60 protein-coding genes (1 of these 60 running past the window's edge) are annotated in these 57,032 nt (G+C 36.9%); 37 read left to right on the forward strand and 23 right to left on the reverse strand.

Translation table 11 applies throughout. The features are described from left to right. Positions 1-618: transposase (locus tag EGI26_RS18885; RefSeq protein WP_255080630.1), on the forward strand; the 618-nt coding region annotated here is incomplete at its 5' end. An 86-nt stretch (positions 619-704) separates the two neighbouring features. Here the strand turns inward: EGI26_RS18885 and tgt are convergent. Next, the gene (gene tgt, locus EGI26_RS18890) at positions 705-1,835 is read right to left on the reverse strand and encodes a tRNA guanosine(34) transglycosylase Tgt (RefSeq protein ID WP_255080631.1); all 1,131 of its coding nucleotides are present in this window, start codon (positions 1,833-1,835) and stop codon (positions 705-707) included. A gap of 148 nt (positions 1,836-1,983) precedes the next feature. Between tgt and EGI26_RS18895 the strand changes: the two genes are divergently transcribed. Further along, on the forward strand, positions 1,984-3,180 hold the full coding sequence (locus tag EGI26_RS18895; RefSeq protein ID WP_255080632.1) for a glycosyltransferase: 1,197 nt from the start codon (positions 1,984-1,986) through the stop codon (positions 3,178-3,180). A 42-nt stretch (positions 3,181-3,222) separates the two neighbouring features. On the opposite strand, the gene EGI26_RS18900 is transcribed toward EGI26_RS18895, so the two are convergent. Then, positions 3,223-4,308 carry an LptF/LptG family permease gene (locus tag EGI26_RS18900; RefSeq protein WP_255080633.1) on the reverse strand — a complete coding sequence of 362 codons (1,086 nt, stop codon included), beginning with the start codon at positions 4,306-4,308 and terminating at the stop codon, positions 3,223-3,225. A gap of 321 nt (positions 4,309-4,629) precedes the next feature. On the opposite strand from EGI26_RS18900, the gene EGI26_RS18905 reads away from it, so the two are divergent. After that, positions 4,630-4,911, forward strand: coding sequence for a pyrimidine/purine nucleoside phosphorylase (locus EGI26_RS18905; RefSeq protein ID WP_255080634.1), 282 nt, complete (start codon positions 4,630-4,632; stop codon positions 4,909-4,911). Positions 4,912-5,144: 233 nt separating this feature from the next. Next, positions 5,145-5,675 (forward strand): hypothetical protein, encoded by a 531-nt coding sequence (locus EGI26_RS18910; protein ID WP_255080635.1) that lies wholly within the window; start codon positions 5,145-5,147, stop codon positions 5,673-5,675. A 63-nt stretch (positions 5,676-5,738) separates the two neighbouring features. Here the strand turns inward: EGI26_RS18910 and EGI26_RS18915 are convergent, their stop codons facing one another. Continuing rightward, the gene (locus tag EGI26_RS18915; RefSeq protein WP_255080636.1) at positions 5,739-7,079 is read right to left on the reverse strand and encodes an amidohydrolase family protein; all 1,341 of its coding nucleotides are present in this window, start codon (positions 7,077-7,079) and stop codon (positions 5,739-5,741) included. A 101-nt stretch (positions 7,080-7,180) separates the two neighbouring features. After that, positions 7,181-8,605: an aldehyde dehydrogenase family protein gene (locus EGI26_RS18920; RefSeq protein WP_255080637.1), complete on the reverse strand. Its 1,425-nt coding sequence runs from the start codon at positions 8,603-8,605 to the stop codon at positions 7,181-7,183. A 213-nt stretch (positions 8,606-8,818) separates the two neighbouring features. On the opposite strand from EGI26_RS18920, the gene EGI26_RS18925 reads away from it, so the two are divergent. From EGI26_RS18925 to EGI26_RS18945, 5 genes are all read left to right on the forward strand, one after another. Further along, the gene (locus EGI26_RS18925; RefSeq protein WP_255080638.1) at positions 8,819-9,367 is read left to right on the forward strand and encodes an RNA polymerase sigma factor; all 549 of its coding nucleotides are present in this window, start codon (positions 8,819-8,821) and stop codon (positions 9,365-9,367) included. Between the two features lie 4 nt (positions 9,368-9,371). Further along, positions 9,372-9,674: a hypothetical protein gene (locus EGI26_RS18930; protein ID WP_255080639.1), complete on the forward strand. Its 303-nt coding sequence runs from the start codon at positions 9,372-9,374 to the stop codon at positions 9,672-9,674. A 169-nt stretch (positions 9,675-9,843) separates the two neighbouring features. Continuing rightward, positions 9,844-10,080: a hypothetical protein gene (locus tag EGI26_RS18935; RefSeq protein ID WP_255080640.1), complete on the forward strand. Its 237-nt coding sequence runs from the start codon at positions 9,844-9,846 to the stop codon at positions 10,078-10,080. Between the two features lie 18 nt (positions 10,081-10,098). Continuing rightward, positions 10,099-10,269 (forward strand): hypothetical protein, encoded by a 171-nt coding sequence (locus EGI26_RS18940; protein ID WP_255080641.1) that lies wholly within the window; start codon positions 10,099-10,101, stop codon positions 10,267-10,269. 4 nt (positions 10,270-10,273) lie between these two features. Further along, the gene (locus EGI26_RS18945) at positions 10,274-10,669 is read left to right on the forward strand and encodes an Hsp20/alpha crystallin family protein (RefSeq protein ID WP_255080642.1); all 396 of its coding nucleotides are present in this window, start codon (positions 10,274-10,276) and stop codon (positions 10,667-10,669) included. Positions 10,670-10,762: 93 nt separating this feature from the next. Here the strand turns inward: EGI26_RS18945 and EGI26_RS18950 are convergent, their stop codons facing one another. The 3 genes from EGI26_RS18950 to EGI26_RS18960 all read right to left on the reverse strand — a co-directional run bounded on the left by EGI26_RS18950 (position 10,763) and on the right by EGI26_RS18960 (position 13,971). Next, positions 10,763-11,392, reverse strand: coding sequence for a carbonic anhydrase (locus EGI26_RS18950; protein WP_255080643.1), 630 nt, complete (start codon positions 11,390-11,392; stop codon positions 10,763-10,765). Positions 11,393-11,464: 72 nt separating this feature from the next. After that, entirely contained in the window at positions 11,465-13,069 is a 1,605-nt protein-coding gene (locus EGI26_RS18955; protein ID WP_255080644.1) for a GMC family oxidoreductase, read from the reverse strand. Positions 13,070-13,170: 101 nt separating this feature from the next. After that, positions 13,171-13,971 (reverse strand): phytanoyl-CoA dioxygenase family protein, encoded by an 801-nt coding sequence (locus EGI26_RS18960; protein WP_255080645.1) that lies wholly within the window; start codon positions 13,969-13,971, stop codon positions 13,171-13,173. A 189-nt stretch (positions 13,972-14,160) separates the two neighbouring features. On the opposite strand from EGI26_RS18960, the gene EGI26_RS18965 reads away from it, so the two are divergent. Next, positions 14,161-16,656: a phosphocholine-specific phospholipase C gene (locus EGI26_RS18965; RefSeq protein WP_255080646.1), complete on the forward strand. Its 2,496-nt coding sequence runs from the start codon at positions 14,161-14,163 to the stop codon at positions 16,654-16,656. 104 nt (positions 16,657-16,760) lie between these two features. After that, the gene (locus EGI26_RS18970) at positions 16,761-17,441 is read left to right on the forward strand and encodes a metal-dependent hydrolase (RefSeq protein WP_255080647.1); all 681 of its coding nucleotides are present in this window, start codon (positions 16,761-16,763) and stop codon (positions 17,439-17,441) included. 71 nt (positions 17,442-17,512) lie between these two features. Here the strand turns inward: EGI26_RS18970 and EGI26_RS18975 are convergent, their stop codons facing one another. After that, complete coding sequence (locus tag EGI26_RS18975) at positions 17,513-20,092, reverse strand: zinc-dependent metalloprotease (RefSeq protein WP_255080648.1); 2,580 nt, start codon at positions 20,090-20,092, stop codon at positions 17,513-17,515. Positions 20,093-20,348: 256 nt separating this feature from the next. Between EGI26_RS18975 and EGI26_RS18980 the strand changes: the two genes are divergently transcribed. The 5 genes from EGI26_RS18980 (at position 20,349) to EGI26_RS19000 (ending at position 24,760) form a co-directional block, all read left to right on the forward strand. After that, positions 20,349-21,485, forward strand: a complete 1,137-nt coding sequence (locus EGI26_RS18980; protein ID WP_255080649.1) for an acyltransferase — start codon at positions 20,349-20,351, stop codon at positions 21,483-21,485. 165 nt (positions 21,486-21,650) lie between these two features. Further along, positions 21,651-22,361, forward strand: a complete 711-nt coding sequence (locus EGI26_RS18985; protein ID WP_255080650.1) for a LiaI-LiaF-like domain-containing protein — start codon at positions 21,651-21,653, stop codon at positions 22,359-22,361. Between the two features lie 66 nt (positions 22,362-22,427). Then, the gene (locus EGI26_RS18990; protein WP_255080651.1) at positions 22,428-22,892 is read left to right on the forward strand and encodes a LiaF domain-containing protein; all 465 of its coding nucleotides are present in this window, start codon (positions 22,428-22,430) and stop codon (positions 22,890-22,892) included. 4 nt (positions 22,893-22,896) lie between these two features. Then, positions 22,897-23,943: a sensor histidine kinase gene (locus tag EGI26_RS18995; RefSeq protein ID WP_255080652.1), complete on the forward strand. Its 1,047-nt coding sequence runs from the start codon at positions 22,897-22,899 to the stop codon at positions 23,941-23,943. A 70-nt stretch (positions 23,944-24,013) separates the two neighbouring features. Then, on the forward strand, positions 24,014-24,760 hold the full coding sequence (locus tag EGI26_RS19000; RefSeq protein WP_255080653.1) for a LytTR family DNA-binding domain-containing protein: 747 nt from the start codon (positions 24,014-24,016) through the stop codon (positions 24,758-24,760). A gap of 73 nt (positions 24,761-24,833) precedes the next feature. On the opposite strand, the gene EGI26_RS19005 is transcribed toward EGI26_RS19000, so the two are convergent. Both EGI26_RS19005 and EGI26_RS19010 read right to left on the reverse strand, forming a co-directional pair. Further along, positions 24,834-24,992: a hypothetical protein gene (locus EGI26_RS19005; protein ID WP_255080654.1), complete on the reverse strand. Its 159-nt coding sequence runs from the start codon at positions 24,990-24,992 to the stop codon at positions 24,834-24,836. Continuing rightward, complete coding sequence (locus EGI26_RS19010; RefSeq protein WP_255080655.1) at positions 24,989-25,522, reverse strand: hypothetical protein; 534 nt, start codon at positions 25,520-25,522, stop codon at positions 24,989-24,991. Before EGI26_RS19010 ends, EGI26_RS19005 begins: the two co-directional genes overlap by 4 nt. Positions 25,523-25,699: 177 nt before the next feature. Here EGI26_RS19010 and EGI26_RS19015 point away from each other — a divergent pair, with 177 nt between their 5' ends. Further along, positions 25,700-25,984: a hypothetical protein gene (locus EGI26_RS19015; protein ID WP_255080656.1), complete on the forward strand. Its 285-nt coding sequence runs from the start codon at positions 25,700-25,702 to the stop codon at positions 25,982-25,984. 146 nt (positions 25,985-26,130) lie between these two features. On the opposite strand, the gene EGI26_RS19020 is transcribed toward EGI26_RS19015, so the two are convergent. The 3 genes from EGI26_RS19020 to EGI26_RS19030 form a co-directional block, all read right to left on the reverse strand. Next, positions 26,131-28,347, reverse strand: coding sequence for an FUSC family protein (locus EGI26_RS19020; RefSeq protein ID WP_255080657.1), 2,217 nt, complete (start codon positions 28,345-28,347; stop codon positions 26,131-26,133). Positions 28,348-28,500: 153 nt separating this feature from the next. Further along, the gene (locus EGI26_RS19025) at positions 28,501-28,659 is read right to left on the reverse strand and encodes a hypothetical protein (RefSeq protein WP_255080658.1); all 159 of its coding nucleotides are present in this window, start codon (positions 28,657-28,659) and stop codon (positions 28,501-28,503) included. Continuing rightward, positions 28,649-29,110, reverse strand: a complete 462-nt coding sequence (locus tag EGI26_RS19030; protein ID WP_255080659.1) for a PIN domain-containing protein — start codon at positions 29,108-29,110, stop codon at positions 28,649-28,651. The genes EGI26_RS19025 and EGI26_RS19030 overlap by 11 nt, the downstream gene beginning before the upstream one ends. A gap of 179 nt (positions 29,111-29,289) precedes the next feature. Here EGI26_RS19030 and EGI26_RS19035 point away from each other — a divergent pair, with 179 nt between their 5' ends. Continuing rightward, complete coding sequence (locus EGI26_RS19035) at positions 29,290-29,553, forward strand: isoprenylcysteine carboxylmethyltransferase family protein (RefSeq protein ID WP_255080660.1); 264 nt, start codon at positions 29,290-29,292, stop codon at positions 29,551-29,553. Positions 29,554-29,738: 185 nt separating this feature from the next. Here the strand turns inward: EGI26_RS19035 and EGI26_RS19040 are convergent, their stop codons facing one another. Together EGI26_RS19040 and EGI26_RS19045 are read right to left on the reverse strand one after the other, a co-directional pair. Beyond that, positions 29,739-30,713: an NAD(P)-dependent alcohol dehydrogenase gene (locus tag EGI26_RS19040; RefSeq protein ID WP_255080661.1), complete on the reverse strand. Its 975-nt coding sequence runs from the start codon at positions 30,711-30,713 to the stop codon at positions 29,739-29,741. 70 nt (positions 30,714-30,783) lie between these two features. Beyond that, complete coding sequence (locus tag EGI26_RS19045) at positions 30,784-31,173, reverse strand: VOC family protein (RefSeq protein WP_255080662.1); 390 nt, start codon at positions 31,171-31,173, stop codon at positions 30,784-30,786. 182 nt (positions 31,174-31,355) lie between these two features. On the opposite strand from EGI26_RS19045, the gene EGI26_RS19050 reads away from it, so the two are divergent. From EGI26_RS19050 to EGI26_RS19090, 9 genes are all read left to right on the forward strand, one after another. Next, positions 31,356-31,655 (forward strand): helix-turn-helix transcriptional regulator, encoded by a 300-nt coding sequence (locus tag EGI26_RS19050; RefSeq protein WP_255080663.1) that lies wholly within the window; start codon positions 31,356-31,358, stop codon positions 31,653-31,655. Between the two features lie 90 nt (positions 31,656-31,745). Continuing rightward, positions 31,746-32,546: a sulfite exporter TauE/SafE family protein gene (locus EGI26_RS19055; protein WP_255080664.1), complete on the forward strand. Its 801-nt coding sequence runs from the start codon at positions 31,746-31,748 to the stop codon at positions 32,544-32,546. 40 nt (positions 32,547-32,586) lie between these two features. Beyond that, positions 32,587-34,005, forward strand: a complete 1,419-nt coding sequence (locus tag EGI26_RS19060; protein ID WP_255080665.1) for a rhodanese-like domain-containing protein — start codon at positions 32,587-32,589, stop codon at positions 34,003-34,005. 191 nt (positions 34,006-34,196) lie between these two features. Then, positions 34,197-34,769 (forward strand): YeeE/YedE family protein, encoded by a 573-nt coding sequence (locus EGI26_RS19065; protein ID WP_255080666.1) that lies wholly within the window; start codon positions 34,197-34,199, stop codon positions 34,767-34,769. Positions 34,770-34,772: 3 nt separating this feature from the next. Further along, positions 34,773-35,246 carry a DUF6691 family protein gene (locus tag EGI26_RS19070; RefSeq protein ID WP_255080667.1) on the forward strand — a complete coding sequence of 158 codons (474 nt, stop codon included), beginning with the start codon at positions 34,773-34,775 and terminating at the stop codon, positions 35,244-35,246. Further along, positions 35,242-36,276, forward strand: coding sequence for a c-type cytochrome (locus EGI26_RS19075; protein ID WP_409035387.1), 1,035 nt, complete (start codon positions 35,242-35,244; stop codon positions 36,274-36,276). The genes EGI26_RS19070 and EGI26_RS19075 overlap by 5 nt, the downstream gene beginning before the upstream one ends. A gap of 38 nt (positions 36,277-36,314) precedes the next feature. Continuing rightward, positions 36,315-36,734, forward strand: coding sequence for a DsrE family protein (locus tag EGI26_RS19080; RefSeq protein ID WP_255080669.1), 420 nt, complete (start codon positions 36,315-36,317; stop codon positions 36,732-36,734). Between the two features lie 11 nt (positions 36,735-36,745). Continuing rightward, positions 36,746-37,624 (forward strand): helix-turn-helix domain-containing protein, encoded by an 879-nt coding sequence (locus EGI26_RS19085; protein WP_255080670.1) that lies wholly within the window; start codon positions 36,746-36,748, stop codon positions 37,622-37,624. Positions 37,625-37,889: 265 nt separating this feature from the next. Further along, positions 37,890-39,080: an FAD/NAD(P)-binding oxidoreductase gene (locus tag EGI26_RS19090; protein ID WP_255080671.1), complete on the forward strand. Its 1,191-nt coding sequence runs from the start codon at positions 37,890-37,892 to the stop codon at positions 39,078-39,080. Between the two features lie 148 nt (positions 39,081-39,228). Here the strand turns inward: EGI26_RS19090 and EGI26_RS19095 are convergent, their stop codons facing one another. After that, positions 39,229-39,642, reverse strand: coding sequence for a helix-turn-helix domain-containing protein (locus EGI26_RS19095; protein ID WP_255080672.1), 414 nt, complete (start codon positions 39,640-39,642; stop codon positions 39,229-39,231). A gap of 115 nt (positions 39,643-39,757) precedes the next feature. On the opposite strand from EGI26_RS19095, the gene EGI26_RS19100 reads away from it, so the two are divergent. Next, positions 39,758-40,555 (forward strand): SDR family oxidoreductase, encoded by a 798-nt coding sequence (locus EGI26_RS19100; protein WP_255080673.1) that lies wholly within the window; start codon positions 39,758-39,760, stop codon positions 40,553-40,555. 1 nt (position 40,556) lies between these two features. After that, positions 40,557-41,561, forward strand: a complete 1,005-nt coding sequence (locus EGI26_RS19105; protein WP_255080674.1) for an NADP-dependent oxidoreductase — start codon at positions 40,557-40,559, stop codon at positions 41,559-41,561. Between the two features lie 65 nt (positions 41,562-41,626). Here EGI26_RS19105 and EGI26_RS19110 read toward each other — a convergent pair whose 3' ends face one another. From EGI26_RS19110 to fucP, 5 genes are all read right to left on the reverse strand, one after another. Then, complete coding sequence (locus EGI26_RS19110; RefSeq protein WP_255080675.1) at positions 41,627-43,675, reverse strand: acylase; 2,049 nt, start codon at positions 43,673-43,675, stop codon at positions 41,627-41,629. An 87-nt stretch (positions 43,676-43,762) separates the two neighbouring features. After that, positions 43,763-45,163, reverse strand: coding sequence for a CotH kinase family protein (locus EGI26_RS19115; protein WP_255080676.1), 1,401 nt, complete (start codon positions 45,161-45,163; stop codon positions 43,763-43,765). Positions 45,164-45,475: 312 nt separating this feature from the next. Beyond that, entirely contained in the window at positions 45,476-45,925 is a 450-nt protein-coding gene (locus EGI26_RS19120) for an ankyrin repeat domain-containing protein (protein ID WP_255080677.1), read from the reverse strand. A gap of 113 nt (positions 45,926-46,038) precedes the next feature. Further along, the gene (locus EGI26_RS19125; RefSeq protein WP_255080678.1) at positions 46,039-46,371 is read right to left on the reverse strand and encodes an L-rhamnose mutarotase; all 333 of its coding nucleotides are present in this window, start codon (positions 46,369-46,371) and stop codon (positions 46,039-46,041) included. Between the two features lies 1 nt (position 46,372). Continuing rightward, on the reverse strand, positions 46,373-47,620 hold the full coding sequence (fucP, locus tag EGI26_RS19130; protein ID WP_255080679.1) for an L-fucose:H+ symporter permease: 1,248 nt from the start codon (positions 47,618-47,620) through the stop codon (positions 46,373-46,375). 222 nt (positions 47,621-47,842) lie between these two features. Here fucP and EGI26_RS19135 point away from each other — a divergent pair, with 222 nt between their 5' ends. The 6 genes from EGI26_RS19135 (at position 47,843) to EGI26_RS19155 (ending at position 52,533) form a co-directional block, all read left to right on the forward strand. Next, positions 47,843-49,141, forward strand: a complete 1,299-nt coding sequence (locus EGI26_RS19135) for a DEAD/DEAH box helicase (RefSeq protein WP_255080680.1) — start codon at positions 47,843-47,845, stop codon at positions 49,139-49,141. 652 nt (positions 49,142-49,793) lie between these two features. After that, entirely contained in the window at positions 49,794-49,946 is a 153-nt protein-coding gene (locus EGI26_RS19140) for a hypothetical protein (protein ID WP_255080681.1), read from the forward strand. After that, complete coding sequence (locus EGI26_RS19145; protein WP_255080682.1) at positions 49,946-50,482, forward strand: GNAT family N-acetyltransferase; 537 nt, start codon at positions 49,946-49,948, stop codon at positions 50,480-50,482. The genes EGI26_RS19140 and EGI26_RS19145 overlap by 1 nt, the downstream gene beginning before the upstream one ends. Before the next feature lie 144 nt (positions 50,483-50,626). Then, a complete protein-coding gene (locus EGI26_RS21325; protein WP_409035385.1) occupies positions 50,627-50,746 on the forward strand; it encodes a DUF4160 domain-containing protein in 120 nt (39 codons plus the stop codon). A 1-nt stretch (position 50,747) separates the two neighbouring features. Next, positions 50,748-51,026, forward strand: coding sequence for a hypothetical protein (locus EGI26_RS19150; protein ID WP_255080683.1), 279 nt, complete (start codon positions 50,748-50,750; stop codon positions 51,024-51,026). A gap of 193 nt (positions 51,027-51,219) precedes the next feature. Next, the gene (locus EGI26_RS19155) at positions 51,220-52,533 is read left to right on the forward strand and encodes a DUF5690 family protein (RefSeq protein ID WP_255080684.1); all 1,314 of its coding nucleotides are present in this window, start codon (positions 51,220-51,222) and stop codon (positions 52,531-52,533) included. Here EGI26_RS19155 and EGI26_RS19160 read toward each other — a convergent pair. Further along, positions 52,514-53,659, reverse strand: a complete 1,146-nt coding sequence (locus tag EGI26_RS19160) for a TIGR03364 family FAD-dependent oxidoreductase (protein ID WP_255080685.1) — start codon at positions 53,657-53,659, stop codon at positions 52,514-52,516. The genes EGI26_RS19155 and EGI26_RS19160 overlap by 20 nt on opposite strands. A gap of 372 nt (positions 53,660-54,031) precedes the next feature. Then, entirely contained in the window at positions 54,032-54,751 is a 720-nt protein-coding gene (locus EGI26_RS19165) for an HAD hydrolase-like protein (RefSeq protein ID WP_255080686.1), read from the reverse strand. A gap of 467 nt (positions 54,752-55,218) precedes the next feature. Between EGI26_RS19165 and EGI26_RS19170 the strand changes: the two genes are divergently transcribed. Together EGI26_RS19170 and EGI26_RS19175 are read left to right on the forward strand one after the other, a co-directional pair. Further along, complete coding sequence (locus EGI26_RS19170; RefSeq protein ID WP_255080687.1) at positions 55,219-56,136, forward strand: metallophosphoesterase; 918 nt, start codon at positions 55,219-55,221, stop codon at positions 56,134-56,136. A gap of 121 nt (positions 56,137-56,257) precedes the next feature. Beyond that, positions 56,258-57,032, forward strand: the 5' portion of a protein-coding gene (locus EGI26_RS19175) for an alkaline phosphatase family protein (protein ID WP_255080688.1). Its footprint extends 293 nt past the window's final position; only the first 775 of its 1,068 coding nucleotides appear in the window; its start codon is at positions 56,258-56,260; its stop codon lies beyond the right edge, outside the window.

The following is a 57,032-nucleotide window of genomic DNA, read 5'->3' on the forward strand; positions in this document are numbered from 1 at the left end:
GTTATTGACAGAGGATTGCAGTCAACACAAACTATGAGCGAGTTTTCTTCTAAGAAAATTGAGTTCGTAGCCAGAGCCAAAGAAAATCGCAAATACGAAGAGCTTTCGTCATTAATAAACTCGAATACCGATTGTGACTTAGGGTCATTAACCTTATTAAAAGATAGTAAGGTCTACCTTTATACAGGAAAACCTATACAAAATAAAAAAGGAAATCTTCATTATAGAGAGGAAATTGTACAGACTCCTTTAAGGTTAATTATGACCGAAAGTAAAAACAATCGAGAGTATAAAATGGCATTTATCACCAATAACTTCGACTTGACGGCAAAGGAAATTACCGATATTTATAAAAAACGTTGGGACATAGAAGTGTTTTTTCGTTTTATAAAACAAGAGCTTAATGTAAGTCATCTGGTTTCACTAAATGAAAATGGAATAAAAGTAATGCTTTACATGACTTTAATAGCAGCAATGCTGATACTTGTATATAAGCATGCCAACAACCTTAGTTATAAAACCGCAAAAAGAAGGTTTAAAATGGAGGTCAGAAACTTGCTGATAAGAGAAATCGTAATCTTATCTGGTGGAAATCCTAATATACACTTTAAAACATAAAAATGGCCGGAATTTCTTCCGACCATGACTAGCATCCGCTCCTTTTTTTATGTAAAAATATTTTCGTATTTATGTTATCTCTTTTTTTACAATCTCTGCATCAATTTCTTGACAGCCAATGGTTTCCATTGAGCAAAATCACCAGCAAGAATATGTTTTCTAGCTTCACCCACCAACCAAAGATAAAATCTAAGATTATGTACACTGGCTATTTGAGCAGCCAACATTTCTTGGCATTTGTTGAGGTGTTTTAGGTACGCTTTTGAATAAAAAGTACTTACATATCCACCTAATTCTTGATCTATTGGACTAAAGTCATCTTCCCACTTTTTATTTCTGATGTTGATAATTCCTTGTGTGGTGAACAACATGCCGTTTCGAGCATTTCTGGTTGGCATTACGCAGTCAAACATGTCGGTTCCGAGAGCTATTCCCTCCAATATATTCTCAGGAGTACCTACGCCCATCAAATATCTAGGTTTTGACTCCGGCAAAATGCCGTTCACAATTTCAAGCATTTCGTACATATCTTCGGCAGGTTCTCCAACAGATAAGCCGCCAATGGCGTTTCCTAGCTGATTTTGCGAAGCAATAAACTCTGCAGATTGTATCCTTAAATCTTTGTAAACGCTACCTTGAACAATAGGGAAAAGTGCTTGGCTGTGGCCGTATTTGGGTTCGGTTTCGTTGATTCTTTTAACACACCTTTCCAGCCAGCGGTGCGTCAAGTGCATAGATTTTCTTGCGTACTCGTGGTCGCATGGGTAGGGTGGACATTCGTCAAAAGCCATAATGATGTCCGCACCTATTACCCTTTGAATGTCCATCACGTATTCGGGCGTAAACAAATGCTTGGAGCCGTCAATGTGCGAATTGAAATAAACGCCTTCTTCGGTTATTTTTCTAATTTCTTTTAAGCTAAATACTTGATAGCCACCTGAGTCTGTCAGTATGGGCTTGTGCCAGCCGTTGAATTTGTGTAAGCCACCTACTTTTTCAAGAATATCGAGGCCTGGTCGGAGATATAGATGATAGGTATTTCCCAATATTATTTGAGCCTCTACTTCTTCTAATAATTCTTTGGTATGCACACCCTTTACGGTTCCAGCTGTGCCAACGGGCATAAAAATGGGTGTCAATATTTCGCCATGATCCGTAGTTATTTTACCTGCTCTGGCCTTGGTTTGGCTGTCTGTTTTTTGAAGTTCAAATTTCATGTTGCAAATTTCAGGCTTTATGTGCTGATTAACAAACCTTTTTTCAAATTGGAGTTTTGTGATGGTGTCCTTTTAAATTGGCTATATTTGAAAGATTCTAAAAAAGGAATACTATTTTTGCAGAAGTTTTAATTAAACCCCGTAAACATTGGAGTTTGTTTTCCCTATAATATTCTTTATTGCATTGGCTGTGCAGCTCGTGTATGTTCTTTTTGTATTCACCAAACTCGTTGGTCACAATGACTTTGAGACGGTTGCCGATATGCCACCAGTAACTATCATAGTGGCGGCTTCTAACGAACTTCAAAATCTACAAGAATTATTGCCAATTTTAGATAATCAAGATTACCCTAATTTTGAAATCTTGGTGGCTGATGATAGATCAAGTGACGGCACGTATGACTATTTACTAACCAACGAGGGAAACATCAAAAGGCTTCAATTTTTGAGAATTTTAGATCTTCCACAACATTTCACAGCCAAAAAATATGCTGTAACTATGGCTATAAAGAAGGCAACAAATGATGTTTTGCTCTTTACTGATGCCGACTGCAGGCCTGAAAGTGACCAATGGTTAAAAACTATGGTAGCTCAAATGGACGCTGATAAAGACATTGTTTTGGGTTTTTCTAAGTATAAATTTATGCCTGGAGCTTTGAATGCTCTTATCAGGTACGAAACTTTTCAGACGGCTGTTCAATACTTTTCTTTTGCTTTGACAAAGGTTCCTTACATGGGTGTAGGTCGAAATTTGATGTATAAAAAGTCGCTTTTTTGGAAAAATAATGGGTTTACAAGGCATTATGGACTTTTGAGCGGAGACGATGATTTGTTTATAAATGATGCTGCAACAAAAGATAATGTAGCGATTTGTATCAGCGAAAATGCAGCTACAAACTCTATTCCGAAAGAAACTTGGGAGGAATGGTTTGTGCAAAAACGCAGGCACTTATCAGTTGGGAAACGTTACAAATTTAAAGATAAGCTTAATCTCGGACTTTTGTGGATGAGCGAATTGATATCCTGGTTTTTCTTTTTACCTGTATTTTTCATTAAACCTGATTGGTTTGAAGCTCCAGAATGGTCCAGAATTTCGAATGATTTTCTGAAGCAATATGGCTTGGCTCACTGGTATCCATTCAATGATTGGATGAGGTTGATACTTTTTGTTTTCTGTATTTGGCTCGTTATCAAGTGGATAGTTTTGGCAAAGGCCAACAAAAAACTTAGCAATACCATAAAGTCTTGGAAAATCCCTTACTTCGATTTTCTGTATGCGGTTTATCTTTTTGTGTTTGGAATTATTACTTTATTCTCGAATCCCAAGAAGATTAAGTGGAGGTGAAATTTCCAATAAGATTTATTAAAAGCACCTTTGATTTTAGGCTTACCTAGGTACCGTAAAATACATTATTGTAGCAATAAAGGAGAATACGAGATTTGGTAACCACACTGCAAGCAAGGCTGGCATGTCACCGGTTTCGGCAATACCTTTAGACATGATATAAAAAAGTATATAGACAAAGGCCAAAACGAAGCCGATTGCTATTTGAAGTCCTACGCCACCTCGGGTTTTTCGGGCTGAAACAATAAGACCCATCAAAGAAAGAATAATTACGGCAAAAGGTGTTGCAAATCGTTGATAATATTCTATTTGGAAAATTTCGACGCCCTCGGCTCCTCGGCTATTTACCAAGGCTATTTGTTTTCGGAGCTGAGGAATAGTCATGGTTTCGTGGATATTGTTGGCGTTTTCAAAGTCTGTTGGAAACATGTTAATGGCTGTATCTAAAGGCACTGAACCGCTTGCTATTTTAAGTTGGTCTTTTAGAATGCCTATTTTACGAATTTTATAATCGTAGAGTTGCCATTTTTTTATTGAATCTATATAAACCGCTCGTCTGGAGGTAAGCTTTTCTATCAATTGATTGTTTTCAACTTTTTCCAAAGTAAAATCGTAGGCCGTTTTGCTGGTATTGTCATAAGACGAAAGATAGGCATAAATGTTTTTGTCCACCGCCATGTGTATGTCACGGTCGGCAAAGTAGTATTTGTCCTCAATATACTTGTTCTCAAAAGCTATACGAGTTTTGTTTGCCTTCGGCAATACCCAACCTACCATAAAGAATGAAAAAATAGCCACTATACTAGAGCCTAAAATATAAGGATACATTAATCGTCTGAAGCTAGTACCGGTACTTAGTATAGCCACTAATTCAGTATGTGAAGCGAGTTTGGCTGTAAAAAATACTGTTGAAATAAATATCATTAACGGGCTGATGTAATTGGCCCAATATGGAGCAAGGTTGGCGTAGTATTGCAAAAAAATGGCTTTTGTGGGAGCATTATGCTCTATGAAATTGTCGTTCTTTTCCACAAAATCAATTACCACTATGACCAAGACTATGATAAATACAGCAAACACATAAGTGCTTAAAAATTTCTTTATCAAATACTTGTCTAAGATTTTCATATATTTATTTTAACCGCTAGGTCGCAAAGACGCAAACATTCTTCCATAAATCATAAAGTTTAATTCGTGAAAAGATATTTGCGTAATTTCAATATTTCGAGTCAAAATTAGCAGAAAAATACTTAGGATTGGGATTTTAAGGATTTTTAAGATGGTTAATGGGAAATTGGTACAAGTAAATTTATATAGTTAGCCGCAGAATTGTAATTCTTTGCGACTTTCCGCCTTTGCGGTGCATCTAATTGCTGCTGCTATTCCATTTAGGGTTTTCAAGTACCATTTTTTAACCTTAATTTTGAAGAAAATATAACAAATACAATTATGATTTCGGTAAACGAATATTTTGGAGGAAATGTAAAATCATTGGGTTACGCTACAGAAAATGGCAAATCAACGGTAGGCGTAATGAACGAAGGAGAGTACGAATTTAGCACGGGATCGGCAGAAACTATGACCGTGATTCAAGGCAAAATGGAAGTAAAAATCCACGGCGAGGAAGACATCAATGTGTATGAAGATGGCGAATCGTTTGATGTTCCTGCAAATTCTAAGTTTTGGGCGAATGTACCTTTTCAAACAAGCTATTTGTGTGAGTATGAGTAAAATACAATTGAAAAAATTGGGTTTTGGAGGCTACTGATTTTTTATCAGTAGTTTTTTTTGTTTAAAAAAGTAATATTCAAATTCATAGAAAAAATTTAATTATTTTAAGAAAATATCTGTAATTTTTCTTGGATTTCTCAAAACTTTAGTTTACATTTTGTCATAATTATCCTGATGTAGATTTTTTTGATTTTTCGGTGTTTTGAATTTTTAACATTTTAAACTTCAATATCATGAAACTGCCTATCAAATTTCTAGCATTAATTCCTCTCGCCTGTTTTTCTTGTACCAAAGTCGCCCAAACCAATTTTGACGAAAACGCTGAAAAAGCCAGTATCATGAAAGTGATTGAGGCCGAAACAGATTGTTTTTTTAAAAGAGACTATGACTGTTGGCAAAATCAGTTTACGCATACCGATTATTCCTACCAAGCTTGGAGCAACGCCGACGGCACATTTGATGCCAGCGTGGGATGGAATACCATTGAAAAAAACCTTGGGAAATACATTAAAGAAAATCCTCAAGAAAAAGAAGAAGCTGGTTCAAGTCATCCAAAGGTGGTTAGGAAAAATATAAAAGTTAAGTTCTACGGAAACGAAGCAGCACACCTCACATGGGATCAGTATAACAGTGACCGTACCAATTCGTATTTTCTTCAGTCCAAAGAGGTTAGGCTGATGGAAAAAATTAATAATGAATGGAAAATAGTAAATGTTTCGGCTTTTTGGAATTACAAAAATAAAATTGCTGAGAGTGCCATTTAAATAAAACATCCAAGGTTTTGTTTGAAAACCTTGGATGTTTTTAGGTTCATGTTTTTTTAAAAATTATTTTACTCTTTCGCCGTGTTTGATGACCATTTTTACATCTTGTAAAAGCGAAATATGCCTGAGTACATCACCTCTGACGGTAATAATATCGGCGTATTTACCAGCACTTATGCTGCCATAATCTTTATCTACTTTCATGGCTACTGCTGGCCAATAAGTTGCGGCTTTTATGGCGTACATAGGGTCTATACCCATTTTGTTAACCCACACATCCAACTCATTCCAAGTGCTTTGACTGTGAAATTTCATCGGAATTCCACTGTCCGTACCTATCACCATCACTACGCCCGTATCTTTCAACTGGTTCATTTTTTTAGTCAATGTAGGCTTTCTGATTGGAGTTAGTTGAAAATACGGCATTTGTCCTGGGTATTTTAAAGAGCCTTTAATATCCTCAATAATGTCTTTTGGCAAGCCTAAGTGCCACGATGGGTCGTCCAACTTTTCGGGGTTGTCTCTCACATACTCGTAGTTATAAAGTCCTTCAACTGTCGGTGTCCAAAAAAGTGGCCCCATGCTCATTTTGGCAGTTCGCTCTTTTATCGCGGCTATAATGTCCTCTGGATATTCTGGGGCAGAAGAAAGCCCAGTATGCTCAAAACAATCCACACCGATTTCAAGTCCAACGCGTATTTCGTTGGGTCTATGGCTGTGAGCTATCACGGGCAATCCATATTTATGGGCCTCATTTACAATGGTTTGTGCCTCTCCTTTTGTCATTTCATCGTGGTCAATGAGTTTTATTACATCCACGCCTGCGTCTGCCAATTTTTTGACTTTGGCTTTAGCGTCTTCTTCTCCATAAATTCCCCAACGGAATTCCTCGGTTTTGGGATAAGGGCGGTGTTGCAAAAACGGCCCCGAAACATAAATAGTCGGACCAGGTATTTTGCCTTGGTTTATTTTGTTTCGGACATTGATACTCGCCTCAAGCGGTGCTCCTAAGTCTCTAGCACTCGTAACGCCAGCCATAAGTAGCTGATGAGCAGACGCCGGCATAATGATAGACTCGAATTTTTTGATGTAGGTACTGTCCCAATGGGTATAATTGCTGTGGCCGTTAATCATCAAATGCACGTGCATGTCCCATAAGCCGGGCATTACGCTCATGCCTTCGGTTGAGATGATTTCAGCATCTTTTGGTATGGCCAATTCGCCGATTCGGCCAACTGCTTTTACTCTTTTGCCTTCAATGAGCACTACTGAGTTTTGAATGGGTGGCCCACCAAAACCATCCAGCAAAGTACCGCCAACTAAGGCTTTGATTTTTTGGGAGTAACTCACTTGAGTTAATAATAAGGAAAAAATAAAGAATAGGGCTTTGTAAAGTTTGTTCATAAGTTTTAGATAAAATTTTAAATCAATTTAGTTTATTTATAATCATAAAATGAATCTAAATAGACTAACTGATTAATTTAGGCTATTTAAACCTAGAATTCTCAAAAAAACTTCACCACCAATTCTATCAATCTTTCTTTCAAACTGTTGTAGGGTGGCATCAAGAGCTCTAAGGTACTGGGTAAATGTTGGCGATAAACCCCGCGGGCATTGGTGAATTCTTGAAAACCAAAAATACCGTGTGCTTTGCCTATTCCAGAGTTGTTAGAGCCACCAAAAGGCAAGTTGGGATTGAAATAGTGCAGGTCGTTGTTGTTTATGCACGAGTTGCCAGCTCGGGTATTGTTCATGATTTTTTCAATATTTTTCTCACTTTTACTATAGATATAAAGTGCCAATGGTTTTTCGCCCAAGTTGACTTTGTCGATGGCTTCGTCAAGATTTTTGTAAGAAATTATAGGCAAAACAGGTCCAAAAATTTCATTTTGCATCAATGCGGAGTCTGCCGGAACTTCGGAGACTATAGTTGGCTCAATAAAACTCTTTGCGGTGTCGGATTTTCCTCCAAAAACAACTTTTGCACCCTTCGAAACTGAGTCTTGAATGTAATCATTTACTCTTTCAGCGTGTTTTTGGTTGACGATATGTCCGTAAGATTCAGAGCTTTGTGCATCAGAACCATAAAAAACAGCCAAAGTTTTTTTCATGGCTTCTATCAATTCGTCTTTTTTGGATTCATGAACCAACACATAGTCGGGTGCGATACAAATCTGCCCACTGTTATGGAATTTTCCCCAAACAATTCGTTTGGCTGCTGTACTTATTGAGGCTGTTTCATCTACAATGGTGGGTGATTTTCCGCCCAACTCCAAAGTAACTGAAGCTAGATTTTTTGCTGCGGCTTTCATTACAATTTTACCAATTGAGGGTGCCCCAGTAAAGAAAATATGGTTAAATGGCAATTCTAACAATGCCGATGAAGTTTCTATGCCACCTTCTATCAAGGCTATTTCGTTTTCGTTGAAAACGCTTTTTATCAATTTGGCCAAAACCGCTGAGGTATGTGGCGTAAATTCTGAAGGTTTCAAAATTGCTGTATTTCCACCAGCAATGGCCGACACCAAAGGACTTAAAAGCAAGTTAACAGGGAAATTCCACGGAGCTATGATCAGACAAACACCTTTGGGTTCGTATTTGATATAAGAAGTGGAACCGAAAAAAGCCAAAGGTGTATCGGCTGCTTGTTTGGCAGTCCATTTTCCAAGGTGACTGATGGCGTGCTTTATTTCGCTTGTAACTGGAAATATCTCCGAAAGGTCAACATCGGCTTTCGGTTTCTTAAAATCAGCCATCATGGCGTCTCTTAATTCTTGCCTGAAAGTGTTTTCTAAAGCATTTAAAAGTGCCTTAAGTTTTGACTTTCGCTCTTTTAGAGGGGCGTTGGCAATAGCAAATTGATTAGCTTTTTGAGCCTGAAATATTCTATTTATTTGGTCGATATTTACCTCTTCGGATACAATATTCATGGTTTTGGTTTTTATTCGGTTGATTGTGAGTCGAATATAATGAAAAAAAATTTATACACTTAAAGAAATACAATTTCATTCTCGATAAAATAGAAATGTTTCCTTGAAAATGTTGTTTGTCAGTTATTTAAGAAATTATTTTATGATTTTTCAAATAAATTAAAGTAAAAGCCAAAGTAGTTCGTCTTCATAAAAATACTATTACAAAAATTAATGAGCGAAGAAGCCAGTACGATTAAATCCACCATTCAAGCTTTTGGAAAAAAGCTGTTTGGGTTTATTCGTGGAAAGGTCCGTTCAAATGAAGACGCCGAGGACATTCTACAGGACGTTTGGTATCAACTTTCGAGTTTTGGAAATTTAGAAGACATTGAAAACGTGAGTGCCTGGCTTTATCAAGTGGCTAGAAATAAAGTAACAGACAAGTATAGAAAGAAAACTACAGACTCACTCGAAGATTATGCTTTTGAAGATTCTGATGGTGATTTGATGTTTAAAGAAATACTGCTTTTAGACGATAGCAACAACCCCGATTTGGCTCTATTTAAAGAGACTTTTTGGGGTGAACTCGAAAGAGCTTTACAAGAACTTCCTGAAAATCAGCGGGAAGTTTTTGTATTAAACGAAATGGAAGATTTAACTTTACAGCAAATATCAGACCTCAAAGGCGAAAATCTGAAAACGATTATTAGTCGAAAAGGTTACGCTGTAAAACACCTGAGAAATAGATTGAATTATTTATACGAAGAATTAAATTATTAAAACAATGAAAAAGGGGCTTTTCTTTATTCCAGTGGTCATAGCAGGTTTTTTGGCTTTTGGTTGGGTAATTATGCAGCTTTGGAACTGGCTTATTCCAGATATTTTTCATTGGTCAAAAATCACTTATTTACAAGCTATGGGACTTTTTGTTTTGAGTAGGATTTTGTTTGGTGGTTTTAATTTTAAAAGGTCAGAATACCGAAAACCCCCGTTTGGAAAATCAAAATTCAAGGAAAAATTCATGAACATGAGTGATGAAGAAAAGCAAGCTTTTAAGGAACAATGGAAGGAAAGGTGCGGGAAATGATAAGTATTAGATTTTGATTTTTTTAAAAGTCTTTCATGAGTGAAAGACTTTTTTTTGTTTATAACATATTCATTTATAGATATTTGTGGTTTATTTCAAAAATAAATAGAAAACTTTAAAGTAAAATCTCCACTTACTCGTCTTCACTTATATAAACAATAAATTAAAAATGTTAAAGTCAATTTTGTTTGGAGTATTTATGGGAGCTACCTTATTTTTTGCTCCGTTTGTTATGCTGTTCTTTTTAGTCTTCTTTCTTCTTATGGGCATAGGTTTTAGAAGAAGAATGCGATATGCCCAAGCCCAATATCGCACCGTTCGCAATGATGTTTATGCTATGTCTGGATTTGAAAATGTTGTTTTCAAAAACAGAAATCAAAATAGCCAAATCATCAACATTGATTAATTTTTAAATGTACAAATTATGAAGAGAAGACCAAGATTTTTTGTAAGCATTATAGCAGCTATACTCACTTTCGGTGCATTGACAGCTCATTTTGGCTGGAGACACCACAATAAGCATTTCGGGGCTGATGCAAAGCATTGCAAGCAGGGACACGACAATCAAAAAAGTATTAACCAAAAAAACAATTAAAAATATGTGTAGTGACAAAGCTCATTATCATCATGCATTTCATAAAATGCAAAACTTTGGCGGAGGTTTCCGTCGCCCAAAATACAACGTTCCAATAAATATTTCAGAAAATGAAACTGATTATTTGGTACAAGTTTATGCCACTGGATTTAGCAAAGAAAATATTTCTATAGCCGTAAAAGAGGATGTTTTACACATTACGGGTCTGCAAGAAATAGAAAACCCACCAAAATTTATCCAGCAGGAATTTCCTGTAAAAACTTTTGAAAGATTGGTGGCGTTGAACAGGAAAGTGGGTGTTGAAAATATAACTGCTGTGTACGAAGACGGCATTCTGTCGGTCATATTACCAAAATCAAAAGAAGCTCTTCAAAAGGAAATGAATATTGAAGTAAAGTAATAGCTCATTAATTATACGAAAAGGCAGCTTCTTTGAGGCTGCCTTTTTTGATGAAATTCAGTAGGTTTATTACTGTTCAAAACAGACATTGACTTATTCCAGCCTGTATATTTCCATAATCTCTGAAAGAATCTTCGGGAAATCGATTTTTAGGTCTATCAATTTGCCCGAATGAATATCAAAAACCCACCCGTGAACAGTAATGCCTCTCTCTTTGTGAGCTTCTTGCACGGCAGCGAGCTTTATGACATTGATGCATTGCTCTTGAACATTTAATTCAACCAATTTATCGTATCGGGCCGATTCGTCAGCTATTGCGTTGAGAACATCTTTATGAGTTCTATACACATCTCTGATATTTCTCAGCCACGGATTCAGAATGCCCATATCTATGGGTTGCATGGCGGCCTTTACACCACCGCAAGCATAATGCCCACACACGATGATATGTTTAACTTTCAAGTGCTTCACTGCGTAATTGATTACACTCATCACGTTCAGGTCGATGCTGACCACCATATTAGCGATGTTTCTATGAATAAACACTTCGCCTGGCTGCACGCCCATCAAATCTTCGGCAGTTACTCGGCTATCTGAGCAGCCAATATACAGAAAGTCAGGGCTTTGTCCTTTTACTAAGTTTTTGAAATAATCTGGATTTTTCTCTAGTTTATCCGCTACCCAAGTTTCGTTATTTTTGAAAATTTGCTCGAATTTGTCCATGAAATTTTAAGGAAATGAGTTTTTTTGTTTTTATAAAATGTCTTGTGAAATTAATGTTTTGTTATGGAAACGTTATTTATTGTCACTCAAAATCATGTTTGCGGCCTTTTCAGCAATCATGTAAACAGGGGCATTGGTATTGCCCGAAACCAAAGTCGGCATGATGGAAGCATCCACCACTCGGAGGTTTTCAATGCCATGAACTTTCAGCGAACTATCTACCACCGCCATTTCGTCATTTCCCATTTTACAAGTACCAACGGGGTGATAAACGGTCTCGACTTGTTTCTGAATATGATCCCAAATGGCCTCATCCGTCTTACCCAATGGCGGTGTTATTAGCTTGTCAATATGCTTTGAAAATGCATTAGCCGCTAGTACTTCCAAAGCTTTTTTTCCACCTTCAATCAATACTTTTCGGTCGACTTCATGTTCCAAAAAATTGGGCTGAATTAAAGGTGAATCCTTGGCATTTTTACTTCTTAAAGCTACAAATCCTCTACTTTTTGGTCGTAAGAGGGTTGGAAGGATACTTATTCCGTCAATGGTTGGGAAGGTTTTGATGTCATACACATCACAAGAATAATCGTCGCCAAGATGCAGTGAAGCAAAATGAAACTGATAATCAACACGTTCTGGACTCAAAGAAGTGCTTCCAAATGCAATGGCTTCTAATGGGCCAATAGTAAAAATACCTTTTTTGAAAAGTAAATATTGCACCAAATCTTTGAGTTGATTCAGGGGTTTTAAGTGATGGTTTTGGCCTTCCTGGGTGGTTGTAAGTGCACTAATGGCATAGAACAAATGGTCTTGCAAGTTTTTCCCAACGCCCGGAAGATGCTTTTTGCATTCAATTCCATGGGTTTTCAGCTCATCTTTATCACCAATGCCCGAAAGCATCAATATTTGTGGAGAAATAAAGGAGCCAGTAGAAAGAATTACCTCTTTGGAAGCTTTGTAAATACCAGTTGATTTGTTGGTTACTTCTACTCCGACGGCTTTGTCTTTTTCTATCAAAACTCGCTCTATGCATGTATTGGTCAGAATAGTAAGGTTTTTTCGGTGTTTGATGGGATTCAAAAAAGCATCAACAGCACTGTGTCTTTTGCTGTTTTTGATATTGAATTGAAACCGGCCCGTTCCTTCTTGTTGCTCGCCGTTATAATCTTTATTATCAGAAAAACCACTTTCTATACAAGATTCAATGAAAGCTTGGGAAAAAGGAGTTTTGAAATTCTTGGAAAATTCTACATTCAACTCACCTTCATTTCCATGAAAATCATTCTGAATATCTTGGTTGTTTTCTGATTTTTTAAAAAATGGCAAAATGTCATCATAAGCCCATCCATTGTTGCCTAGTTTAGCCCAATCGTTGTAGTCTTCTTTATTCCCTCTCACATAAGCCATGGCATTGGTGGAGCTACAGCCACCCATAACTTTTCCTCGAGGCAAGTAAATTCTTCGATTCAAAATATGCTCTTGTGGCTCGGTGTAATAGCCCCAATCGACTTCAGTTCTATGCAGTTTGGCATATCCTGCGGGTATATGAATCTCCATTTTGGAGTCTTTCCCGCCAGCTTCTATAAGCAAAACCGAGTTTTCAGGATTTTCCGACAAGCGATTGGCCAAAACACAACCAGCACTGCCAGCTCCAACTATGATATAATCAAAAGTCATTTATATAAGGGTTTCTGAAATAAATATAGGAGTTTTTGGGGAAATAGAAAGGGTTTAAGAGGTAATATTAAGTTTTTTGTAGCGAAAAAATTAAGATTTCATCATCTCTGATAACAAATAGGATTCAAGGCTGTATCAATCACCTCTCCAACTTTCGCCCCTGGACACCAAACTTCCCAATCTTTCTTTTGATTGTCGTTCTCTGGGTCTTTCAAAACCATGTTTTTATCCATATAAATTACCGTCATAACTTTCCTCATTTGGTCAGTTTGGTTGGCTCCAGCCCTATGAAAAACCCAACCCGAATGGAAACTCACCTCTCCTAAGTCAAAGGGTTCTATAACGTGTTCAAAATCAGTTACTCGTAGTTTTTGGGCAATCAATGTTTCACTGTCATCGCTTATGGCTAGTTCTCGGCCTTCTACTATGGCATGGCTCCCCGCACTGAATTCCAGCGGACCCATTTCTAGCGGAATGACTTGCAGTGGTATCCAAGCCGTGATGGTCTTGTCGGTGGCCAATGGCCAATAGTACTGGTCTGCATGCCAAGGAGTTATACCGCCGCCGCCTTCTTTAAATAAAGCTTGGTCGTGATAAATTCTGGCTCCTTCTGCTTGCATGAGATTTGCAGCAATTTTGCCAAGTCTACTGCCTAAAACAAATTCTTTTATGCTCTCGTCTTCTCTCCAAAGATTAAAAATCTGTAAAAAAGCCTTACCATAAGTATCTCTCGAATCCAGTGGTTTGTCTTGATTGTTGAGTTCGTTTACTTTTTGGGTGATTTTTTCACCATAATAGGCCAAAGTTTCTGAATCGAATACATTTTTGAGTTTAATATATCTGTTTTTTTGATAGAAATCTATTTGTTCTTGACTAAGTTCGTAGGGTTGATCGATATTCATTTTTTAGGCAATTTTAAAGTGCTGTTGGCGGAATTTTAAATTTACTTTGAAAACTTCTGCCACCTATTTTATAAATTTATGCAGTTTGAATTGTTTTTCTTTCAAAAACCTAACAATTTTTAAACATTGCAGGTTGTGGTAATACTTTTTTTGTTCCGATATTTCTGAAAAATTCAATCTAGATAACAAATGGACTCTCGTAGAGATTTTATAAAAAAGGCTTCTATGCTTGCTGCAGGAATGGCTTTACCAACTTCTATTCTTAAAGCCATGGCCATCAATCCAGCCGAAGGAAGTACGTTTTGGGATGCCGAACATGTTGTGATTTTGATGCAAGAAAATCGGTCTTTCGATCACAGTTTTGGTACGCTGAAAGGTGTGAGAGGTTTCAATGACCCTCGTGCGATTAGACTTCCCAACAACAATAAGGTATTTTTACAAACCAACCCAAAGGGAGAGACATTTGCACCTTTTCGTTTGGATTTGAAAGAAACCAATGCTACTTGGATGAGTTCTTTGCCACATTCTTGGGAGAATCAAGTAGATGCCCGGAACGATGGAAAATATGATCAATGGTTGCAAGCCAAACCCTCTGGCCATGAAGAATACAAAGAAATGCCGCTGACATTGGGTTATTATGACCGACAAGATATTCCGTTTTATTATGCTTTGGCCGATGCTTTTACGGTTTGCGATCAGAATTTTTGTTCTTCTTTAACAGGTACAACGCCCAATAGATTATACATGTGGTCGGGCACAATTAGAGAAAAAGCGAGCTTTGAATCGAAGGCTAATGTGAAAAACGAAGATGTGGATTATGGTCGTTGGGCGTATTGGAAGTCTTTTCCCGAACGGTTGGAGGAAGCTGGAATTTCTTGGAGGATATACCAAAACGAAATCAGTCTGAGGTCTGGATTAGAAGGGGAAAGCGATGCTTGGCTGGCCAACTTTACTGACAATTCCATTGAATGGTTTGACCAATATAAAGTGAAGTTTGCACCGGAGTATCATGCTTATTTACACAAAGTAAAGGATATAATTCCAGTGAAAATTGAAGAATTGAAGGTGAAAATCACTTCACTCTCTGGTCAGGAACTGGAAAAAGCAAAACGAGAATTGGCAAATCTTCAGTCTTTTTTAGAGATTCTGAAAGTGGATATTGTAGAATACACACCTGAGAATTTTGAAAAACTGAGTGCTTTTCAGAGAAATCTGCATAAAAAAGCCTTTACAAATAATAGAGCTGACGCAGATTACAGAGAACTTATAACGGTAGAATATAATGATAACGGTACTAAAAGGAGCTTGGAAGTACCTAAGGGCGATGTTTTGTATCAATTCAGAAAAGATGTAAGCGAAGATAAATTGCCGGCGGTTTCGTGGTTAGTAGCACCCGAGAATTTTTCAGATCATCCTGGAGCACCTTGGTATGGAGCTTGGTATGTGTCCGAGGTGATGGAGATTTTGACCAAAAATCCTGAGATTTGGAAGAAAACGATTTTCATTTTGGCCTATGACGAAAACGATGGGTATTTTGATCATATTCCCCCTTTTGTGCCGCCGCATCATTTAAAACCCAATAAAGGCAAGGTTTCGTCTGGAATAGATACTTCAGTGGAGCATGTAAATATTGAACACGAGAAACAACGAAGATATAAAAATCCAGAAAAAGATGCCCGTGAGAGTCCGATTGGTTTGGGATTCAGGGTTCCTTTGGTCATTGCTTCGCCTTGGAGTAGGGGTGGACAGGTTTGTTCTGAAATTTTTGACCATACCTCTATGATACAGTTTTTGGAAAAATTTGTTTCTAAGAAATTCAATAAGAATGTAAAAGAAGAAAATATAAGCGACTGGAGAAGAACTGTTTGTGGAGATTTAACTTCGGTTTTTAAGCCTTATAATGGTGAGAAAATAGATACTTTGGAGTTTGTGAAAAAAGAGCTGTTTATTGAAACCATACATGCGGCTAAGTTTAAAAAATTGCCCAATAACTATAAAGCTCTGACAGCAGAGGAGGTGATTGAAGCCAATAAGTCCCCTGAAAAATCGGCTTGGATGCCAAAACAGGAAAAGGGAATAAAGCGAGCATGTGCCTTGCCTTACGAACTTTATGTGGAGGGCAAAGAAAGAGACGATAGGTTTGAGATTACTTTCAAAGTAGGCAAACAGATGTTTGGTGAGGAAGCTGTTGGTTGTCCATTTGTGGTGTATTACAGAGAAAATGGCGAAATGAAAACTCGCAATTATGCATTGAAGGCTGGCGACACCATAACAGATACTTGGATGCTAGACAGCGAAAAGTTTAAGTTTGAAGTCTATGGCCCGAACGGTTTTTATAGGGCTTTTAAAGTCAATGTAGAAACCAATAGCTTCGATGCTAAACTTTGGTATCAAGAAGGGAAGGATAGGAAGTTTAATGGAAATATTGACTTGCAAATCAAAAACATCAGTGGGAAAACCATTCAGGTAGAAGTGGTTGACTTGGCCTATAAAACTGGAATAAAGATGATCACGCTTTCTAAAAACGAATACAAAAAGGTATCTCTGGATTTGACCAATAGCCATTCTTGGTATGATTTTTTGATCAGAAGCAAGGGCAGTAAAGAGGCAGGTTGGCATTATGCCGGCCATGTAGAAACTGGAAAAGAGAGCTTTACCGATCCACAAATGGGTGGAATCGTATAAATATTTATATTTTAGGTAGAAAGTTATAATCCGTTTTGCGTTTTTAAAGTTTAAAGAATAAAACCTTTGCATCATAGCGGCTTTGCGGTATAAAAATAAAGATTATGAAAATTCAATATTTAGGTCACTCGTGTTTTATTGTAGAATTTGGCGGCAAACGCCTGATTTTTGATCCCTTTATTTCAGGAAATCCGATTGCCAGAAATGTGGCATTGGCTGAAATCCAAGTTGATTATGTTTTACTTACGCACGGGCATGGCGACCATGTGGCTGATGCTGAGGTTATTGCGAAACAATGTAATGCTTCCATAATTTCTAATTATGAAATAGCTGAATGGTATCAGAAAAAAGGATTAATTGCCCACGGAATGAACATTGGAGGTAAGTTTACCTTTGATTTTGGAACACTTAAACTTGTAACGGCCATTCATTCTAGCGTACTGCCTGATGGAACTTATGGAGGCAATCCATTCGGTTTTGTAATTTGGAACGATGAAAACTGTTTTTATCATGCTGGGGATACAGCACTGACATTGGATATGCAGTTGATTCCTAAAATTTGTCCTCCATTAGACTTTGCTATTCTGCCAGTCGGAGATTATTTCACGATGGGTTACGAGGATGCCATCATTGCGGCCGATTTTATTGAATGTTCAAAGATATTCGGATGTCATTTTGATTCATTCCCACCTATTAAAATAGATCATCATGTGGCTAAAACTGCATTTGCTGAAGCAAATAAAGAGCTGATACTTTTGGGAGTGGGTGAGAAGATGGTGGTTTGAAATTAATTTTCCCCGCAAAAAAGCCACCCCAATTGAGGTGGCTTTCGTTATAAAATATACCAATTTCAAAATCATTTAGGATCCAAGGCCAAGTCTATTCTGGCTATCAAATCTTGTAAATGATATTTGCTTAGTTTGTCAGTCATTCTGGCTGAGGCTGCTTTCATTTCGTTTTTCAAGTCAATCAATTGTCCTCTGGCTATCGAAGGTAAGTCTGTTTGAGCTAAGTTCACAACTCTGGTATTGAAGCCGTAAGTTACTCCAACAGGTATTGATCTTACCATTGCGTTTCCTGGTTTTAAAAGTGCGGTTACCTTATCTACAAACACTTTCTGAATGTTTCTTCTGTAGATATCTATGCTCGTTTTGGTTTTTAGTTCAGAAAAAATACCACTTTTCAGGTCGGTCATCATTTCGTCTAAGGTGTAATTTCCTGCCCCTGCAGCTCCGCTTTCCATCAATCTAACTGCACGGTCACCCATCAATAAGCTAGAAAGAGTAGCATCTTGCATACCTTTTATAGCTTCAACGCCATTTTCAGGTTTGATTTTCGACAAAATGTTTTGATCCATCATCCACAGTGGAGTAGTAAACAATTGCATGTTCAAAAACGCCACAGCGTCTTTTTGGATAGCTTTTGGTACTATTTCAAACTGGTTTCCTTCCATGTCGTAAGTTTTAGGAGTGTCATAGATTCCACCTACGTTTTTGGTAACGTGACCCATATATCTACGAAACTGACCTACCAAATTCATATACATTTCTTCTAATTCTTGGTAACTTTCACCATTTTCTTTGCTGTATTCCATTAGGTTAGGCAAAATACGCTTCAAGTTTTTGATACCATATTCCGATGCTCTCATGGCATTGTCGCCGATATCTTCTGTCTGATAACGAGGGTCATATGGGCTGATTTCTGTTCCAAACCAAAGGCGACGATTTTTGTAAGCCTCTTTGGTCATGTTGTTCAAGATTTTCTTTTCTTCGTCTTCGTCTTTTGCATCTGCAAAATAGCTGTAACCCCATTTAATGGCCCATTTGTCGTAGTCACCAATACGAGGGAAGAAATGCTTCACGCCGTCTTCTGGTTGAGCTACGTAGTTAAATCTCGCATAGTCCATTATAGAAGAAGTATGTCCACTTTTCTCTTGGAAAGCTGGGTCTCTGAGTTTTTCTACTGGCGTAGCAGACGAAGCACCCATGTTGTGACGTAAGCCCAAAGTATGTCCAACTTCGTGTGATGACACAAAACGAATCAATTCACCCATTAAATGGTCGTCAAATTTTTTCATTCTGGCTGCTGGGTCGGCAGCGGCGGTTTGTATCAAATACCAGTTTCTCAAAAGGCTCATGATATTGTGGTACCAGCCGATATGACTTTCTAGAATCTCACCTGAGCGTGGGTCATGCACGTTTGGCCCGTAAGCATTCTGAATGTCGGCAGCAAAATATCTAACAACCGAAAAACGAGCATCTTCTAAACTCATGGTCGTGTCGTTTTCTGGCCAATATTCACCTCTGATGGCGTTTTTCCAACCTGCCGCTTCATAGGCTGGTTGCCAGTCGTCAATACCCGCTTTTATGTATTTTCTCCATTTTTCAGGCGTTGCTGGGTCTATGAAGTAAACAATTGGCTTTTTGGGCTCTATTAGCTCACCTCTTTTTTGTTTTTCGGCATCTTCTTTAGACTTCGGCTCTAATTTCCATCTTACTGCAAACACATCTTCATCTGCTTTGTGCGATTCTTCTTCAAAAACCCCAAAACTATTTGCAAAATAACCTACACGAGCATCAAATATCCTTTTACGCATTGGTACTTTAGGGAGCAAAATCATGGAAGTGTTAAACTCCATGGTGATTACACCAGCGTCTAGTGCAGCTGGCAAATTGGTGCCTATTTGAGGAATTGGGGTTAGCGATATACGCGGTGGCGTAGTCGAGAACGTCTTTACTGTTCTGATTTCGGTATTTATGGGATAAGTTCTTATCTTCTGAATAAACGATCTGTCTTTTTGGAAAGCTACAATATTCAAAAATTGTTTGTCGATAGAACCCAGCGAAAAAGTCTGAATGTCAGAATCGAAAGTGCTTGTTACATCTATTACGTACCCCAAAGCAACTTTCCCGGCAGAATCTTTCTTGATGGCTTTGATTTCAAAATTACCAATAATAGGATCCGCACTAGAGTTTTTTACGGCTTGGGCCATAGGTTTTGAGCTGTCTGGCGACATAATCACTTTAGTAATCGACCTCAAAAGCAAGTTGTTGTTGATGCCTTTTTCCCATTTTACCACTTGGCGATTTACCTCTTCTCCACCAAAAATTCCACCACCCGCAGGTGTTTTAGAGAATCTGGTGATAGACATAATTTCTCTTTCAAGTAGCGAATCTGGAATTTCAAAAAGGTATTTGTCGTCCATTTTGTGCACGGTCATCATACCTTTTTGAGTAACCGCCGTGCTGTCGACAACTTCTTTGTAAGGTTTTGGGCCTTTTTTTGGAGTTTCAGGTTTTTTAGGTGCATCAGGTTTTTTAGGTACCTCGGCCACTACGGGTTTTGCTTCTTCAGCTTTCTTTTTCTTTTGAGCATTGGCTCCAAAACCTATGCTCACCATCAGAGCCACAAGCAATGTAAAGACCTTTTTTGTCATAATTTTAGAGTTTGTTTTAATAATTAATAGTTTGTAAAATTCGTAAGGTGTTGCATGGAATTATACCAAAGGTAAAAAAATATTGCAATTACTGAATTGAAAAATGGTATTGTTGGACGAAAAGCTTGATTGAATGGTTAAGAATGTCTAGAACAACGACTCTTGTAGTGGATAAATTAAGACATAAACTGTAGATAGATTTTATTTTCAGTAGCCTCGTTGTACTTTTGATAGATTATTGAAAATATTCATTTTAATGCCCGACTATAAGAATATTAAACACTTTGAAGGCCTCAATGCACTCCGCTTTATTGCGGCCTTTTTTGTGGTAATCCATCATGCGGAGGCGGTCAGAAAGAAAAATGGGCTTTTTAATCTAGATTGGTTGAGCTTTTTCAAAAACGGAGGCAATGCAGTGACCTTTTTCTTTGTTCTGAGTGGCTTCTTGATTACCTATCTTTTGTTAAAAGAAGATAAAAAAACTGGAAAAACAAGCATAAAGGCCTTCTACATTAAACGGACCTTACGAATCTGGCCTTTATATTTTTTGATGTTTATTGTGGGTGCTTTAGTATTACCAGTTGTATTTAAGTTCCTACATATCAGTTATGAAATGCCCTACACTTTCTCTCAGGTTTGGTATTATTTCATTTTCTTCTTTCCTGGCTTAGTCACTTTTTATTTTGGACATCATATCTTAGAGCCACTGTGGTCTATCGGTGTAGAAGAGGTTTTTTATTTGATTTGGGCACCACTTTTCAAAGTTTTCAAAAAGCACATTTTACAGTTGCTGCTGGGAGTCATACTGACGAAAATGGTCATTGATTTAGCGTCGATTTATATCTGCAAGAATGAGCTTTTTAGATATATTTCCAGCATTCTGAGCTTTGACGCCATGGCTATTGGAGGTTTGGGAGCTTATTTTGTTTTTAACAGGAAAACAGACTTCCTAAATCTTTTCATATACAAAAAGACGATTCAAATCCTAATTTATGGCTTATTGGCGGTCTTTTTGATTTATAATGTCAATTTTCAAAATCAGCTTTGGAAAACCTTTTTCAGCACGCCAGTTTTTTCTAAACTTTTTCTAGATTTCCTTTTTCTTTATGTAATCATTGGAGTTTCGCTTATTCCTCACAATTTGTTTAGATTTGAGAATAAGTATTTATCCTATTTGGGTGAAATCTCCTACGGAATTTACATGTACCACATGTTTGTTATTTATGCTATTGTATTAGTTTTAAAGCCATTTTTGGGTCAAATGGCACCTTTCTTCTCTACTATTGCTTTTTATAGCATCTTGTTTTTATCGGTGGTTTTGGTGGCTTATTTATCAAAAAAATACTTTGAAGATTACTTTTTGAAATTAAAGGCAAAGTTGGAAAATAGCTAAAACGTTTTGATTGTTAAATAAGATATTCCTTTTTATTCAAACAATACCAAATTCCATTCACCGACAAAAAACGCTCATTTATCGGTAAAAGTTTGAACACTCACCGAATACCTGTTTTCTTTAGGTAGGATTTGGGACTACTTTTGAAGAAAAAAAATACAAATTATGAACATGAACAATAAAAATGCGGTCTTCTTCTGGTCTATACTTTTGGTAGCGATTGGGGGGCTTTTTTTACTTAGAAACTTTGGGTTGTTTAATTTCAGTTTCCCAGTTAAAATCTTTAGTTGGAGATTGATTCCACTCATTATTGGTATCAATGCCTTTTTGAAAGGGAAAAACATGGAAGGTATTATTGCTACTACCATAGCAGTTGTTTTCTTTATTCCAGACTTTCTGACTTCTGCTGAGCGTCAAACTTACTTTAAACTTTGGCCAATGCTGTTGGTGGGCTTAGGTGGTCTGATACTTTACAAATATTTCAATCCAAAGTTTGATTTGCCCAAGGTACAATTGAAAGCTGATGGCACTGAGTTTGAATATATAAATGAGTCGAACATTATGGGTGGAACCAACAAAAAGGTGTTTTCAAAAAACTTCGAAGGCGGACAGATAAATTGTGTGATGGGGGGGGCTCAGTTAGATCTCACAGAGGCCAATTTGGCTGAAAAAGCCACACTAAATGTTTTTTTGCTGATGGGCGGCTTGCAACTCAGAGTACCCAAAGAATGGAATGTACAGATAGACGTTTTACCTATCATGGGTGGTGTAGATGACCAAATCACTAAGTTTCCAGAGTCGGTGGTCAATAAAGAGAAGAAGTTATATTTAACTGGCAACGTGGTGATGGGTGGTATAGAAATTAAAAGGTATTAATTTCTGTTGTCGTTTGTTATTCAATGTGTTATAGTGTTATTTTTATCCCTAAAATAAATTTTAATAATGGAAAACAAAAAAACTTTCATAAAATACTTGGTTATTGTATTGGTAATAATCGGTGGCCTGGGTGTGTTAGGTAAACTTCAAGACCGCGTATCGAGCGAAGAAAATTCGGAAGATGGAAAAAGCAGAAATGATTTTTTTGAAGTGAATAATATGATGGGTGGCAGTAAAAAAGAATACAACTTTACAGAAATGAAAGGCGGAATCATCAATTGTGTAATGGGAGGTGCTGAAATAGATTTGACAAAAGCAAACCTAAAAAAAGGAGCTTCTATTGATGTGTTTTTGATGATGGGTGGAGCCAAAATTACTGTACCTAAAGACTGGAACATAGTTTTAGATACTAATAACATCATGGGTGACTCAAAAGACCACAACGCTGAAGATGCTGTGGAAGATGAATCAAAAACACTAAAGATTAAAGGCACAGTCATTATGGGTGGTTTGGAAGTAATAAGATACTAAGTCTATGCAAAACCCTATATTGAGCGGTAGAAAGAGGATTCTGAGGTATTTTTCTGTTTGGATATTTTTGGGTATTTCGTTCTTCTTGGTGATGGCTTATTTTGTGCCAGCAGAGAAAGACTATCTAGCGGCAGATATCATCATGCAGAATTTTATCATGGCATGTTTGATGATAGGCATGTGGTATCCTATCAATTTTATGTCATGGGAAAGTCAAAAGCTGTCTTACCTTGTCTTTAATCACCTGCTCTTGTTTTTGGTTTTTGCGTTTTCTTGGATTTCGCTTACGCACCTTTTTTTGAGAATTATATTTTCAGGCAATCGCATCGAAGACTACATAGCGGGCTCGGTAGCATTCAAAATTCCCTTTTGCTTTTTCGCCTACATCGTATTTGTGATTTCTATTTATTTGCTTAGATATTATAACTCATACATAGAAAAAAAGGAAATCGAAAGCCGCCTGAGCGAGTCTATTCAGGAAGCTGAATTGACACTTTTGCGAAACCAAATGAATCCCCATTTTATATTTAATAGCCTCAATAGCATCAGTTCACTGACCATCATTGACCCCGACAAAGCTCATGATATGGTGATAAAACTTTCGGATTTTTTGAGATATACGGTGGGTTATGGGCAAATGCAAAAAGTGCCGTTAAAGAAAGAATTGGAGATGTGTGAGGCGTATTTGGACATAGAAAAAATCCGGTTTGGCGAAAAAATAAATGTTGAAATGCAGGTGGCTGAAGAAGCTCTTGATGTAGAGGTGCCTAGTATGCTATTGCAAACACTTTTTGAAAACGCTATAAAACATGGCATTTATAATTCGCTCAATCCCGAGAGGATTCTTTTCAAAGCCGAAGTGAATGAAAATAGGCTGGAATTAGTCATAGAAAATACGTTTGATAAAGATGGAGGCAAAAAAGTAGGTACCAAAACAGGTCTAAAAAATATAAAAGAAAGGCTGAGGTTGATGTATAAGAATCTTGCAATTTTTGAAAACCAAGTGGTCGACAATAAGTTTGTGGTTTGGATAAGTATTCCTATGAATTAGTAATTGTAGTACTCAAAATAGATAAAGCCTTGCGACATAGCGGCTTTGCGGTTCTTAAAAAAGCTTAGAAATGAAAATCAAAACATTATTAATAGACGACGAAGCCTTGGCTCGTACTTTGGTGCAAAATTTCATAAAAGTCGACCCTGATTTTGAGGTTGTCGGAGAAGCTGGAGATGGTTTTGAAGCCATGAAAAAAATCACCGAATTGCAGCCCGATTTGATATTTTTGGACATACAAATGCCCAAGCTTACGGGTTTGGAATTGCTCGAACTTTTGCCTAATCCGCCCATTGTGGTTTTTTCTACGGCTTATGACCAATACGCCATAGAAGCTTTTGAAAAGAATGCTGTGGATTATCTGCTAAAGCCTTTTTCAAGAGATAGGTTTCAGAAGGCTTTACAAAAAGTAAAGGAAAAAATTGAAGCCAAAGTAGATACCAAGGAAGAAATCAAAAATCTCTTAGCCACTCCACCACATCCCGATAAGGCTTTGGACAGAATCGTCATAAAAGATGGAGCAAAAATAGAAATGATTCCATTCCAAGATGTCACACATTTAGAAACTTATGGCGACTATGTGTGGATATACACAGAAAAAGCTAAGTTTTTGAAACAAAAAACTATGAAAGAATTTGAAGAGCTTTTGCCAAATTCGTTTTTAAGAGTTCACCGCTCGTTTTTAGTTAATGTGTCATTTATTCAAAAACTCGAATTGTACGAGAAGAACTCGTACCAACTTCTATTAAAAAGCGGAGCAAGAGTGAGCGTAAGCAAAAGCGGGTATAAAGAATTGAAAGAGACATTGGGGTGGTGATATTGAGGTTGAACCACAAAGGCGGGAGGACGCAAAGGTTATAATCTCTTTCCAAACCAATGAAGAGAAATATCTAAGTTTGAAGAGACTTTGAATTTCTTAATGAAATAGTCTTTTTTGCCTTTGTCCTTTTTAGTTTCAGGAAGGCACTAAATTCTTTTTCATCTTTCTCACTCAAAGACTCGTTGACAAATACAAAGTCCTTATCGTCCATTTTTTTGAAATCTATCATGGCTTAAAGTTTTTGAAATATTTGTAAATTAAAATTAGTGCTTCTTTTGTATCTATAAACATTCGATTACCCCCAAAAAGTTTCGCTCCAAGGGTTTGTTCATAGTGTTTAATCAATTTACTTTTGGCAATAAATGAAACCACGCCATCATATTTTAGTTCAAATGACATTTTACAAGCAAAAGCCACAAGGTTACCTGCCACACCCAAATAAATTTTACTCTTTCCTTTATTAAACTTAGAACTTTCTATCAAATGCATAAAAACGTGGTCTTGTTTGTCTTCAATACTTAAAAGGCCTTGAATGACATCATTGTTGTTTACAGTTGTCAGTTTATAAACCTCCTTGGTGGTATCTTTTAATTCTTTATGCCAATCGAAAATCCAATCTGATTTCTTAATTTGCTTAGAGTTTTCAATTGTCAATCTTCTAATTTCTGTATCAAAAACTTCGTTAGTAACGGCGTTTTCAATTGAATTAGTAAGTTTGTCAACAACGAAATCAAGTCCTTTATTTTGTAGATTTTTCACATTACGAAGATACAAAATATTTAGGACTTCTGCAATGCTTAGGTAGAATTGTTTAAGTTGACAAATGGATAGGAAGAATGGATAATGTAGAACTGCAAAAGATTATTTTACAGGCACAGATTTAGGTATAGTATTTGTTTATTTTTGAGTGACACTAACCGCTTAATAGTTTGATAGATGAATTATTTGAAAGAAGCAAACGAAAATTTAAGGGAAATTCTGACCAAATTTCGTGAAAATAAGAATGACAAATATATCAGTGAGCACATTCTTGCCGCTGAAATAGCACTTTCATTCTCGGATTTATTCTTGATTAATGGAAGGAAAATTAGCAATCAGGAAAAAGAATGGTTCAAAGCGGGAATTTATTTAGACTATATTTTAGGTGGAAGTCCTTGGGAAGAAATTATTGTTAGATACAATAAAGTGTGTTTGGAATTGCAAAGTCTTGGACAAATTTGATGTAGTTTTAAATTAATCATATTGTTGAAAAACTAACATAGTTTTGAGAAAAACTCCATGAAACTCCCATACTAGAACTGTAAGTGAAACTCTCTATTAAAATAAAACTATGTTTTCTATCAACCTATGTGTTTAAATCAAAAAACTCACCCCAAAACCTCCACCGCTCCCAGAACATTTTCAGATAGGTTTTTGAGCCATTTGAGCTGTTCGATAATTACTTTGGCTTCTTGCAGTTTGCTCCGCATTTCGGTGGACATGGTCAGTATGCCTGACTCAATTTCGAGGTTGCGTTTCAGGTTGAGTTCAGCATATTTTTTATCCAGAAACTCAAAAGCCTCAAAACATTTGTCTGGGTTTTTAGTCACGCTTTTACCTTTCAGAATCGCTATTGCATTTTGTAGGTTTACACAGATGTAATCCATGATAGTTTCAAAACTCTCGGAGGTATTGGTAGTCTTATGACTTTGAATATAAGCCGAATAGGCCGCAATTCCTGACAAGAAACTGTGATTGAGTAATACTGCCGCATAGATATTGCTCACCTGGTTTTTTTTGGATTTTGGCTCTTCTTGCAGTCTTTGAAATGCTCCGTTAAGATTTCCATTTTTGATAAAAGCATCTTTACGAATCAATCGGTAAGCGGTGTCTGCCGCTTGTTTGGTTCTGTACAGATTATTTACCGCTTTCAGGTAGTTGAGATTGGCTATCAAAGCCTTCTTTATGGCGTCTTTTATGTTTTCTTTCTCCCAAACTGGCCAAATGAAATACATAGCAAATAGTGAAATCAAAACGCCAACGAAAGTGTAAAGCCCTCTGTTGAGAATGATTTCAATGGAATCGTTTTCGTTTAAAACATAAAGCAGTAAAATACTGATGGTAATGCCGGCTGAGGCAATTTTATAGTTTTTGTTGATAAATGAGAAGCCTACCAATAAGGAAACTGCGGCCACAGAGCCATAAATCAAGCTGTTTTGAAAGAAATAAACCAAAGCCAGCGTAAAAATCATCCCCAAAATGGTGCCCGCCATACGGCTTTTGGCCCGACTTTTAGTGAGGCCGTAATTGGGTCTTAGAATTACCATGGTCGTCACGATAATCCAGTTGGCGTAGTCGGGATTAAGAAACTGGCCGATTAAAAAACTCAATAGAAACGCAGTTGTTAGCCTTATAGAATGCCTAAAAATAACCGACTCGGTATTGAGGTTTATCTTTATGGTGTTCCAAGAGTAGTTTTGGGTAGTTATAAACTGACTATTTCTACGAGGTACCAATTGCGACTCTTGCAAAAGGTTGTTGTAAATATTGTCAATCAGTTTTAGCTTTTCGATTTCTCGCTGTTCATGATCAAGAAGATTTCTCATCATCAAAGCTCCTTCGCGTGCTTTTGGGAGTTTTACGGCATCTACATATACTTTGATGCTATTTTCGGCCTCAATCAAGGCTTCGTCTAGATTTGGTTCTAAACTAAAAGTACTGTTAGATCTAAGAGCTTCGCCGAGTTTTATAAGATGCTCTGATACCAATTCCGAAGTTTTTTGATAGGGTAGTAGCAGGTTTGTAAACTTTCCAAGTTCTTCTTCAAATGCCTCAAAATCAGGATTCCAGGCAATAGCCATTTCGTATAAATCTATCATTTCTATGAATAGCAGATAGAGCTTTCTATTTTCAGAAGAAGATATGAGGGTCGATTTTTCGCTCATCAACATACTTCTAAGTAGTTCATGGTTTTCGTTGATGGCACTTTGTGTTTTTAACAACCTGTACTGCAAGTCTGGCGTATTGGTGGTGGCATTCCATTTGATATCATCACTCATCTTCAAGTAGTTGGCTGTCAGTTCTATACATTCCGCCAATAGTAACTGAATATGTCTTTTTTGAAAAATGAACTGGCTCAAAGCCGAAACTATAATACAAACTATGCCACCAAGGCTCACTAATTTCAGGATTTCTAAAACGGGTAGCGAGTATTTGTGTAGCATGAAGCCCATTACCACGGCAAAAAGACCGGCAAAACCAATCATGGAGCCACGAAAACCAAAAACAGAAAGCATGGAGGATCCAAAAACGAGTAAAGCAAGTGTCGGAATACGAATGTAATCAGGAAAATTTACGGACAAAAAGAATCCCGAAAGTACAATTAAGCCTAAAGAAAGGCTGTAAAACATGCCAATGATTCGGTTTCTATTGGTACCTTCAATATTGGAGAAATAGGCAAACATAACACCCACCACCACTGACATTCCTGCTGGATAATTATTGGTAGAAAAACCCCAATATATCGGCAATACCAACAAGATACTGACTATGCTGGCTCTGAAAAAATCGAAAGAATTGATATGTTTATTAAGCTTTTGGGGCAAGTGTTATTTGTTTGTATTTTTTTTGAAATGAATGGAAGTGTTATTCAAAAAAACTCTAGTGAGCTATAAATTAAGATATTTTGTTCAAATAGGTTTTCAAATTTGAACACCCATTGACTTGAAAAATTCATAAAACTATTACATGGTAAATACCTATTTACCTGTTTGCATTTTCAGGCTGTTAAGTCTAATATAATCCAAAATCTGTTCTTTGGACTTACCGACCATATCAGCGGATATTCTTTCTTTGATTTCACGAAATGTTTTCACGGTATCAAATTCTTTCTCAGCAGTTTTTTGCTTAGTCTTCATATTCTAAAATTTCTTTTGGTGACCGAATCTCTAGCGACGAATAATTCATTCGTAAATTTATCGAGTTATAACCTCTAATTCTATAAACATTTACAATATGTTTAAAATTCCAACTCACAAGTATGTCTGCTTTGTTTATTGTGGCGGTGGCTATATGTAAACAATCGTCAAAACTTGTTTTACCCACAACCTTTTCATCAATGTATTTGGTCGCAAGTTCGATGATTTCTGAATTTATGGTCAATCTTTCCATTTGACTTTTGGGCAGACTTTTAAAAAATGACCTGACATTTTCTGGGGCATTTAATAATTCTGTTTCAGTCAAATCAGAAAATAGACAAATAACTCGTCCCAATTTAACTCGTTCAAAAAGTTGCAGGGTTTCTTCCTCAAACTCCACATCGTAAACTCCGCCGAAAACAGATGTATCAAAATAAAACCGTTGTTTCATACTTTCAGGATTTGAATTTATTCTTTGACCAAAGATAACTATTTGTTGCGATTAGAACATTTCAAATACTTAACCATTTCGGTTGAATAGCTCCAAGGATTTCATAATTTTTACTTTGGTAAGAAATATTACATAAATACTCGAAAAAATATTTCTTCTTTGCGTATGAATTTTGAAAAATGACAAAGCGTTCGAACAAAGATTATTTGCTGGTTGGGACACAATTCCTCTTGTTTCTGATTTACTTGATACCATTTGATTTAAATTTTGAGGTTGCTGATTATTTACGATTTCCCAGTTTGTTGGTTGCCATTATCGGTTTTTTGATTGTTTTAGTTGCCTTATTGAACCTCGACAAAAACTTGACGGCTTTTCCAACACCCAAAAATAATTCTGAACTGATTACTTCTGGCCTTTACAGGTATGTGAGACATCCTATTTAAACAGGTATACTATTAACTGTTTTTGGGTGCAGTATTTACTCTGCATCTGTTTCTAGACTGATTATCTCTTTATTGCTATTGATTTTGTTCTATTTTAAGACCGACTATGAAGAGCAAAAACTCTCGGAAAAATACCCCGAATATGGAGACTGCAAGGCCCGAACAGGTAGATTTATTCCAGGCCTTTAGCCATTTATTTTTACCACTATTTTACCTAAGTGCTTGCCTTCGCCAAAATATTGAATTAGTCTTGGGATTTCTTCAAATCTATAAGGTCCATCAATTTGGAGTTGGATTTTCTTTTCTTTAATCAATTCCAAAACCTCAGTTATGCCGTCGTTGGGTTTTAGTGCCAACACTTCCATTTTTTTATTGGAAAAAAGCGAGATAATTTTCCCCAATAAATAGGCCCCCAAAATGCCTTGTATTTTGCCACCGATGGTGATGTATTTCCCACCAGGACTTAAAGACCTAAGATATGAATAGACTGGTTTGTTTGTTTTACAATCCAATATGAAATCGTATTTTTCTCCGTTTTGGGTAAAATTTTCCTTTTTGTAGTCTATTAATCTATCATAGCCGATATGCTTTAAAACCTCAATTTTCTCAGCTGAATCTACTCCAGAAATTTTACACCCAAACCTTTTTGCCAACTGAAAAGCGAAATAACCCACTCCTCCTCCAGCACCGTTTATGAGGATTTTTTGATCTTGTTTTAAACCACCTATTTGTTTAAAAGCTTGCAAAGCCAAACCAGCAGCGTGGGGAATTGAGGCTGCTTCTTTCATGCTCAAGTAATCAGGTTTTTTAAGAATAGCTTTTTCGTTTATACAACAGAATTCAGCATAACTTCCGAAACCATAATCTGAAATATCTCCAAAAACTTCATCGCCTTCCTTAAATAGTTTCACTTCGGAGCCAATTTTAACTATAAAACCGGCCAACTCTATACCTAGGGTAGAATTTTTTGGTTTCCAAAAACCAAACATCAACCTATACAAATAAGGTCTGCCGTTTACCAAGCTCCAGTCATAATCGTTAATTGTAGTTGCATACACTTTAACCAAAACTTCATTCGGTTTGGGTTCGGGCGTACTTACCTCAACTACATCAAGAACTTTTTCTGGATTTCCATATTTTTGATATGAAAGGGCTCGCATATTTTCAAAAATTTTATAGCTCTAAGCTATATATTTATTTTTTTTATATGAAATGGTTTTTGATAGATGATCAGATGGCCGTTTCAGTGGCTTCCATCAACGCCAAATAGGCTCCTGCGGGATCTTGAATAACCGCAAACATATCTTTCCCCATTTTTCTTGGGCCGTCTATTGTTTTTCCACCAAGTTTTTGGCAATTTTCTAAACTTTCACTGAGATTTTTAACAATCACATAGTTGAGCCATTGAGCGGGAATGTTGGCATTCGATCCTTTTTTGTGGCAAATACCTGCTATACATTCGTCGCCAGCCTCTAGGGTATTGTGTACATTGTAGTCCACGTAATCGTCTAAAGGTTGCTCGCTGAATGTCCAGCCAATTACTGAGCCATAAAAATCTTTAATTTCTTCGGCGTTTTCTACCGTTAAATCTGTCCAAAGAATTTTTCCTTTTGCTTGCATTTGGTTGTTTGTTTTTCTGAACTTTTTTTTTGAAACTATAATTTGTTTTTGAATAATCTGATTTTCTTTGAATAATAAATATAGGCCAAATCGTTAAAAAATTCTGATACTAAGATGAATTTTTTATATGAAAATATTGTCATATATTTGAATTAATTATTATTTGCAAATGTTAAAGCGATATGGTAGAAATAATAGATTTAGAAAAATTCGAAAAAGCTGCTTTTATCCTTAAAACGGTGGCTCATCCCATGCGTTTGGCGATTGTGGAGTTGCTTACCAACAATGATTCCCTTTCGGTAAACGAAATTTGTGAGAAAATAAATGGTGAACAATCATTGGTGTCGCATCATTTAATCAACATGAAACTAAAAGGTATTTTGCAGTCCAGCAGAGAAGGACAGTTTATACATTATTCTTTGAAACTTAAAGAAATAAACAAACTTCTAGATTGCGTACAGAATTGCACTTGCCATTTTTAGCTTTTTTTTTATATGCAATATGATAAAAACAACATATATTCATAAGTCTATAGTTTAAGTAGATTACTCTTTACAATTTTGATTGGATCAATGGAGATAATAGGATTTTTTGGGGCACTTTTAATGGGGATTTCTCTTGGCTTGATTGGCGGTGGAGGGTCTATTCTTACAGTGCCTATTTTGGTATATTTATTTCATATTGACCCTGTTTTGGCTACAGCCTACTCTCTTTTTATCGTTGGTTTTACCAGTTTATTAGGCTCCACAAGCCACATAAAACAAGGAAATATTCATTGGCGAACTGCTTTGGTTTTTGGAATACCTTCCATCATAAGTGTCTACATTACTAGGCAGTTTTTGGTCCCAATTATTCCACAAGAAATCTTCAGTGTGGGCGATTATATGGTTACCAAGCCTATTCTCATGTTGTTGGTTTTTGCGGTTTTGATGGTAATCGCCTCTTATTCAATGATTAAGCCAGGGAAAAATCAAGTTGATGGAGCGGTAGGAGAGGTGGATTATAGATATTTGTTGATTTTGCTCGAAGGGTTGGGTGTAGGTATGATTACAGGTTTTGTCGGAGCAGGCGGAGGTTTTCTGATTATACCCGCATTGGTGCTTTTAGCCAAGCTGCCCATGAAAAAAGCTGTTGGTACCTCACTGGTCATTATCGGTCTTAAATCCCTCATTGGTTTTATGGGTGATGTCAACGGGAGTTCTGTTATTGATTGGAAATTTTTGGTAATTTTTACGTCCATAGCGTCAGTTGGGATTTTCTTGGGAAGTCATTTGTCTAAAAAAGTAAAAGACGAAAAACTTAAGCCCATTTTTGGATATTTTGTATTGATTATGGGTATTTATATCCTCGTAAAAGAACTGATTTTTAAATAAATTTTTATTGGATTGGAATTGATTTTAATAATATAAAATTATGTTGATAGAGCAAATTTATACAGGATGTTTGGCTCAGGGAGCTTATTACATTGAATCTGAAGGAGAATGTGTGATTATTGATCCACTTCGCGAAGTAAATCAATACATAGAAAAAGCTGCTGAAAATGGTGCAAAAATCAAGTATATTCTTGAGACGCATTTTCATGCTGACTTTGTAAGTGGTCACTTAGAACTTTCCAAAAAAACAGGAGCAACCATCGTTTTTGGACCAACAGCCAAACCAAATTTTAAAGCTTTAATAGCCACAGATGGGCAAATATTAGAAGTGGGCAAGCTTAAGATAAAAGTTCTTCATACACCTGGTCATACTATGGAGTCTTCAACTTATTTACTTTTCGACGAAAACGGTAAAGAATATTGTATATTTTCGGGTGATACCTTGTTTATTGGAGACGTTGGTCGCCCAGATTTGGCTCAGAAATCAGACTTAACTATTTATGATTTAGCTGGTTTTCTTTTTGATTCACTCAGAAACAAAATCATGACTTTGCCAGACACAATTTTGGTTTATCCAGCACATGGTGCAGGTTCAGCTTGTGGCAAAAACATGAGTAAAGAAACCTACGACACATTGGGCAACCAAAAGATGTTTAATTATGTCCTAAGAGCCAATATGACCCGCGAAGAGTTTATTAAGGAAGTTACGGATGGCTTAGAATTGGTACCTCCACCATATTATTTCCCAAAAAATGTAATGATGAACAAAACGGGAGCCCAAAACGTAGATGTAGTGAAATCACAAGTACAGGCTCTTTCGCCAGCTGCATTTGAGGCTGCTGCAAATGAAACTGGTGCCATCATGATTGATACAAGGCCGCAACATATCTTTAAAGAAGCATTTATTCCCAACGCTATTTTTATTGGAATTAAAGGTGACTTTGCCCCTTGGGTTGGTACACTTTTGACAGATATTGAACAGCCCATTTTGATTGTTGCTGACGAAGAAAATCGTGAGGAGGTGATAACGAGGTTGTCTAGGGTGGGTTATGACAATATTATTGGATATTTAGATGGTGGCATGGAGGCTTGGATAAAAGCAGGTAAAGAAACTGATAATATTGAATCCATCAGTGCCACAGACTTTGCTGCGAAATTTAAGGAAACTGAGGGTAAAATACTTGTAAAAGACGTAAGAAAACCGACCGAATATTCTGCAGAACATGTAGATGAAGCCATGAACATCCCGTTGGCAAATCTTAGTAAAAACATGGCGGAATTCTCAAAAACTGAGACCAACTACTTACATTGTGCAGGTGGCTATAGGTCTATGATAGCGGCTTCCATTCTAAAATCTCGCGGATTTGACAATTTGATTGATGTCAATGGCGGTTTTGCGGCAATTTCTGCTACAGATATTCCAAAAAGCGATTTTGTGTGCCAATCAAAAATGAAATAAGAATATATTTAAGGGTTAAATAGTAAGTCGATAATTAGGGTGCAGGTTTTGTACCCCAAATTATTTTTCTAAATTTACTTGCTTTGTAATTTCAATTTGAATTCCATTTCATGCTTAAAGGGGTTTGTTTTGAATTTATAACAGTTATCAAGTGTTATTTTTGAGTGTTTAAACCATAAAAATTTTAAAACATGTTGGAATTTATAAAACAGCCTTGGCACTGGTCAGTTGCAGGGGTTTTTATTGGCCTTACAGTTCCCGTTCTCTTAATTATTGGCAACAAAAACTTCGGTATTTCTTCTTCCCTTAGGCATATCTGTGCGGCTTGCATTCCGGCCAATATCCCTTTGTTTAAGTACAATTGGAAAAACGAAATCTGGAACCTGTTTTTTGTTTTTGGTGTGTTGTTGGGCGGGTTTTTAGGAACATTTGGATTGGCGAATGAAGCGGATATCCAAGTAGCTCAAAGCACCATAGACGATTTAAGGGTCTTTGGTGTAAGTGATTTCAAAAATTTGATGCCTACGGATATTTTTAGTTTTGACAATTTATTTACACTTAAGGGCTTGTTTTTCTTCATAATTGGTGGTTTTTTGGTCGGTTTTGGTACACGTTACGCAGGAGGTTGCACATCTGGGCATTCCATCATGGGTTTAGCTAGTCTGCAATGGCCCTCTTTGGTGGCAACTATATTTTTTATGTTGGGAGGATTTGCCATGACTCACCTCGGATTACCTATTATTTTTAACCTAATTAATAAATAAATTATGAAAGTAGATATAAATCCAAGTTGTGATGCTCAAAATGAGTTAGCTCAACGTGAGAGTTTTTTGTCAAATATCAAATACCTGATAGTGGGTACACTTTTCGGTATTGTGTTTGTAAAAGCAGAGATTATCTCTTGGTTTAGAATCCAAGAAATGTTCAGAATGCAGAGTTTTCACATGTATGGCGTAATCGGAACCGCAGTAGTGGTAGGGATGATATCCTTATTTATTATCAAAAAACTCAATATCAAAACCTTGAATGGCGAAGAGATTGTGATTGCTAAAAAACCATTTTCCAAAGGATTAATTTACGGAGGATTTATGTTTGGTTTGGGCTGGGCTATTACTGGAGCTTGTCCTGGGCCGTTATTTGCTCAGATTGGCTCTGGGTATTTGGTAGTGATAGTTACTTTTCTAAGTGCGGTTTTTGGTACATGGACATACGGTTTGTTGCAAAAACACCTTCCTCATTGAAATTGTGAATAATAGACCTATAAACTTCAACATCCTCCGCAATATACTGGTAGCTTCGACTATGTTGGCTTTTATTCTTATTTTGTTATTGATTACAGATTTCCCAAAACTTTTTAAAAATAAAATTGCAATTGAGGAAATGCCAAAGGATTCGGTTGTTTACAAAAAACCATTATGGCAAGCCATGAGCATGGATGCCTTGGTACACGAAAAAGACCCAGAACTCATAAAATATGGAAAAGAACTTATTGCAAATACTTCGGTTTATCTAGGTCCAAAAGGGAAAGTTAGAGCGATGTCGAATGGAATGAACTGTCAAAATTGCCATTTAGATGCTGGAACTAGGCCTTGGGGGAATAATTACGGGGCGGTTTTGTCGACTTATCCAAAGTTTAGAGGCAGAAGCGGAACTATTGAAAACATTCAAAAACGTATCAATGACTGTTTTGAACGAAGTTTAAATGGAAAGGGCTTGGATTCTAACAGCAGAGAAATGTTAGCTATGAAAAGCTACATTGAGTTTGTTGGTCAGTTTGTTCCCAAAGATTCCATTCCTGCTGGTAGTGGAATTTGGAAACTCAAAAATCTTAAACGAGCGGCGGATCCCTTAAAAGGACAGATAGCTTATGAGCAAAAATGCGTTACCTGTCACGGACAAAATGGGGAAGGAGTGATGAATTTCGATGGTACTGCATATACTTACCCACCACTTTGGGGAGGGCATTCTTACAACGTTGGAGCTGGCTTGTATCGTTTGTCAAGATTCGCAGGCTATATCAAAGCCAACATGCCTTTTGGTGCCACTTATGAAAAGCCTCAGCTGACTGACGAGGAAAGTTGGGACATAGCGGCTTATGTAAATTCTAGGGCCCGCCCCAATAAAGATTTAAGTAAAGATTGGCCAAAAATATCGGCAAAACCAGCCGATCATCCCTTTGGGCCTTATGATGACGGTTTTTCTGAGCAGCAACATAAGTTTGGGCCATTCAAACCCATAGAAGATTTTAAAAAAGCTAAAAACAAAAAATAGTCTCAATTTCAAAAAAAGGCAAACTAAACAATTCAAACATGAAAAAAATATTCTTTTTCTTACTTATTTCTACGGTTTCTGTTTTTGCCCAAAAAATTGACGATGGCAGCAAACACAAAACCGTTTTTCAATTCGTCTCTGGAGATACTTTGTCACAAAAATCGCTTATAAATAACCTTAAAAACTTCAAAGAAGGATGGCCAAAGTCGCAAGTGGAGGTGGTTTTTCACGGAAATGGTATTTTTATGGTTATGACCGAAAAGACCACTTTTGCAAATGAATTGCAGAGTTTTGTGGAGAAAGAAGGTATCCAAATGGTGGTCTGTGAAAATACTATGAAACAAAAGAAAATCAAGAAAGAGCAGCTTTTGCCGTTTATGCAAACTGTGCCTATGGGTATTGGTGAAATTGTGATTAAACAAGAGCAAGGTTGGTCTTATATCAAAGCAGGCTTGTAAATATTCAAGTTTTGAATAGAAGTATCCCCAAATATACCATTGAGCAGATAAATCAATGCGACCAGCACGTTAAAATGAATCTTGACATTCGACGGCTGGAAGACCACATTGCTTTGATGACTGACGTGGTTTTTCCTCATCGCCACGATTTCTATAATCTCATTTATATAACACAAGGCAGCGGTACGCACGACATCGATTTCAAACAATTTGAGGTGGTACCGAATCAGCTTTTCTTTATGAACGACGGTCAGGTGCATGAATGGAATCTTTCTGCTGATATTAAGGGCTTTACGATGTTTTTTAAGAAAGAATTTTACAATGTGGCCGAGCCGATTTTCTCTTTGCCAAACTTGCCTTTTTTTCATAATAGTGCCAACGAAGCCCAAATGGTAATCTTTGATCAAAATGAGGCTACGGTATGCGAACACTTTTTTGAAGACATGCTCAATGAATTTAAGAAAGGTCAAACACACCATGAGGCTATTATCAAAACGCTTTTAAAAATTATCTTAATCCGCTCCTTGCGGGTCTACGAGCCACATTATTCTACTTCAGGTTCAAAACTTGTTCTGACCAAAATCCATCAGTTTGAAGGTTTAATCGAAAAGAATTACCAACACATAAAAGGTGTCAAGGAATATGCCAGCCTACTAAACATGACGCCAAATTACCTAAATGCCATTTGCTCTACAGCCTTAGGCAAAACAGCTGGCGAAATGATCCGTGATCGGGTGATTTTGGAAGCGAAACGTCTGCTGATCCATTCTCCATTATCTATTTGCGAAATGGGCTATGCGTTGGGCTATGACGATTGTTCTTATTTTATAAGAATGTTTAAAAAATCTGTAGGACAAACTCCCGAACAATTTAGAACTCAATTGGCCTAATCAATAAGTAGTACTATTGCCAATCATCGTAACGATTTCGGATACTATATAAGTATTTGTCAATTAGAATATTGAGTTACGTTGAATTTTCCGTTAAAATTTCCTTACTTCCCATAGTATTAAAAAGTATAAGTAATTTGTGCCATACAAATAAGAATTGATACTATCTTGAATTCTATATTTTTAGGAAATTTGCAAGAAAAAATTATACTATTTTAAGTGTAATTCGATTGGAGATTTTAGTAATTCTTAAAAATATTTAACCATGAGCCATCATCAGATCATAATTGTAGGAGGAGGAAATGCCGGTATTTCGGTAGCGGCACAATTATTTAGGAAAAATGCTAAATTGGACATCGCCATTATTGATCCAGCAGATAAGCACTATTATCAGCCCGCTTGGACATTGGTAGGCGGTGGTGCGTTTGATATAGCAAAAACCGAACGCTCAGAAGCCAGCGTAATGCCTGAAAAAGCCAAGTGGATAAAGGAAGCCGTTGAGTCTTTTGCTCCTGAGAAAAATACGGTTACCACCTCTGGAGGTAGCTATACCTACGATTATATGGTGGTTTGTCCTGGTATTCAACTCAATTGGTCGGCTATAAAAGGTCTGCCAGAAACCATCGGGAAAAACAATGTTTGTAGCAATTACAGTTTCCAAACAGCTCCTTATACTTTTGAGGTTTTGCAGAATTTTAAAGGAGGAAAGGCTATATTTCATAATCCGCATACACCAGTAAAGTGCGGTGGAGCACCGCACAAAATCATGTATTTGGCGGCGGATTATTTCAGAAAACATGGATTGCTCGACAAATGCGATATTCAGTATTGGAGCGGTGCGGCCAAGTTGTTTGCGGTAGCCAAATACGAAAAGACCTTATTGGAAGTTTGCAAAAGAGCAGACATTAAATTGCACTTAATGGAGCGTTTGGAAGAAATTGATGGTCCAAACAAAAGAGCACGGTTTGTAGGAATGGCTGAAAGCAACATGGGCGTAGAGACTTGGGTAGATTTTGATATGATGCACGTTACACCTCCACAGTCAGCTCCAGATTTTGTCAGCAAAAGTCCGCTTGCAAATTCTGCGGGTTGGGTAGATGTAAACATTAACAATTTACAACATAATGTATACCCAAATGTGTTTTCTCTTGGAGATGCCGCTGGATTGCCTATTTCAAAAACCGGTGCGGCTATTAGGAAGCAAGCTCCGGTAGTGGTGGCTAATTTACTCAGCGTGATGAGCAATCAACAAATGGACGGCAACTATACAGGCTATACTTCATGCCCATTGGTGACAGGTTACGGCAAATTGGTACTGGCAGAGTTTGATTATAATAACAACCCTATGGAGACTTTTCCTTTCGACCAATCGAAAGAGCGTTGGAGTATGTACCAGCTTAAAAAACAGGTACTTCCACGCATGTACTGGAGTCAAATACTTACCGGAAAAGCATAATATGAACAACAAAACCCAATAAATTGAAACCTCCGAATGGAGGTTTTTTTATGAAAATTTTGGTGATTTTAATTTTTGGAAATTTAAAGGAGAAGAAATTACAGTCACTGATTCAACATATTCTTGTATTTGAGTCCTTATTTACACATCATACCACTTCTTCCTCCAATTGCTTTCGCAACCCCTCCATCATTGTATTTAAGGCCACTTCTTTATTCTTTTTGGCATCATTTACCATTTCTTGTAAATCTTCTGGAATTGGAAAATATTTCTCTGCCCAAAGATGAATTTCAAATATAATAGGTAATAAATCTATCCCTTTGTTGGTAAGTCTATACAAAACTTTTGCTTTGCTGTCTGGGTGTTCCCGCTTTTCAATAATTCCATTTTCCTCAAGAGCCAGTAATCTGGACGCTAAAATGTTTGTTGCAATTTTTTCGTCTGATTTTAAAAAATCTCCGTAGGTGGACTTCTGATAGAAAATTAAGTCTCTGATAATCAATAAAGACCACTTGTCTCCAAATACTTCAAGAGAACAACTTATTGGGCATTCAGACCTCATTTTTGACATTTTGTAAAAATAATTTAAATAATTACTTGCATTTTGAAAGTGCTTTGTATATTTGCACTTGCAATTTGCAAGCAAAATTACATTTTAAATTTAAATAGAAATAGAAATGAGCAAAAATATTTTAATAACAGGAGCTTCATCGGGCTTTGGTTTACTTATAGCAAATGGGTTACATAGCAAAGGTTATAATGTAATTGGTACGAGTCGCAACCCAGAAAAAATACAATCGACAGTTCCTTTCAAAATGATTTCACTCGATCTTGATTCGGGGCAATCTATAAACACGTTGCCCGAAAGGTTATTTAAAGAAATAGGTCAACTCGACATTCTTATTAATAATGCTGGATTTTTGGTAAATGGTATTGCTGAAGAAATTCCTATTGAGCTTGGTAGAAAACAGTTTGAAACAAATTTTTGGGGTACTATCAAGGTTACTAACGCCATGTTACCTCATTTTAGAAAACAAAAATTGGGTAAAATAATTACCGTAGGTTCAATTGTGGGATTAGTTTCATTTCCAAATGCTTCTTACTATGCTGCCTCAAAACACGCACTCGAAGGTTATTTCAAAGCATTAAGATATGAATTGGATGAGTTTAATATTAGTGTTGCTATGATAGAACCTTCTGCTTTTAAAACCAGCATATTAGATAATTCTTCAGCACCAATTGCTAAAATTGATGATTACGATTCATTGAGAACCAGAATTGAAAAATTCACAAATGACTTAGTGAAAAACGCAGAAGACCCTGCATTGGTTACTGCTAAGATACTTAAAGTAGTAAAAATAGATAAACCTAAGTTTAGAAACATTGTGGGTAAGGGTACTTCTACTTTGCTCAATCTTCAACATTTCGCCTATGGAGTCTTAGAGAAAAATGTACTTAAACAATTAAACAAATAAAATGAAAGCATTTCAAGTAACAAAATACAGCAAAAAAGAACAATTGCGACTTACGCAAGTGGCAGAACCGACAATCGCAGAAAACGAAGTATTGGTGCAGATACATGCCGCAGGTGTAAATCTATTGGACTCTATGATAAAATGGGGAGAATTCAAACTATTCCTTCCTTACCAAACACCGCTTATCAATGGGCACGACATGGCAGGTGTAATCACCAAAGTAGGTGCAAAGGTGAGCAAATATAAAGTAGGAGATGAAGTTTTTTCAAGAGTAGCTGATTACAAAATTGGCACATTTGCAGAATACATTGCCGTAAATGAAAATGATTTAGCACCAAAGCCCAAAAACCTTTCTATGCAAGAAGCCGCCTCTGTTCCTTTGGTGGGTTTAACAGCTTGGCAAGCATTGGTTGAAATTGCGAATGTAAAAAAAGGACAAAAAGTTTTCATCCAAGCTGGTTCGGGTGGTGTAGGTACTTTTGCCATTCAACTGGCCAAACATTTAGGAGCTTTTGTGGCTACAACAACAAGTTCTAAAAATATTGAATTAGTAAAAAGCCTTGGAGCCGATTTGGCGATCGATTACAAAACACAAGATTTTTCTACTTTGCTAAAAGATTATGATTTGGTATTACACAGCAACCGTGAAAAAATAGTTTTAGAGCAGTCTTTAGGCATCCTTAAAAAAGGCGGTCAGCTTATTTCCTTAGTAGGTCCGCCGACGCCTGAATTTGCACAAGAAATTGGCTTGGCTTGGCACTTGAAATTTGTGACCAAATTATTAAGCTCAGGAGCAAAGAAAAAGGCTGAGAAATTAGGAGTCCATTTTAAATTCCTTTTTATGCGAGCGGATGGGAATCAATTAAGCGAAATTACTAAATTAATAGAAGCTGGAATTATCAAGCCAGTAATCGATAAAGTATTTCCGTTTGAACAAACCAATGAGGCTTTGGTGTATGTGGAAACTGGTCGGGCGAAAGGGAAGGTGGTTGTTGCAATTAATTAGTATTTGTAACAAAAAATCCATTCGAATATAAAAACCTCCGGAAGGAGGTTTTTATATATAGTTTTTCACTTCGGATGATAATTCCTAATTGCGTTTTTCAAAACTTCTTCCTTATCAAGTGTCATTTTCTTGGGCTGTTTGGCCAAATATTGTTCCATTTGGTCAGCAAAATGTAGGCTTTTTTCATTTGTAGAATTGCCGTAACTGATCATAGTTTCTATTTCAGGCAATCCGGTTTTTGTGAAACGAGCCAAAGCAATGTACGATTCTCCTTGTTCAACTTTTATTTTTCCATCCTTGTAAGACCTGGCGTGAGAGGCTGTTAACACATCGGGCATTCCCCATATCGGTTTTTCTATATTGCCTCTCACCAATTTTTGGTAGTCGCCCAAAATGATTTCAGTGCTGCCAAAATGCGTCATCATATACTCTTTCGTAGATTTTAAAGATTCCAAAATGCTTTCTTTGCTAATTATCGGTCTATTGTTGTAGTCAATGGTTTTTATGTTTTTCCTTAATTCATAATAAAGGATAAGAAATGAAGCAGCACCTTTGCTGTTCACATCCGTTTTTCTGTCCCATTGTTGTATTCTGTCGATAAGTGTTTCTAAATCAGGATATTCCTTTGAATTGAGTTTGTATAATTCATCAATGTCAACCGAGAATTTTAAATTTTTAGGCAGCTGATTATCATATTTTATTCTTTTGAAATCTTCATAACTTAGCTTTTCGTAGGCACCTATAAGCTCCTCAAAACGCTCACTGCGGTTGTTTTGTAGGGTTTCGTAGCCCATGGTTAAGTCAAAATCTTCGTTTTTTAGATTTTCCTTTTTGTCTGTGGCATTAAACGGTGAGTGGTTGGTGTTGAACAAATATCCGCTCGTTGGATTCAAATATTGTGGTAAATCTTCAAGAGGATGGAAAGAAGTAGTTAGGGTTTTTGAGGTATTTCCGGGTACGGTATTTTGCCAATCATAGCCTTTTTCTCTCAAAGGAATTTTCGCATTGCTCACATAAAATATCGTATCGTTTTTGTCGGCATACATGGTGTTGAACATCGGAATCGCCACCATTTCCATAGCTTTCCGAAACTCAGAATAGTTTCGGGCTTTGTTCATTCTGTACCACTGCTCCATGCCTCTAATGTCTTGATTCGCACCCATTCTCATCGAAAAAGTGCCTTTGTTGTTCGTTACAGTTGCTCCATATTTGGTCCAATAGGCCTTCTTCTTTACAGGAATGGTCAGCCCTTTAATTTTAGCTTTCAACTTGATGGTTTTTTGTTCTAAATCTAGCCATTGTCCGTCATATTTGTATTGGTTTTTGTTGGCTGGGTTCATTTCTAATTGGTAAATATCTATTCTGTCCGGATAATTTACCGTATGAGCCCAACCCAAGTTTTCATTTACTCCCAACGAAATCACAGGCGAACCTGGGAACATTCCGCCTAAAATATTGAGGCCTTCCTCACTAATCAAATGTGCTTCATACCAAGCCACTGGGCCTTCTAAGGGCTGATGAGGGTTGATGTTTAAGTAAGTTTTGCCATCAGTAGTTTTTGATGACGAAATGGCGAAGGCATTTGATCCTGCCGCTTTAAAACTATCCAGCGTTTTGTTATTGCCTTTAAAAAGATTTCCTAATTCACGGTCTGCCCCAGAAATAACACAGAGAGAGAAGGTTATGGAAGTCATGTAGTCTTTGGTGGTAATTGGAAATGATTTTTTGACCAATATTTCCATTGGGTGACTTTTGGCGTAGGCATTTATTCCTTGAACATATCCAGATATCAACTTTTTGAAGTCTTCGGATAAGTCAGTATCGTATTTTTCATTCACAATTTCTCTACATCTAAGCAATTGGACGGCATAGTCCGCTGCTGCTCCATCTTTTCCTTTGAGCTTACCCAGCATTCCTTTTCCGATTAACATAGTCAGTTGCATGGTTTTAAAATCGTCCTCGGCATTGGCGTATGCTAATCCATAAGCTACTTCTGCATCGGTTTTTGCAAAAATATGTGGAACACCCCACTGATCTCTCACAATATTTATTTTGTCAGGATTGATTTGTGCAAAAGAAGCAAGAGGAAGCAAAAAGAAAAATAAGAATTTCATAGAATAAGGTTGATAAGCAATTAGAATTAGAAATATACGCATTTCTATTCTTTCAGTTGCTGTTTTAACCCTTTAAAATGAAATTTGTTATTTCACAAAAGCATTTACGGCATTGTTTCTAGTCACGACATGCGTTTTTAGAATAGGCAAAGCGGACGTAAATTGTGAAACATTGGTCAAGTTTGAATAGGGAGCAGCCTCTTTCTCTGAACCATTAACAAAGGGCGTAATCATATTCGTCGCATTGTCAAAAAGTGCATTCATTTTGCTAGTAGTGAAGGTGTTATCGTTAAATTCCTTTACGTAGGTTTTGTATTTGGCATAATAAACTTGGTCTTCCGAAACATATTTTATCAGTGGCCAAGTGGTAGCTACGCCCGAAAGATTGAGTTTTACTCGTTCTTGGCTCGTGAGGGCTTCGTTGTTGTCCCAAGGAATCCAAAGGAGTTTTTTTGACGAATGATTATACAAATAATGATTGTGAGCCATGGCTCCATAAGTATCCCAGTTGACCAGCGTGGAGTTTACTGCCAGCCATTTGACGAACTGGTCCATGTTCATGTATTTTTCTAAACCAGCTCTCCAAGCAGCCGGGTCGGTGGTACGGTTTGTAGCGTTTAGGGCTGTCACTGCACCTTTTACATCTGAATAATCAGCTTCAGTTTTGTTGTTTTTCTTCTCAAAAGTAGCTTCCGAAAAACTCGTGAAGTTAGACTCGGGCTTGTAGATATTTCCGGCATCTTCGCCCAGTTGTTTTTTCAGCATGGTATCATCTACCACTTCTACCATGGTGTATATACCGCAATATTTAAGACCATCACCAAAGTCAATATAAAGTTTGTAAAAAGACGTTTGTGCAGCAGGAATTCCGGCCATTCTAAAAATATCAGCCGAAACTTTCTCTCTTATCAATGAATTGTCTTTTACGGCAGCCGAAAAGGAAAGTTCTTTAAATCCATAAAGTCTTTGGTCATTGATTTCGGGGTGAGCATCTTCAAATTCATCAAATTTTAGTCTGAACGGTAGCTTGTAAATTCCTGATTTCCATGTCGAACTCAATGTAGAATTGCCTTTCAATCTGAATCCAACATTTTCCCACTTTTTTCCATTAAATTTTACCGAAGCCTCTACATATTCGGGTTCTTCTCCAAAGCTTGGCACCACACCACCATTACCACCCGGCAAACCACCACCACCTTGTCCACCACCTCCTGGTTGTTGTCCACCGCCAACACCAAAAGTACCTTTGTTTTTGGCCACCATATCGGCTTTTATGGCTTCCCAATTTGTTTTTCCAATCGTGATTTCCAACGTATTTACTTTGTCTTGGGGAAAAACCGTCTCATAATCCGGCTCGACATCATTGCTGTGGCTGGCCTTCGTCCAATCGGGATTGGTGGCTACAGTTTCAGGGTCGAGATTGTCGTTGTTTTTATTCACACAAGCAAACTGAGACAGGAACAAAACGGCTGTAAGTAGGTATTTCATATTGGTATAATTGGGTCTTTTTATCTATTACGAAGATTAGACAGGAAATGTTATCTTTGGTTTATGGAACACGCCGTGAATGGAACACGGATTTAAAGGATTTGACACGGATAAAAGGATATTTTTGAACAATCCATACTTGTCTGCTTCATGTGCTAAGAAGATAGATAGCAAACTTATATTGGGGATTACGTTTCAAGACTTTGCGTTCGGGTGGGAAATCGAAGCACAAAAGCTGAATTTCTTACTAAAGTTCAATTAAAAAGCTATTGTTGAATTTTACACTTCGGACAGTCTCAGGCAAAACCCTTGTTAGTGATTCGTCGTTTTTTCCGTCAATTTTTTTATTAATACTTTATCACCTATTGTTATTGCAAATTTTAATGGAGTATTGTCAGCATTATTTATCGAATTTGGATTTGTATTGTATGATAAAAGCAAGTCTACCATTTCATATTTTTCTTTTGCATTAAAAACTGCCGTCCATAAGGGTGTGTTTCCGTAAATATTCTTTTCCTCAATGTTTATGTTTCTTTGAAGTAATTCTTTTGCTAATTGAATATTATTGTATTCACAAGCAAAATGAAGAAGATTTAGTCCTTTTTGATATTTTTTATTTATATCTTCTATTTCTGCTACTTTTTGTAAAAAAAAATCACTATTGATATCGTTTTCAAATAGGTTAATTTCTTTCGCTTCGTCCAACAAAGGTTTCGTTTTTGTCTTTGTTTTACCTTTTTTAAAATAGTCGAATATTTTCATAAATTAATTTTCTTTTGGTGTGTAAGTTTTACAAAGACAGATATCAAATAGATAAAAGTATGTTTAAATGAAATCCGTGTCAATTCCGTGTTAATCCGTGTTCAATAAAGTCACTACACCAGTCCAAAAATCTGTTTCATCATCACCCATTTTTCACCAGGTTTGGCCATGGGTAAAGCTTGTTGAAACGTCCACATAAAGTTTTCCCATTTCTGGACAATCGGATTCTCAGCATCGGCTTTAGATTTTGCTTCAAACGAAAAGTCGTCTTTGGTATCCATAATCATAAACATTCGGGTGCCAATTCGGTAGATTTGCATGTCGGTTATGCCGGCCACCACAATCGTTTCTCGAATTTCTGGCCAAATGTTCTCATGTATTTTTTCGTACTCGGCAATAGAGGCTTCGTCGTCTTTCAAATCTAGAGCAAAACAGTATCTTTTCATATCAAGCCGCTTTTTTGTGACCTACCAATCCGTAATACAAAACCACTATAAAACAAACCAAAGGTACCCAATAACCGACCTGAATGTTATCGTTTGAATTATCTATGATATAACCCATTATAACAGGAAAAATAGCACCACCAATAATTGCCATTACTATCAGAGATGAAGCAGGTTTGGTGTTTTCAAGCATATCCTCTATTCCTAATGAGAATATTGTTGGAAACATTATAGACATGAAAAAACCCAGTCCACCTAAAGCCAAAACTACGTTTTTGCCATCAGCGTAGACAGCCACTAAGCTAAGCAAAATACACATGGCGGCGTAAATGCTCAACAGCTTGGCTGGGGCAAGATATTTCATGATAAAGGTTCCCAAAAAGCGACCCACCATGAAGAGAATTCCGTAAATTCCGAGATAATAGCCAGCGGTTTTTTCGTCTACGCCACCACCTGAAATGGCCATTCTGACAAAGAAACTGGTTACACAAACCTGTGCTCCTACGTAAAAAAGCTGTGCAATCACGGCCCAAGTCAGGTGTTTGTGTTTTAAGGCTCCGGCTATGCTGCCAGTGGTTTCGCCTTGGTCTTCTTCTTTAAATTCTGGGAATTTCAAAACCATAAAAAGTACGGCTATCACCAATAAAAATCCGCCCAAAATCATGTAAGGCATTTTTACTGAAGCCGCTTCAGAGGTCAAATAGGCGATTTTTTCGACTTCTGGTAACAGATTAAGTTCCTCAGAAGAATACTCTTTGCCTGACAAAATGAAGATGGTGCCCACCATTGGAGCTAAAAATGCGGCCAAGCCATTGAACGATTGTGCCAAATTGAGTCTAGTGGTGGCATCTTTGGCGTCACCGAGTTTTGTGGCGTAAGGATTGGCCGCGGTTTCAAGAATAGTTAAGCCAATACCGATAATAAATAAACCCAAAAGGAAAATACCGTAGGTACGAGAATTGGCGGCTGGAACAAACAAAAAAGCTCCCAAACTGAAGACCAATAAACCCAGAATTATGCCCTTTTTGTAACCAAATTTTTTCAAGACCAAACCTGCCGGAATGGCTCCTAAAAAGTAAGCCAAATAAACTGCGGTATCTACAAAAGTAGATTGCATATTGCTCAGCTGTAAGGCTTTACGAAGGTGTGGAATAAGGATGCCGTTGAGGTTATTGGCAAAGCCCCACATAAAAAACAAGCAGGTGACCAACACAAACGGAACCAAGTAATTGGGTTTATTTTCTTTCATTTAGGGTTAAATTTTTTGCAAGGTAATTTTTTCAGAACAAAACTGGAAGAAAGCTTTCTTTTTTTTGATAAACACATAATTTATTAAAAAACACATAGAAGGATAGAGAACATAGGACTCAATGATACCTGTGTGTGTAAAAAAGTTACCGAAACCTATGATACCTATATGCCTATATGTTTCAAAAAAAACAACCACTCAAAACTTTCCGTACCTTTGTATATGGAAAAAATCTTGGCTAAAATAGGCATAGAGGCATTGAACGAAATGCAGCTAATCACTCAAAAGAGTATCTTAGAAAATAGAAATACCCTTCTTTTGTCGCCCACAGGATCGGGTAAAACCTTGGCTTTTTTGCTGCCTTTACTGGAGATTTTGGAGCCAATAGAAAACCAAATTCAGGCCATGATACTGGTGCCGACGAGAGAATTGGCATTACAAATAGAGTCAGTGTGGAAAACCTTGGGTTCGGGTCATAAAATAAGTGCGTTCTATGGTGGCCACAGCATGGAAGTGGAGGTAAACAGTCTCAAAAATCCTCCAGCAGTGTTGGTGGGCACACCTGGTCGAATAGCCGATCATTACACCAGACATACCATAGATTCCAAGCAGGTGAAAACCATTGTTTTTGATGAGTTCGACAAGTCGCTCGAAATGGGATTTCATGAACAGCTGCAGTTTATTTTGGAGCGATTGCCCAATCTGAATAAATACGTTTTTGTGTCTGCCACACAAGGAATTAGCTTACCTGGCTTTTTGAATATTGATGCAATAAATACCATAGATTTTATAAATGATGGCCAGCGAAACCAAGGCTTGGCTCTGCGATATGTAAAGACTAACAACAAGATAAAATCCTTGAATATTCTTCTTGGACAAATCAGCCAGACTCCGACCTTGATTTTCTGTAATCAGCGAGATGAGGTAGAAGAAGTGGCCAATCTGTTGACCAAAAACGGCATCAATTGCGGAGTTTTTCATGGTAAAATAGAACAAATAGACCGTGAAAAAGCCTTGATAAGATTCAGAAATGGAAGTGTGAGGTATTTGGTGAGTACCGACTTGGCCGCTAGAGGTTTGGATATTCCTGAGGTGGAAAATGTGATACATTATTCGATGCCTTTTCATGAGCAGGAGTTTGTACACCGCAACGGCCGTACAGCCAGAATGAACGCTTCTGGCGTAGCTTATTTCTTTTTGGAAGAAGGCCAAAAAACACCACAATACATCACTCAGTTGCCCGAAGAGTTGGTTTTAGACCAAAGCCCCAAAGGTGTTACCAAAGAATCGTGGACCACACTTTACTTTAGTGGAGGCAAAAAAGACAAGATAAACAAAATAGACATCGTAGGTTTTTGCTTACAAAAAGGCGGAATAGAAAAAGACGCTTTGGGCAAAATAGAAGTACAAGATTTCGCATCTTATGTGGCCATCGCAACAGCCCAAGTTTCCTCATTCCTCAAAAACATCAAAGACCAAAAAATTAAGGGGAAGAAATTGAAGATTGAGGTAGCTAGGTGATTTTAAATGCTTACCACCTTTGAAGCGGCAGTTAAGTTTTATTCGATTGGATTTCTGAGTTATGATGTCGTGAAACTAACTTAATGCCAGTATTTTCTACGATTCAATAGATTTACTACCAAATTTTCTCTCATTTTTTAAGTCTTCAACAAAATCGTCAACTGATTGGTCCAGCTCCATTGCATCAAATAGAGACTTCCACGAAATATCTTTCGATTTTCTTTTAGTTTTCATAGACTTCGAAAGCCTAGCAATGAGCATCAATTATATACCAAACGGGGAAAGGTTATATAAGTCGCTTTATATGAAGAGGTTATTCAATGTAGGGTATTATGGTATAGCTACAATGATAGAGTTCTAGATGGGGTAGTTATATAATTGCGTTAATAGATGTTGGGGTTGTAAAGTGTTAACGCAATTATAATAATAGAAAAAACAAACTAACTTGGTGTGGTTCTTGTTGTTACGGCATAAAAGAAAGTTACAAAAAATAAATTAAAATATCTTTTTTTAATAAAGAAGTAGTAGTTTTACGTTGTAATTGTGCAAACTTAATTAAGCAATTAATAGAAGAGTTAGTAGTAGTTCTGTATATCGGTTTGTTAAGACTATAGACTTATACTAACAGTAATAACATTTAATTTAAATAGAAATGGCAAAGCCAATAAAAGAGACCCCCATTTTAAAAGGTCAAGACGCTGTAAGGTTCCAGAGGCAAATGACCAACTCAGTGAAGATTTCTGATGATGCAAGAAAAAAAATGCAAGCAAACTTTGATAAAATTCAATCAATTTCAAGGTTTTGATGGATATTTCGGATTTCAAGTTAGTTAGACTAAATGAAGATTACGACATAAAGCCGTTCGATTGTGGAGAGAAAGATTTGAATGAGTTTCTCTTTAATGACTCAAAAGAATTTCAAAGAGAATTCCTTGCTATAACTTACTTGTTAGAAAAAGATGACACTACTGTTGCTTATTTTAGCCTTTTGAATGATAAAATAAATATCCATGACTTAAAGGTAGAAGACAAGAAGGCTTGGAATAAAATAAGAAAAAAATATCCTCAAAGGAAAAGACTTAAAAGTTACCCTTGTATGAAGATTGGGCGACTTGGTGTTAGTTCTGATTATCAAGGAAAAGGTATCGGTAAAATGATATTAGATTATTTGAAAGTAATGTTTTTAAGCAACAATAGAACGGGTTGTAGATATATCACTTTAGATGGCTACCGGAATTCTTTAAATTTCTACCAGAGAAACGACTTTGTTTTTTTAACCTCAGGTGATATAGATGATGAAACAAGACTAATGTATTTTGACTTAAAAACGTTGTCTCTGTAATTTCTAAGTATTATCCACAAAAACGACATATTTACTAAATAATATTCTGATACCCCTTGTTTTTATAATCTTTCATTAATGCTTTTGTAATGAAAAAAGGCCGACATACAATAATGTATATCGACCTTCGACGGAGTCTAGTTCATGGAGATTTTTCCTAGCCATAAACTTAAGCTAGTCTCAGCTTGGGCTGAAATACATAAAGATGAATTATTGAAAATGTGGAATACTAAAGAATTTCATAAGATAAATCCCTTGCAGTAATATGGTAAGAATTAGCAAAATAATAGACATCAATTCTTTTCAAATAACTGGACAGTTTAATGATGGACAAATTAAGAGATTGGGTGTTTATCCTCGGATTAAGAATCATTTACATTTAAATGGTGTATCTAGCCTATTAGATGAAACTATTTTTAAAAATGCAAAATTGGGGGATTTTGGAGAAATTTATTGGCCTCAAATTGTGGTATCCAAAGATGCAACCATAATGGATTATGACATTTCGCCTGAGTTTTTTTATAATAATGGGGTTGTAGTTTGATTTGAATTTGGACGTTAGCTTTTTAAAGAGTGAAACTTGCATGATGCGGTAAAGACAGTACAATCATTGTAGAGCTAGAAAGTACAAACTAACCAATTTCAAAGGAGTACTCTAATTTCACAATCTCACCCCCACCAATTCATATCAATTTCATAAAAACTGCTTCACTTTGTAGTAATATTAGAAACCCAATTTGCGTAAAAAACAGATTGTGGAATACCTTTCGGCTCGATTAACCAGAAAACCACTTTTACTCAATATTTGGTGCTTTGTTGCGGCTTTTGGGGCTTATTTTTGTACCTATGCCTTTCGAAAGCCCTTTTTTACGGCCCAGTTTGATGGTTATGTGCTTTGGGGCATGAGCCTCAAAAGTGTCTATATCATCATGCAAGTGTTGGGTTATATGAGTTCTAAGTTTATCGGCGTAAAAATCATATCAGAGCTTCAGCCGCAACAAAGAATCAAGCTCATTATTTCCTTGATATCCATCGCTGGTTTGGCTCTTCTGTTTTTTGGTTGGGTGCCAGCACCTTACAATCTCCCTTTTTTGTTTATTAATGGCTTGCCTTTGGGCATGGTTTGGGGTGTACTTTTTAGTTTTTTGGAGGGGCGGAGGTTTACCGAAATATTGGGTATTGGCTTGAGCATCAATATGATCATGACTTCAGGAATTTTGAAATCCGTGTATCTTTATATTCAAGGTTATTATGGTTTTTCTGAATTTTGGATGCCTTTTGTGGTAGGTGTTATCTTTTTGCCCGCTTTTGCCATTTTTGTGTGGATGTTGAGCAAAATTCCGCCTCCAAACAAGGAAGAACAACTGGTAAAAGTCTCTCGCAAACCGATGAACAATACCGAAAAAGTGAAAATACTTTCGAAGTATGGTTTTGGTATTTTAACCATCATATTGGTGTATGCATTTTTCACAACGCTCCGGGATTTTCGAGACAATTTTGCGGTCGAGATTTGGCATCAGATTGACAGCCAGCATTCTAAACTGATTTTTGCTAAGACAGAAACCATTATTGCTTCGGTGGTTATGGTGTTTTTGGCGTTTATTGCTTTTTTCAAAAACAACCGCACAGCCTATTACGCCATCACGATCATGATTGTTTTTTCCTTGCTTTCCATACTCTTGAGTAATTATCTTTTTCGGGCGGACATTATTTCACCACAAATATGGATGACTACGCTAGGTATTGGATTTTATCTGCCCTATTTGTTGATACAGATTGCTTATTTTGAGAGGCTTATAGCATATCAAAGGATTAAGGGCAATGCGGGGTTCTTTGTGTATTTGTGCGATAGTGTTGGGTATTTGGGTAGTGTGGTGCTGCTGTTTTACAAGGAATTTAGCGAGAAAAGTATAAATTATAGTCAGACACTTTTGGAACTCAGTGAAGCGACTGGTTATCTGGGAATATTATTGATTGCGGTGCAGTTTTTCTTTTTTGAGAAGAAATATACCAAGCAAAAAGAATACGAATTTAGCGAAACAATTGGTTGATTTTGGCTTCGGCATAACCCGCACTGGTGGTCATTCCCTTGCCGCCTATTCCTGTTCTGATTTCGATATTTTCTGATATTTTATGTTCAAAAATTCCGTCAGGATGTTGGGCATAATAACCCGCCCAAGTTTGTGCATAACTGTTTCTGGGAATATTCAGAATCAATTCTGCCTCGTTTTTCATGAGGTCGTTGATATAATCATTTACGCCTAATCCCAGATTTTCCACCCCACTCACGCCAGCATATTCGTGCGAATCGCCCACTATGATACTGCCGTCGGGCAATTGCTTGAAAAGAATGTGAATTCCCCAATTTTTAAGTTCCAATAAATGATCGGGCGTTTTGAGTTTTACAAAAGACGGACATTCCTCAAAAGATTCGTATCGTCTGATAGTAAGGCCAGTTAATATGTTGGCTTTGAGGTTAAATTGCTTCAAAGGCAGCGTTTTCATCATCTGCAATTTACTCACTATCAAGCCACTGTTTTGATAGATTTCGGGAAACAAAAGATTGAAAACATAACCGCTACAAATGATGGTTTTCTCAGCCAAAAATACTTCGCTGCCTGCTGTTTCAACTTTTACGTCTCCATTTTGTTCTTCCACGTTTATCACGGCTGTATAGCTTTTATAAACCACACCCAACTTCTCCACACAGTAGTCTATCAGTTTGTAGATAAACTCTGAAGAATTCACGCTATATTCTTTTGGATAAAAAATAGAGCTTTTTATATAGTCCGAATTTATGTCTGGAAAATGTACTTTTGTTGCTGTTTTGGAAAGAATTTCTTGGGTATAACCTGCATTATTGTGCAACTCAGCAACTTCATTTATTAGATTCAATTCATCTTCGTCAGAGGCTATATACACACTTCCGTTTTTAACTAAAGTAAAATCAGCTTCAGCTTGTAGCTCATCAAATATTTCCAAACTTCTGATGCCGAACTTTTGCCAGTAAGTATCTAAGCCAGAAGGAACCACCTGACCGAAATTTTGAATGGTGCTACCTACTGGTCGATTATCTTTTTCAAGCAAAAGTACCTTTTTGCCCATTTTGGCAGCATGAAATGCATGGAAAGTGCCCATTATGCCTGCACCAACTACTATTAGGTCGTATTTTTTCATTTTTCTGAATTTTCTCGCAAAGTCGCAGAGACGCAAAGGGTTAATTGGTTCTTAGTCATAATTATTGGAAACTTCAAAATCAAATAATATACTTGATTCTGAAATCACTTTCGTCGCCTTGCCGGTGGAGCCTTCATTTTTTTTCAAAAAAAACGAACGGAGGGGTCCGACTCCAAAAAAAACTGCACCCAGCAAACTCACACACTCAAAATTCTGTAAAAATGTCTTTTCATAAATTAGAATTTTTTTGAACAGAATTTTGAGTGTGTTCAAACAGTGCTGGCTGTTATAAGGAATCATTTCTTTTTTATTTTCCACAGTTTTTGACGAAAAACTGTTTAATTGTTTGTTGAATGACCAACAATGGTTCTTTTATCTTTCCAAAATAATCTTAAGCTCAGACAGATCTACTAAAAGGCCATCATTGGGATATGCTTCGAGTTGAGTTCTACTATGTGTGCCGTTGCAAACACCAAGACTTAGAGAAACACCAGCACTTTTACCCGATTGCAAATCCGACGGAGTGTCGCCAATGTTGATGACATTTTTTATGTCACTGATGCCTAGTGTTTTTACCGCTTTTAGAATCATATCGGGCTGTGGACGACCTTTTTCAACTTCGTCAGAAGCTATCGAAAGGTCGATAATCCCTTTTCCAGAGGCATTAAAGTAGTCTTCATTAAGTCCATCCAACCAGCCCAATTTGTGAAAGATGATGTTGGTTATTTTTCTGTAAAAACCTGTGGTTAAAGCTATTTTGATGTTGTGGGATTTAAGGTATTCGAATATTTCTAGGCAATGGTCAGTGGGAAAAATGGTGTGATTTTCGTAATGTTCTTCTAAAATTCTTGTAAAGTTTTCATAGCTATATTGTACGTTTTTGGCAAATTCTGCGTGTGATTCACCTATTTTTTCATTCCAGAGCATTCTGAATACTTCTATTTTTGAATAACCCTGAAGTGCTAATATTCTCTCTTCATTTACGTCTAAATCAGTGATTTTGCAAGCTTCTGCAAAGCAAGTTTCTACTTCTTTTTGGTCTCTGACGGTAGTGCCTGCCATGTCAAATATTACCAGTTCTATATTTTTCATTATTTTACCGCTTCGTCCCTAAGATGCGAAGGGAAATGATCTTCCTCATTATCTTAAGACTTGTTATTTTATATTTTACAAAAATATGGAACTGGATTTTTAGAGAGGTTAAGCTAGTGTTAAATTAGAATTATAGTAAAAATTAAATCTTATCTATTATTTCAGAATTGACTTTTATATACTTTCGACGCCTGGCCGGCGGCCTTCATTTTTGCGAGTCGTCGCACCGTTTGAAAAAACGAAGCAAAAAAACACTCACAAATCGGGACACCGAATCGAATTGGTTCTCATGAAAAATTTGAAATTGGCCATTGAGTTTTTATTGGAATTGTGGATTTCAAATTTTCCAAACGGACTTTTTTGTGATTATAAGGAAGCATTTCTCATTATTTTTGTTTTTACTGAATCATTTAACACCCACTTAATGATTTGGTTATTTTGGGTTCGGAATTTTGCAAAAAAAACGAATGCAAAGACGTGGCCTTTTAAAAAGTCTTGGACTGATCACAGGTGGACTGGTTTTACCGAAAGAAATTTTAGCCCAAGAAACACCAAAAAAGAAATCCATTCGAATAGCTCACATCACCGATACCCACATTCAGCCTCACATTGGTGCCGCCAAAGGGTTCGAAAAATGCCTTCACCATATTCAGAATTCAGAGCAGAAAATTGACTTTGTCATAAACGGTGGAGATGCCATCATGGGTTCGCACAATGCTTCGTCGAACAGTATTGGAAAGCAATGGGAATTGTATAAAAGTGTTATAAAATCTGAGAATAGACTGCCTGTTTACAATTGTGTTGGTAACCACGACATTTATAGAAAAAAAGACGATTTGCAGGGTTTTGAAGACGGCAAAAAGGAAGCCATGGATCATTTCGAAATGAACAAAACTTATTATTCCTTCAGTGCCGCCAACTGGAAGGTGATAGTTTTGGATAGTGTTCAAGGCAAATTGAACTTGAAAGGTTACCAAGGTAAAATAGACGAACTGCAACTTGATTGGCTGAAAAATCAACTTAAAGAAACGCCAAAAGAGACTCATATTCTGATAGTTTCGCATATTCCTATTTTGTCTGCTTGCGTGTTTTTAGATGGCAAAAATTTCAAGAATGGCGAATGGCGTGTACCCGAAACTTGGATGCACTCCGACACGGAGGATTTGGTAGAGCTTTTTGCCAATTATCCCAACATCAAACTGGCCATCAGTGGACATATACACCTGACTGATAGGATTGAGTACAACCAAATAACCTACTGCTGCAATGGTGCCGTCAGTGGCAACTGGTGGATGGGCAATTACAAACAAACAAAGCCTGGCTACGCCATTATTGATTTGTATGAAGATGGTACTTTTGAAAATAAGTATTTGAGTTATTCTTAAAAATTTGTCTTATTTTAGTCCAAGTCAATTCAATCCCTTTTTTTAAGGAACATCTATGAAAAGTTTTAGACACTCAAGAGAATGATTATTTCTTTGTGTCTTTGCGTGAAAATATAAATACATGAAAAAAATATTATTTTTCGTTTTTACCCTTATTTCAATACAATCTTTTAGCCAAAAAACCGAGAATATTTTCCTTATAACTTCGGATGGTTTACGTTGGCAAGATGTATTTGCTGGAGCTGATTCTGCTATTATTTTCAATAAGGTTTTTACACCAGATTCTGCCGAAATTGTTAAGGAGTTTTGGGATAAATCAGCACAGAATAGGAGGGAAATATTGATGCCGTTTTTATGGAAAACATTAACTAAGGAAGGTCAGATTTACGGCAACAGATGGAAAGGGAACTTTATGGATGTGGACAATATTTACAGATTCTCGTATCCAGGTTACAATGAATTACTCACAGGTTTTGCTGATGTTGAGATAAATTCTAATGATAAAAATTATAATAAAAATGTAACAGTTTTAGAGTATCTAAATAAGCAGCCAAAATTTAAGGGAAAAGTGGCGGCTTTCAGTACTTGGGATGTTTTTCCGTATATCATAAATGACAAAAGGAGTGGTATTCCGGTAAATTCTGGCCGAGAATTGGTAGAAGGAAAGCTGTCGCCAAAGCAAGAATTACTCAATGAAATACAACTGTTGGCTCCACATGCCAAAGCTGAGCGACACGATTTTATAACTTATTTCCAAGCAAAGGAATATGTGGCATTAAACAAGCCCAAAGTCATGTTTATTTCTTTTGACGATACCGATGGATACGCTCATGCTGGTAAGTACAAAGAATATTTACAATCGGCTCATGCATTTGATAAATACCTCAGCGACCTCT

It is taken from the genome of Lacihabitans sp. CCS-44 (assembly GCF_024343735.1).
In the GTDB taxonomy this organism is placed as follows: Bacteria; Bacteroidota; Bacteroidia; order Cytophagales; family Spirosomataceae; genus Leadbetterella.

What these genes read in the sequence shown, in the direction of transcription:
- EGI26_RS18995 (WP_255080652.1), top strand. Translation starts at nt 22,897, where the DNA reads ATGCAAAACCCTATATTGAGCGGTAGAAAGAGGATTCTGAGGTATTTT.
- EGI26_RS19045 (WP_255080662.1), bottom strand. Translation starts at nt 31,173, where the DNA reads ATGCAAGCAAAAGGAAAAATTCTTTGGACAGATTTAACGGTAGAAAAC.
- EGI26_RS19140 (WP_255080681.1), top strand. Translation starts at nt 49,794, where the DNA reads ATGGCAAAGCCAATAAAAGAGACCCCCATTTTAAAAGGTCAAGACGCT.
- EGI26_RS19165 (WP_255080686.1), bottom strand. Translation starts at nt 54,751, where the DNA reads ATGAAAAATATAGAACTGGTAATATTTGACATGGCAGGCACTACCGTC.
- EGI26_RS19070 (WP_255080667.1), top strand. Translation starts at nt 34,773, where the DNA reads ATGAAAGTAGATATAAATCCAAGTTGTGATGCTCAAAATGAGTTAGCT.
- EGI26_RS19015 (WP_255080656.1), top strand. Translation starts at nt 25,700, where the DNA reads ATGAATTATTTGAAAGAAGCAAACGAAAATTTAAGGGAAATTCTGACC.
- EGI26_RS21325 (WP_409035385.1), top strand. Translation starts at nt 50,627, where the DNA reads ATGGAGATTTTTCCTAGCCATAAACTTAAGCTAGTCTCAGCTTGGGCT.
- EGI26_RS18945 (WP_255080642.1), top strand. Translation starts at nt 10,274, where the DNA reads ATGTGTAGTGACAAAGCTCATTATCATCATGCATTTCATAAAATGCAA.
- tgt (WP_255080631.1), bottom strand. Translation starts at nt 1,835, where the DNA reads ATGAAATTTGAACTTCAAAAAACAGACAGCCAAACCAAGGCCAGAGCA.
- EGI26_RS18975 (WP_255080648.1), bottom strand. Translation starts at nt 20,092, where the DNA reads ATGACAAAAAAGGTCTTTACATTGCTTGTGGCTCTGATGGTGAGCATA.
- EGI26_RS19005 (WP_255080654.1), bottom strand. Translation starts at nt 24,992, where the DNA reads ATGATAGATTTCAAAAAAATGGACGATAAGGACTTTGTATTTGTCAAC.
- EGI26_RS18940 (WP_255080641.1), top strand. Translation starts at nt 10,099, where the DNA reads ATGAAGAGAAGACCAAGATTTTTTGTAAGCATTATAGCAGCTATACTC.
- EGI26_RS19035 (WP_255080660.1), top strand. Translation starts at nt 29,290, where the DNA reads ATGACAAAGCGTTCGAACAAAGATTATTTGCTGGTTGGGACACAATTC.
- EGI26_RS18980 (WP_255080649.1), top strand. Translation starts at nt 20,349, where the DNA reads ATGCCCGACTATAAGAATATTAAACACTTTGAAGGCCTCAATGCACTC.
- EGI26_RS18955 (WP_255080644.1), bottom strand. Translation starts at nt 13,069, where the DNA reads ATGACTTTTGATTATATCATAGTTGGAGCTGGCAGTGCTGGTTGTGTT.
- EGI26_RS19120 (WP_255080677.1), bottom strand. Translation starts at nt 45,925, where the DNA reads ATGAAAATATTCGACTATTTTAAAAAAGGTAAAACAAAGACAAAAACG.
- EGI26_RS19050 (WP_255080663.1), top strand. Translation starts at nt 31,356, where the DNA reads ATGGTAGAAATAATAGATTTAGAAAAATTCGAAAAAGCTGCTTTTATC.
- EGI26_RS19145 (WP_255080682.1), top strand. Translation starts at nt 49,946, where the DNA reads ATGGATATTTCGGATTTCAAGTTAGTTAGACTAAATGAAGATTACGAC.
- EGI26_RS18900 (WP_255080633.1), bottom strand. Translation starts at nt 4,308, where the DNA reads ATGAAAATCTTAGACAAGTATTTGATAAAGAAATTTTTAAGCACTTAT.
- EGI26_RS19000 (WP_255080653.1), top strand. Translation starts at nt 24,014, where the DNA reads ATGAAAATCAAAACATTATTAATAGACGACGAAGCCTTGGCTCGTACT.
- EGI26_RS18905 (WP_255080634.1), top strand. Translation starts at nt 4,630, where the DNA reads ATGATTTCGGTAAACGAATATTTTGGAGGAAATGTAAAATCATTGGGT.
- EGI26_RS19040 (WP_255080661.1), bottom strand. Translation starts at nt 30,713, where the DNA reads ATGCGAGCCCTTTCATATCAAAAATATGGAAATCCAGAAAAAGTTCTT.
- EGI26_RS19080 (WP_255080669.1), top strand. Translation starts at nt 36,315, where the DNA reads ATGAAAAAAATATTCTTTTTCTTACTTATTTCTACGGTTTCTGTTTTT.
- EGI26_RS19135 (WP_255080680.1), top strand. Translation starts at nt 47,843, where the DNA reads ATGGAAAAAATCTTGGCTAAAATAGGCATAGAGGCATTGAACGAAATG.
- EGI26_RS18965 (WP_255080646.1), top strand. Translation starts at nt 14,161, where the DNA reads ATGGACTCTCGTAGAGATTTTATAAAAAAGGCTTCTATGCTTGCTGCA.
- EGI26_RS18950 (WP_255080643.1), bottom strand. Translation starts at nt 11,392, where the DNA reads ATGGACAAATTCGAGCAAATTTTCAAAAATAACGAAACTTGGGTAGCG.
- EGI26_RS19170 (WP_255080687.1), top strand. Translation starts at nt 55,219, where the DNA reads ATGCAAAGACGTGGCCTTTTAAAAAGTCTTGGACTGATCACAGGTGGA.
- EGI26_RS18960 (WP_255080645.1), bottom strand. Translation starts at nt 13,971, where the DNA reads ATGAATATCGATCAACCCTACGAACTTAGTCAAGAACAAATAGATTTC.
- EGI26_RS19090 (WP_255080671.1), top strand. Translation starts at nt 37,890, where the DNA reads ATGAGCCATCATCAGATCATAATTGTAGGAGGAGGAAATGCCGGTATT.
- EGI26_RS19030 (WP_255080659.1), bottom strand. Translation starts at nt 29,110, where the DNA reads ATGAAACAACGGTTTTATTTTGATACATCTGTTTTCGGCGGAGTTTAC.
- EGI26_RS19110 (WP_255080675.1), bottom strand. Translation starts at nt 43,675, where the DNA reads ATGAAATTCTTATTTTTCTTTTTGCTTCCTCTTGCTTCTTTTGCACAA.
- EGI26_RS19055 (WP_255080664.1), top strand. Translation starts at nt 31,746, where the DNA reads ATGGAGATAATAGGATTTTTTGGGGCACTTTTAATGGGGATTTCTCTT.
- EGI26_RS19115 (WP_255080676.1), bottom strand. Translation starts at nt 45,163, where the DNA reads ATGAAATACCTACTTACAGCCGTTTTGTTCCTGTCTCAGTTTGCTTGT.
- EGI26_RS19100 (WP_255080673.1), top strand. Translation starts at nt 39,758, where the DNA reads ATGAGCAAAAATATTTTAATAACAGGAGCTTCATCGGGCTTTGGTTTA.
- EGI26_RS19160 (WP_255080685.1), bottom strand. Translation starts at nt 53,659, where the DNA reads ATGAAAAAATACGACCTAATAGTAGTTGGTGCAGGCATAATGGGCACT.
- EGI26_RS18990 (WP_255080651.1), top strand. Translation starts at nt 22,428, where the DNA reads ATGGAAAACAAAAAAACTTTCATAAAATACTTGGTTATTGTATTGGTA.
- EGI26_RS18985 (WP_255080650.1), top strand. Translation starts at nt 21,651, where the DNA reads ATGAACATGAACAATAAAAATGCGGTCTTCTTCTGGTCTATACTTTTG.
- EGI26_RS18910 (WP_255080635.1), top strand. Translation starts at nt 5,145, where the DNA reads ATGAAACTGCCTATCAAATTTCTAGCATTAATTCCTCTCGCCTGTTTT.
- EGI26_RS18925 (WP_255080638.1), top strand. Translation starts at nt 8,819, where the DNA reads ATGAGCGAAGAAGCCAGTACGATTAAATCCACCATTCAAGCTTTTGGA.
- EGI26_RS19125 (WP_255080678.1), bottom strand. Translation starts at nt 46,371, where the DNA reads ATGAAAAGATACTGTTTTGCTCTAGATTTGAAAGACGACGAAGCCTCT.
- EGI26_RS19105 (WP_255080674.1), top strand. Translation starts at nt 40,557, where the DNA reads ATGAAAGCATTTCAAGTAACAAAATACAGCAAAAAAGAACAATTGCGA.
- EGI26_RS18970 (WP_255080647.1), top strand. Translation starts at nt 16,761, where the DNA reads ATGAAAATTCAATATTTAGGTCACTCGTGTTTTATTGTAGAATTTGGC.
- EGI26_RS19150 (WP_255080683.1), top strand. Translation starts at nt 50,748, where the DNA reads ATGGTAAGAATTAGCAAAATAATAGACATCAATTCTTTTCAAATAACT.
- EGI26_RS18915 (WP_255080636.1), bottom strand. Translation starts at nt 7,079, where the DNA reads ATGAACAAACTTTACAAAGCCCTATTCTTTATTTTTTCCTTATTATTA.
- fucP (WP_255080679.1), bottom strand. Translation starts at nt 47,620, where the DNA reads ATGAAAGAAAATAAACCCAATTACTTGGTTCCGTTTGTGTTGGTCACC.
- EGI26_RS19025 (WP_255080658.1), bottom strand. Translation starts at nt 28,659, where the DNA reads ATGAAGACTAAGCAAAAAACTGCTGAGAAAGAATTTGATACCGTGAAA.
- EGI26_RS18930 (WP_255080639.1), top strand. Translation starts at nt 9,372, where the DNA reads ATGAAAAAGGGGCTTTTCTTTATTCCAGTGGTCATAGCAGGTTTTTTG.
- EGI26_RS19095 (WP_255080672.1), bottom strand. Translation starts at nt 39,642, where the DNA reads ATGAGGTCTGAATGCCCAATAAGTTGTTCTCTTGAAGTATTTGGAGAC.
- EGI26_RS18920 (WP_255080637.1), bottom strand. Translation starts at nt 8,605, where the DNA reads ATGAATATTGTATCCGAAGAGGTAAATATCGACCAAATAAATAGAATA.
- EGI26_RS18935 (WP_255080640.1), top strand. Translation starts at nt 9,844, where the DNA reads ATGTTAAAGTCAATTTTGTTTGGAGTATTTATGGGAGCTACCTTATTT.
- EGI26_RS19060 (WP_255080665.1), top strand. Translation starts at nt 32,587, where the DNA reads ATGTTGATAGAGCAAATTTATACAGGATGTTTGGCTCAGGGAGCTTAT.
- EGI26_RS19065 (WP_255080666.1), top strand. Translation starts at nt 34,197, where the DNA reads ATGTTGGAATTTATAAAACAGCCTTGGCACTGGTCAGTTGCAGGGGTT.